Source organism: Undibacterium sp., from assembly GCF_030683615.1.
Classification (GTDB): domain Bacteria; phylum Pseudomonadota; class Gammaproteobacteria; order Burkholderiales; family Burkholderiaceae_D; genus Undibacterium; species Undibacterium umbellatum.
This window is the reverse complement of record NZ_JAUXQE010000001.1, coordinates 1-57,671: the sequence shown is the minus strand read 5'-3', so window position 1 is coordinate 57,671 and position 57,671 is coordinate 1. Positions and strand designations below refer to the sequence as shown.

The 57,671-nt window shown below is 51.3% G+C and carries 49 protein-coding genes and 1 pseudogene (1 of these 50 running past the window's edge); 19 read left to right on the top strand and 31 right to left on the bottom strand.

Translation table 11 applies throughout. The features are described from left to right. The coding region annotated (locus tag Q8K39_RS00250) for a tetratricopeptide repeat protein (RefSeq protein ID WP_305257817.1) crosses the window boundary (this coding region is incomplete at its 3' end): on the bottom strand, positions 1–1,363 show 1,363 of its 1,529 nt. The annotated region extends 166 nt beyond the left edge of the window. A 333-nt stretch (positions 1,364–1,696) separates the two neighbouring features. Here Q8K39_RS00250 and Q8K39_RS00245 point away from each other — a divergent pair. After that, complete coding sequence (locus Q8K39_RS00245) at positions 1,697–2,593, top strand: alpha/beta hydrolase (RefSeq protein ID WP_305257816.1); 897 nt, start codon at positions 1,697–1,699, stop codon at positions 2,591–2,593. Positions 2,594–2,604: 11 nt separating this feature from the next. On the opposite strand, the gene Q8K39_RS00240 is transcribed toward Q8K39_RS00245, so the two are convergent. Further along, on the bottom strand, positions 2,605–3,246 hold the full coding sequence (locus Q8K39_RS00240; RefSeq protein WP_305257815.1) for a c-type cytochrome: 642 nt from the start codon (positions 3,244–3,246) through the stop codon (positions 2,605–2,607). 586 nt (positions 3,247–3,832) lie between these two features. On the opposite strand from Q8K39_RS00240, the gene infA reads away from it, so the two are divergent. After that, the gene (infA, locus tag Q8K39_RS00235; RefSeq protein ID WP_110258049.1) at positions 3,833–4,096 is read left to right on the top strand and encodes a translation initiation factor IF-1; all 264 of its coding nucleotides are present in this window, start codon (positions 3,833–3,835) and stop codon (positions 4,094–4,096) included. Positions 4,097–4,191: 95 nt separating this feature from the next. Here the strand turns inward: infA and Q8K39_RS00230 are convergent, their stop codons facing one another. The 8 genes from Q8K39_RS00230 to Q8K39_RS00195 form a co-directional block, all read right to left on the bottom strand. After that, positions 4,192–5,127: an ACP S-malonyltransferase gene (locus Q8K39_RS00230; protein WP_186956687.1), complete on the bottom strand. Its 936-nt coding sequence runs from the start codon at positions 5,125–5,127 to the stop codon at positions 4,192–4,194. After that, positions 5,120–6,019 (bottom strand): triphosphoribosyl-dephospho-CoA synthase MdcB, encoded by a 900-nt coding sequence (mdcB, locus tag Q8K39_RS00225; RefSeq protein ID WP_305257814.1) that lies wholly within the window; start codon positions 6,017–6,019, stop codon positions 5,120–5,122. The genes Q8K39_RS00230 and mdcB overlap by 8 nt, the downstream gene beginning before the upstream one ends. 95 nt (positions 6,020–6,114) lie before the next feature. Beyond that, a complete protein-coding gene (gene mdcG / locus Q8K39_RS00220; RefSeq protein WP_305257813.1) occupies positions 6,115–6,792 on the bottom strand; it encodes a malonate decarboxylase holo-[acyl-carrier-protein] synthase in 678 nt (225 codons plus the stop codon). Between the two features lie 15 nt (positions 6,793–6,807). Next, positions 6,808–7,530 carry a biotin-independent malonate decarboxylase subunit gamma gene (gene mdcE, locus Q8K39_RS00215; RefSeq protein ID WP_305257812.1) on the bottom strand — a complete coding sequence of 241 codons (723 nt, stop codon included), beginning with the start codon at positions 7,528–7,530 and terminating at the stop codon, positions 6,808–6,810. Beyond that, positions 7,523–8,422, bottom strand: coding sequence for a biotin-independent malonate decarboxylase subunit beta (locus Q8K39_RS00210; protein ID WP_305257811.1), 900 nt, complete (start codon positions 8,420–8,422; stop codon positions 7,523–7,525). The genes mdcE and Q8K39_RS00210 overlap by 8 nt, the downstream gene beginning before the upstream one ends. Further along, entirely contained in the window at positions 8,419–8,733 is a 315-nt protein-coding gene (gene mdcC, locus Q8K39_RS00205) for a malonate decarboxylase acyl carrier protein (RefSeq protein ID WP_305257810.1), read from the bottom strand. The genes Q8K39_RS00210 and mdcC overlap by 4 nt, the downstream gene beginning before the upstream one ends. An 11-nt stretch (positions 8,734–8,744) precedes the next feature. Further along, a complete protein-coding gene (mdcA, locus tag Q8K39_RS00200; protein WP_305257809.1) occupies positions 8,745–10,409 on the bottom strand; it encodes a malonate decarboxylase subunit alpha in 1,665 nt (554 codons plus the stop codon). Between the two features lie 51 nt (positions 10,410–10,460). Next, positions 10,461–11,753: an HD-GYP domain-containing protein gene (locus tag Q8K39_RS00195; protein ID WP_305257808.1), complete on the bottom strand. Its 1,293-nt coding sequence runs from the start codon at positions 11,751–11,753 to the stop codon at positions 10,461–10,463. A gap of 174 nt (positions 11,754–11,927) precedes the next feature. Here Q8K39_RS00195 and Q8K39_RS00190 point away from each other — a divergent pair, with 174 nt between their 5' ends. Continuing rightward, positions 11,928–12,638 carry a queuosine precursor transporter gene (locus Q8K39_RS00190; RefSeq protein ID WP_186956702.1) on the top strand — a complete coding sequence of 237 codons (711 nt, stop codon included), beginning with the start codon at positions 11,928–11,930 and terminating at the stop codon, positions 12,636–12,638. A 128-nt stretch (positions 12,639–12,766) separates the two neighbouring features. Continuing rightward, positions 12,767–13,075, top strand: a complete 309-nt coding sequence (locus tag Q8K39_RS00185) for a hypothetical protein (RefSeq protein WP_305257807.1) — start codon at positions 12,767–12,769, stop codon at positions 13,073–13,075. Positions 13,076–13,087: 12 nt separating this feature from the next. Here Q8K39_RS00185 and Q8K39_RS00180 read toward each other — a convergent pair whose 3' ends face one another. The 3 genes from Q8K39_RS00180 to Q8K39_RS00170 are packed head-to-tail and all read right to left on the bottom strand — an operon-like array spanning position 13,088 to position 17,529. Continuing rightward, entirely contained in the window at positions 13,088–13,297 is a 210-nt protein-coding gene (locus Q8K39_RS00180) for a DUF2892 domain-containing protein (RefSeq protein ID WP_305257806.1), read from the bottom strand. Next, positions 13,294–16,503 carry an efflux RND transporter permease subunit gene (locus tag Q8K39_RS00175; protein ID WP_305257805.1) on the bottom strand — a complete coding sequence of 1,070 codons (3,210 nt, stop codon included), beginning with the start codon at positions 16,501–16,503 and terminating at the stop codon, positions 13,294–13,296. Before Q8K39_RS00175 ends, Q8K39_RS00180 begins: the two co-directional genes overlap by 4 nt. 9 nt (positions 16,504–16,512) lie before the next feature. Continuing rightward, positions 16,513–17,529 carry an efflux RND transporter periplasmic adaptor subunit gene (locus tag Q8K39_RS00170; protein ID WP_305257804.1) on the bottom strand — a complete coding sequence of 339 codons (1,017 nt, stop codon included), beginning with the start codon at positions 17,527–17,529 and terminating at the stop codon, positions 16,513–16,515. A gap of 214 nt (positions 17,530–17,743) precedes the next feature. Between Q8K39_RS00170 and Q8K39_RS00165 the strand changes: the two genes are divergently transcribed. Next, a complete protein-coding gene (locus tag Q8K39_RS00165) occupies positions 17,744–18,079 on the top strand; it encodes a helix-turn-helix transcriptional regulator (RefSeq protein ID WP_186956712.1) in 336 nt (111 codons plus the stop codon). Positions 18,080–18,341: 262 nt separating this feature from the next. On the opposite strand, the gene Q8K39_RS00160 is transcribed toward Q8K39_RS00165, so the two are convergent. Next, on the bottom strand, positions 18,342–19,154 hold the full coding sequence (locus tag Q8K39_RS00160) for a sulfite exporter TauE/SafE family protein (protein WP_305257803.1): 813 nt from the start codon (positions 19,152–19,154) through the stop codon (positions 18,342–18,344). Positions 19,155–19,306: 152 nt separating this feature from the next. On the opposite strand from Q8K39_RS00160, the gene Q8K39_RS00155 reads away from it, so the two are divergent. Both Q8K39_RS00155 and Q8K39_RS00150 read left to right on the top strand, forming a co-directional pair. Continuing rightward, positions 19,307–20,167: an MBL fold metallo-hydrolase gene (locus tag Q8K39_RS00155; protein WP_305257802.1), complete on the top strand. Its 861-nt coding sequence runs from the start codon at positions 19,307–19,309 to the stop codon at positions 20,165–20,167. Between the two features lie 19 nt (positions 20,168–20,186). Continuing rightward, positions 20,187–21,296, top strand: coding sequence for a 6-phosphofructokinase (locus tag Q8K39_RS00150; protein WP_305257801.1), 1,110 nt, complete (start codon positions 20,187–20,189; stop codon positions 21,294–21,296). A gap of 16 nt (positions 21,297–21,312) precedes the next feature. On the opposite strand, the gene Q8K39_RS00145 is transcribed toward Q8K39_RS00150, so the two are convergent. Together Q8K39_RS00145 and Q8K39_RS00140 are read right to left on the bottom strand one after the other, a co-directional pair. Then, positions 21,313–24,942 carry an EAL domain-containing protein gene (locus tag Q8K39_RS00145; protein ID WP_305257800.1) on the bottom strand — a complete coding sequence of 1,210 codons (3,630 nt, stop codon included), beginning with the start codon at positions 24,940–24,942 and terminating at the stop codon, positions 21,313–21,315. A 119-nt stretch (positions 24,943–25,061) separates the two neighbouring features. Next, entirely contained in the window at positions 25,062–26,360 is a 1,299-nt protein-coding gene (locus Q8K39_RS00140) for a hemolysin family protein (protein WP_186956722.1), read from the bottom strand. Between the two features lie 203 nt (positions 26,361–26,563). Here Q8K39_RS00140 and Q8K39_RS00135 point away from each other — a divergent pair, with 203 nt between their 5' ends. The 3 genes from Q8K39_RS00135 (at position 26,564) to Q8K39_RS00125 (ending at position 30,419) form a co-directional block, all read left to right on the top strand. After that, complete coding sequence (locus Q8K39_RS00135) at positions 26,564–28,576, top strand: site-specific recombinase (RefSeq protein ID WP_305257799.1); 2,013 nt, start codon at positions 26,564–26,566, stop codon at positions 28,574–28,576. A 95-nt stretch (positions 28,577–28,671) separates the two neighbouring features. Next, a complete protein-coding gene (locus Q8K39_RS00130; RefSeq protein WP_305257798.1) occupies positions 28,672–29,652 on the top strand; it encodes a lipopolysaccharide assembly protein LapB in 981 nt (326 codons plus the stop codon). A 137-nt stretch (positions 29,653–29,789) separates the two neighbouring features. Further along, positions 29,790–30,419 (top strand): YitT family protein, encoded by a 630-nt coding sequence (locus Q8K39_RS00125; protein WP_305257797.1) that lies wholly within the window; start codon positions 29,790–29,792, stop codon positions 30,417–30,419. 25 nt (positions 30,420–30,444) lie between these two features. Here the strand turns inward: Q8K39_RS00125 and Q8K39_RS00120 are convergent, their stop codons facing one another. Then, positions 30,445–31,467 (bottom strand): GlxA family transcriptional regulator, encoded by a 1,023-nt coding sequence (locus Q8K39_RS00120; protein ID WP_186956729.1) that lies wholly within the window; start codon positions 31,465–31,467, stop codon positions 30,445–30,447. A gap of 191 nt (positions 31,468–31,658) precedes the next feature. Here Q8K39_RS00120 and Q8K39_RS00115 point away from each other — a divergent pair, with 191 nt between their 5' ends. From Q8K39_RS00115 to Q8K39_RS00105, 3 genes are all read left to right on the top strand, one after another. Next, on the top strand, positions 31,659–32,765 hold the full coding sequence (locus tag Q8K39_RS00115; RefSeq protein ID WP_305257796.1) for an S-(hydroxymethyl)glutathione dehydrogenase/class III alcohol dehydrogenase: 1,107 nt from the start codon (positions 31,659–31,661) through the stop codon (positions 32,763–32,765). Beyond that, positions 32,765–33,661: an S-formylglutathione hydrolase gene (gene fghA, locus Q8K39_RS00110; RefSeq protein WP_305257795.1), complete on the top strand. Its 897-nt coding sequence runs from the start codon at positions 32,765–32,767 to the stop codon at positions 33,659–33,661. The genes Q8K39_RS00115 and fghA overlap by 1 nt, the downstream gene beginning before the upstream one ends. A 169-nt stretch (positions 33,662–33,830) precedes the next feature. Next, positions 33,831–34,955, top strand: coding sequence for a beta-ketoacyl-ACP synthase III (locus Q8K39_RS00105; RefSeq protein ID WP_305257794.1), 1,125 nt, complete (start codon positions 33,831–33,833; stop codon positions 34,953–34,955). 88 nt (positions 34,956–35,043) lie between these two features. Here the strand turns inward: Q8K39_RS00105 and Q8K39_RS00100 are convergent, their stop codons facing one another. The 4 genes from Q8K39_RS00100 to Q8K39_RS00085 all read right to left on the bottom strand — a co-directional run bounded on the left by Q8K39_RS00100 (position 35,044) and on the right by Q8K39_RS00085 (position 40,308). Then, complete coding sequence (locus tag Q8K39_RS00100) at positions 35,044–35,733, bottom strand: DUF3334 family protein (RefSeq protein ID WP_186956734.1); 690 nt, start codon at positions 35,731–35,733, stop codon at positions 35,044–35,046. A gap of 516 nt (positions 35,734–36,249) precedes the next feature. After that, positions 36,250–38,019 carry an anti-phage-associated helicase HerA gene (herA, locus tag Q8K39_RS00095; protein ID WP_305257793.1) on the bottom strand — a complete coding sequence of 590 codons (1,770 nt, stop codon included), beginning with the start codon at positions 38,017–38,019 and terminating at the stop codon, positions 36,250–36,252. After that, the gene (locus Q8K39_RS00090) at positions 38,020–39,255 is read right to left on the bottom strand and encodes a DUF4297 family anti-phage-associated protein (protein WP_305257792.1); all 1,236 of its coding nucleotides are present in this window, start codon (positions 39,253–39,255) and stop codon (positions 38,020–38,022) included. A 276-nt stretch (positions 39,256–39,531) separates the two neighbouring features. After that, a complete protein-coding gene (locus Q8K39_RS00085; RefSeq protein ID WP_305257791.1) occupies positions 39,532–40,308 on the bottom strand; it encodes a CPBP family intramembrane glutamic endopeptidase in 777 nt (258 codons plus the stop codon). A 92-nt stretch (positions 40,309–40,400) separates the two neighbouring features. Here Q8K39_RS00085 and Q8K39_RS00080 point away from each other — a divergent pair, with 92 nt between their 5' ends. Continuing rightward, on the top strand, positions 40,401–41,045 hold the full coding sequence (locus Q8K39_RS00080; RefSeq protein ID WP_305257790.1) for a TetR/AcrR family transcriptional regulator: 645 nt from the start codon (positions 40,401–40,403) through the stop codon (positions 41,043–41,045). Between the two features lie 32 nt (positions 41,046–41,077). On the opposite strand, the gene ampC is transcribed toward Q8K39_RS00080, so the two are convergent. The 7 genes from ampC to Q8K39_RS00045 all read right to left on the bottom strand — a co-directional run bounded on the left by ampC (position 41,078) and on the right by Q8K39_RS00045 (position 49,705). Then, positions 41,078–42,238 (bottom strand): class C beta-lactamase, encoded by a 1,161-nt coding sequence (gene ampC / locus Q8K39_RS00075; protein ID WP_305257789.1) that lies wholly within the window; start codon positions 42,236–42,238, stop codon positions 41,078–41,080. 69 nt (positions 42,239–42,307) lie between these two features. Next, the gene (locus tag Q8K39_RS00070; RefSeq protein ID WP_305257788.1) at positions 42,308–44,506 is read right to left on the bottom strand and encodes a TonB-dependent siderophore receptor; all 2,199 of its coding nucleotides are present in this window, start codon (positions 44,504–44,506) and stop codon (positions 42,308–42,310) included. 93 nt (positions 44,507–44,599) lie between these two features. Further along, positions 44,600–46,417, bottom strand: coding sequence for a M56 family metallopeptidase (locus Q8K39_RS00065; protein WP_305257787.1), 1,818 nt, complete (start codon positions 46,415–46,417; stop codon positions 44,600–44,602). Continuing rightward, the gene (locus tag Q8K39_RS00060; RefSeq protein WP_186956746.1) at positions 46,414–46,812 is read right to left on the bottom strand and encodes a BlaI/MecI/CopY family transcriptional regulator; all 399 of its coding nucleotides are present in this window, start codon (positions 46,810–46,812) and stop codon (positions 46,414–46,416) included. Before Q8K39_RS00060 ends, Q8K39_RS00065 begins: the two co-directional genes overlap by 4 nt. 78 nt (positions 46,813–46,890) lie before the next feature. Then, the gene (locus Q8K39_RS00055; protein ID WP_305257786.1) at positions 46,891–47,574 is read right to left on the bottom strand and encodes a GNAT family N-acetyltransferase; all 684 of its coding nucleotides are present in this window, start codon (positions 47,572–47,574) and stop codon (positions 46,891–46,893) included. Between the two features lie 12 nt (positions 47,575–47,586). After that, on the bottom strand, positions 47,587–48,765 hold the full coding sequence (locus Q8K39_RS00050) for an ABC transporter ATP-binding protein (protein ID WP_305257785.1): 1,179 nt from the start codon (positions 48,763–48,765) through the stop codon (positions 47,587–47,589). A gap of 82 nt (positions 48,766–48,847) precedes the next feature. Further along, positions 48,848–49,705 (bottom strand): helix-turn-helix transcriptional regulator, encoded by an 858-nt coding sequence (locus tag Q8K39_RS00045; protein WP_305257784.1) that lies wholly within the window; start codon positions 49,703–49,705, stop codon positions 48,848–48,850. Between the two features lie 263 nt (positions 49,706–49,968). On the opposite strand from Q8K39_RS00045, the gene Q8K39_RS00040 reads away from it, so the two are divergent. After that, positions 49,969–52,566, top strand: coding sequence for a cation-translocating P-type ATPase (locus Q8K39_RS00040; RefSeq protein WP_305257783.1), 2,598 nt, complete (start codon positions 49,969–49,971; stop codon positions 52,564–52,566). A 185-nt stretch (positions 52,567–52,751) separates the two neighbouring features. Beyond that, a complete protein-coding gene (locus Q8K39_RS00035) occupies positions 52,752–53,534 on the top strand; it encodes a hypothetical protein (protein WP_305257782.1) in 783 nt (260 codons plus the stop codon). A 75-nt stretch (positions 53,535–53,609) separates the two neighbouring features. Here the strand turns inward: Q8K39_RS00035 and Q8K39_RS00030 are convergent, their stop codons facing one another. Beyond that, on the bottom strand, positions 53,610–54,341 hold the full coding sequence (locus Q8K39_RS00030) for a flagellar brake protein (RefSeq protein WP_305257781.1): 732 nt from the start codon (positions 54,339–54,341) through the stop codon (positions 53,610–53,612). A 205-nt stretch (positions 54,342–54,546) separates the two neighbouring features. Between Q8K39_RS00030 and Q8K39_RS00025 the strand changes: the two genes are divergently transcribed. Then, a complete protein-coding gene (locus tag Q8K39_RS00025) occupies positions 54,547–55,077 on the top strand; it encodes an NADPH-dependent FMN reductase (protein ID WP_305257780.1) in 531 nt (176 codons plus the stop codon). Here Q8K39_RS00025 and Q8K39_RS00020 read toward each other — a convergent pair. Together Q8K39_RS00020 and Q8K39_RS00015 are read right to left on the bottom strand one after the other, a co-directional pair. Further along, a complete protein-coding gene (locus Q8K39_RS00020; RefSeq protein ID WP_186956760.1) occupies positions 55,074–55,595 on the bottom strand; it encodes a TlpA disulfide reductase family protein in 522 nt (173 codons plus the stop codon). The two genes, Q8K39_RS00025 and Q8K39_RS00020, sit on opposite strands and share 4 nt — an antisense overlap. A 108-nt stretch (positions 55,596–55,703) precedes the next feature. Beyond that, complete coding sequence (locus Q8K39_RS00015) at positions 55,704–56,159, bottom strand: Lrp/AsnC family transcriptional regulator (RefSeq protein ID WP_305257779.1); 456 nt, start codon at positions 56,157–56,159, stop codon at positions 55,704–55,706. A gap of 128 nt (positions 56,160–56,287) precedes the next feature. Here Q8K39_RS00015 and lysA point away from each other — a divergent pair, with 128 nt between their 5' ends. Next, positions 56,288–57,535 carry a diaminopimelate decarboxylase gene (lysA, locus tag Q8K39_RS00010; RefSeq protein WP_305257778.1) on the top strand — a complete coding sequence of 416 codons (1,248 nt, stop codon included), beginning with the start codon at positions 56,288–56,290 and terminating at the stop codon, positions 57,533–57,535. Positions 57,536–57,589: 54 nt separating this feature from the next. Further along, positions 57,590–57,671, top strand: a pseudogene (locus tag Q8K39_RS00005) (IS5/IS1182 family transposase); the annotation flags it as partial.

The window sequence follows — 57,671 nt, the reverse complement described above, 5'->3', positions numbered from 1 at the left end:
GGCTAACCCGGTTCCTTAATTCCAAATATTTCAAATTGCATTCGTGTTCAAAGTATTCTTTTGATTCAGAAACTTTACCTTGATAATCTGCAAAATAGTCTTGTGCGAACTTGTGTAGGTCGTCAATGTTTTTTCCACTTGTCGCCAAGTTTTCCCATACACGTTGATTACCATCTTCTTCAATGTCTTTTATCAACTGAAACGCACGATACAGTTTCTTGCTATTTTCCGAGCGATAAAGTGCAACCAGGTATTTGAGCTCATCATCCGACAGTTCCTTGTCAATTTTCTTTAACAAGGATTCAGAATCATCGAGAAATTTTGCTGTTTCACGCAAACGTTTTCGATCAAGATTAGTCAATTGAATTAAAAAATTTTGAACAAGATTTTTCCAGTCCTTGTTTGAAGCATTTCTTTGCTTTGCGGGTATAGGTAGCGGCTGTGAAAGCAATAGCATGTATGTGAACGCATTCCGGTTGGTAGCTGAATATTTTTCTCTGTTGCCATATTGAGCAATAGAAAAAAGAGGACTATTCAATTTGTATTCGCGCAGCAGATCTGCACGTGTAGCGTTTGTTAAGGCAGGGATAATTTCCTGAGGACGGGCGATCTGCCATTCAGAGTACGTTTTGAGCAAATCTTCTATATACGCTTTAGCAGACTTTTTTTGATCCATATTCAGTTTCACTGCAATCTTTTCAGCTTCATCACAACTAAAATTGGAAAAATCGTAACAAGACATGACATACAGCCCATAGGCCTTTACCAAATCTGGCTCTGTTCCTATGCCCTCGTAATAAAACCGGGCAAGTGTGGGAAAACTATAGCGTTCTTTTTGCTCAAAAGCTCTTTTGGCAAAAAAGAACGCTTTAGAATAATCAGTATATATTTCGTTTTTGCTTGAATAAATGTTCGACAAAGAATTGGAAGAATACGCATGACCAAGATTGGACGCCTCCTCATACAGCACTATTGCCTTGGCAACATCCGATTTTTTTCCATGAGCCCCACCAGGTTGTATGTATCGACGTGCTTTTTCTCCAAGTGCTTGAGGATATTTGTTATTCAAAGCTTTTTCCAGTATTTCATCTGCAAGAACTTCATTACGCAACTTTTGATTTCCTGATCGGGAGAATATTCTGTACATGATCATCATGGCCTCAGAATTTCCCTTATTGGCCAAGGGCTTCAGAATCTCCAGGGCAATTTCTTCATCAGCATACGACAAGGCCTGTCGTGCTTTGAGAATAAGTTGTGCGTCTGCCTCTGCTGCACATATTGACGGCACCATGCAGCAGTTCAAAGCTGTTACAAAACTCAAAAAAATAAATTTTTTGCTGATAAAGAAATTTTGGATTCGCACTACAATCCTCTGGCAATAAAAATATGGTGGGCAGTCTTTTCTATAACGAAAACGACATATGAATTTTGTGTAGAACAAAGATGCAAACTCGCATTGAGCGAACATATTAACTCAACAAGACCCTGCTGGTTATATCCCCTGAATTTACACCTGATGCAATGCATGTCCTGAAATCCAAGTCTGAGTAGAATAGGTCGCGTCGCAGGTCGTTCTTAGCCAGGTACTTCGCATAAGCCTGACAGAAAGCAATAGTTTTCGCTTGTTGCCTCTGTTCACGAATAGCCCGAGCCGCGCGTGATAATATTCCCCTTACTTGTTCAGCCAGGAGTAAATATGCGCGTCATCCAATTACCTGCTTTTTCAAATTTATTTGCAGCTTCATTTTCATCTCTGCTTATAATCAGTTTCAGCACACTGATCACGGCTTGCATGCATGTCGATATCACAGACAAACAATACATACGCCCTGACAGTGCGACTGGCTATAAGCTCAAGCAAAAATTGACGCAGGACGATATACAAAAAATCAATCCGTCGGTGCAGCTCAGGGATGAAACTGTCATCGCCACCGACCAGACCAAACTGGAAGGTTTGGCATTCCAGCAAAATGCCAGCAAAGTCACGGTGCTGTATTTTGGTGGCAATCTCTCGCATGTAGAAGACTCGCTGCCCTTCATGTTGAAGACCATAGGCAGTTGCAATGTCAATCTGGTGAGTTTTGATTATCGTGGCTATGGCCGCACGGCTGGTGTGCCTGACATTAACAATATGCAGGAAGATGCCTTGAAAATTTATGATGCCATGCGCGCAAAAACCACCGGCAAGCTGGTGGTGCATGGGCATTCCATGGGGAGTTTTGCCACTGGCTTTATTGCTGAAAAACGTCAGCCCGACGGCATCATCCTGGAAACCACGGCCAGCAATGTCAGGGACATGGTGGCGCTGTCCACGCCCTGGTATGCCAAGCCTTTTGTCAGCGTCAATATCCAGGATAGTTTGCAGCAGGTGGACAACATCAGGGCGATGTCAAACTACCATGGCCCGGCATTGGTGCTGACGGCAGAAAAAGATAAGCAAACCCCGGCAGAACTTGGGCAGAAAGTCTATGAAGCGATTCCATCCAAAGCCAAACGCCAGTTGTTCATCAAGGATGCCGGACACAGCGGCTTGCTGAGACGTGAAGATGTCCAAAAAGCGTATTGCGAATACATACAGCAAGTCAGTTTATAGGGAACTAAGCTTTATTTCAGATTCGCCAGATACATGGCGAGCGCCTGTATTTCTGCCTCTTTCAAACCTGCGGTACTGGCGCTCATGGGTTCGTAGATACGTTCGCCTGTCCGGTCGCGATAACGTTTGATGCTTGTTTTCAGGTAGTCAATTTGCTGGCCTGCCAGTCTGGGTGTGCTCTCATTACCTTGAGCATGCCCGGCATGGCATACGGCACAACGGGCGGTGTATAGTGCCTGCCCTGTCAGTGATGTTTCCTTGCCTGCCGGTTCTACTGTTTTGCTGGCATAAAAGAGCGCGACATTGATGCGCTCTTCTTCTGTCAACAGCTTCATCAAGCCTTCCATGAATTTTTCTTGCCGCTGGCCGCGGGAAAATTTATCTATTTGCGTCAGCAAGTAACTGGAGTTTTGCCCAGCCAGATTCGGCACATCGCCCTTGACGCTGCTGCCATTGACGCCATGACAGACATCACAGAAGAAAGTGACTTTCTTGGCGGCGGTGATGGAGGCACTGGTAGCGGCATTATCTGCCAACACCTTTTTCATACGTCCGTCCAAAGGCGAAACCTGGGCCTGGCTCTGGGATGCCATGCCAAGCAGGGAGGCCACAAGAACCAGGTACATGCCAAAACGGGTGGGTAACACCATCATTGCCTCCGGGGACATAAGGTCAGCGCGGGCGGTGCCTGAACAGGCGAGCGCAATGCAAATATTCTATAAGTCTGTTTGTGTAAGAAAAGACAAATGCATGTGAAATTGATTTACATCAATGGCCGGAGATGTTGGTTTTGCAGAGCAAATTATCAATAAAACGACGATAATTTCGCAATTTCTCTCGTGAATTGTCGAGAAACCGCAAGGGAAGTAGGGGATTCGGGGTATAATCCTATTGCAAAAGAATTCTCATCTTCTGATAAATCGCAGTATTTCTGACGAAGTGTTTCTTATATTAGCGCTGAGTAGCGTTCTGGTAACACGCTGCTACAGACTTGCTTTACCTTGCACTAATTACTGGCCTTTAGCATATTCTTCTGGTTGGTATCCAAGCACTGTGTTGATGTGATGGCAAAGCCATCTGTGCACAGCCTCTTTCAACACTCACACTCTTTTCGTCTTACCGTATCAGGCGATCAACAGTGAGTTCACCGTAATCCCTTGCAGATGATTATGTGATCGTCTGCCATCAGTGGCGCAGTCTGTGTACAGTGTCACGCCCTACTATAAAGATGAAAAAACCATGGCAAAAGAAGAACTGTTGGAAATGAGTGGTCAAGTTGAAGAAGTGCTGCCCGATTCACGTTTTCGTGTGAATCTGGAAAACGGTCACAAACTGATCGCTTACACGTCCGGCAAAATGCGTCAGCATCATATACGCATACTCGCCGGTGACAAGGTGACGCTGGAGTTGTCGCCTTATGATTTGAGCAAGGGCAGAATTACTTTCCGCCATATTGAAACACGTGGGCCATCTGGTGGTGGTCAACAGCGTCGCCGTTACTGATCATTGCTGACTTAGCAAATAGAGCAGATGTGAAATTTATGGGGCATTGGCCCCATATTTTTTTCTTACTCCTGATTTATTCTATCGCACGCATTTCATCTATCAAACTGGCGCTGTACCCAGTTGCGCACACCATCCAGGCTGCGAAACTCTGCCACTGACCGACAGGCAATCCGGGGATGCCGGACTTGCAGCATGTTCGACAAAGCCGAACCTGGCCCTAGTTCCAATACACACCGAATTCCATTTTCTGCCAATGCATCCATACAGGCATGCCAGTGTATGGTCTGCGTCATTTGTGCCAGCAAGCTGCTGCGTATGTTGGCAGGCTGGCTGATTTTTTCGGCATTGATGCCTGCCAGTACAGGAATATCTGTTGTGCACACTGGCGTGTCATCAAGCAGCTGGGCAAAGCCAGGTGCAGCAGCTTGCATCAAGGGTGTATGTGAAGCGATATGTACGGCGACTTCTGTACAGGTAATATCATGTCCTGGCAGGCTGGCCAGTTTTGGTATTGCAGCACTCATCTTGCTTGCCAGGCCAGCGAGAATGACTTTGTTGTCAGCGTTGATGATGGCGACATGCAAATCATGACCGACGGTGAATCGCTGGAGATCAGCAAGGACAGCACCAGACACTGCCAGCATGCGCTGCGGCATGTGCACACATGCCTGCATCAGGGCAGCGCGGGCAGTGGCGACGTGCATTGCAGCTTGCACTTCTATGCTGCCACTGACAGCGTGTGCGGCGATCTCGCCTATGCTGTATCCGGCAATCAAGTCTGGTGTGGGTATATCATCCCGCAGTGCCAGCCAGTTGGCCAGCGTCGCTGCAATAATCAAAGGCTGGGCATAGCGATTTTCAAACAGAAGATCAGGCGATGAAAGTGCATCTGCCAGCGTATGTTGCTCTATGCTTTGCCTCAACGCCTCTTGCACGAAACTGGCAGCTTGCCCGTGCTGATTTGCCAGCGCAAACATGTGCGCAGATTGTGCACCCTGCCCTGGACAAAGCAGGGCAAATTTATTCATGATTTCCCGTTGTAGAAAATTCCTTGATGCAGCAATGTACAAAGCAAGTGGCTGCCAGCAGGTCTGCTGCGCCGCCTGGGGACAAGCTGCGTGCGATAAATTGTTGATGACAGTTTTCAGCCATGCTCAACCATTGCTGATGAGCAGTGCCGCCCTGCTTCATAAACTGCTGTGCCGCATCCCTGGCATAGGTGATGCCTGCTACACCACCACGGTGATACAGATTGGTGTCACTGATATGTGCCATCAGCGTAAAGAAACTATCAACCTGCGCCTGATACAGGCTGCGGCCTTCACGCAAACTTTGTTCAAGACGTGGCAGAGCCAGTTCAAAGACAGATGGGAAACCCAGCGCTGCCTCTTCCCGAGCACCACTGGCGGCATATTGTCTTGCTGCCTGCAAGCCATTACTCAGGTCTTGCGCATCTGCTGGGGTGCTATGTGCAAGCAGTGCCAGGCCCCATTGCGAGGCTATAGCTAGCCGCAAATTTGCAGCATTCAATGCCTGCCCATGCGAAATACAATAGCCTACCGCAGCACTCAACATACCCACAGCAAAGATGGCACCACGATGTGTATTGATGCCTCTGCTCGCAGTTAACATGCGCTTTTCTGCTGCCATGCCTAGTTGTTTTAATACATGGAAGCCAGCGTCATTTGCACCTGCATTGGCAATGTCTCTGAAGTAATGACGCAATGAAAACAGGCTGCGCATGAAGCAGGCTGCATCCATATCATCATGGCTGCCATTGTCGCGCAAGGATACCAGGCCAGGCTTGGGATACAAGACCAGCTCGGCATGCAGGCTGCGCACTGCCAGTCGGGCAATTTGCTGCGCTCTCTGTTTTTGGTGGTGTGGATGGGGGACGGTTCGTGGCTGAGGCAGGCACAAATCAGTTATCCCTTGTGGACTGTAACAGTTGAAAACAGAGTGCCTTACGCTTGCGCGAGGATCATGGCTGCGTTGCAAATGCTCGCGATGGTCCACTAGCATGGCAATTCACCCTCCGGCAAAAGATCAAGCAGGCTTTGCCTGGTGCGCAGGCTGACGCCATGCATGTCTTTGACCATCACACGCTGCTGGTTAAAGTCTTGCCCTGCATGGGCAGCTTGTATCCATTCTTTCCAGGCAACTGCCGCCTCACCGGGGAACACAATTTCGCCATCGATGGGCAAGGTTTGCTGCTCATGCAGCAAAGCCAGGCCTGCGCGTAGCTGAGCCTGTTGATAAGGGCGGAACAGGATGTCGATATCTGAAGTCGCGTTCAGGTAATCTTGCCCGGTTAAAAATTGCATGGCAACAGATCCATACACGCGCAGTTTGATACCCGCCATCAATGCGTGCTGGTGCAGGCTTTGTAAACCTGCCTGCCATGCAGGCGGAACGACGGCAACGACAGTATGCAAGGACAAGGCAGACTGATGGAGAGCGATATGCTCTGCCTTCACCCTGGCGGCAAAGCGCAGCTTGTTGCCAGCGACAGGTGGCAGTGGAAAACCTATGCACACCTCATCTTCTGCAGCATCAGGCTGACGGCGTGTGACTACGGCTGGCCATTCTTCTTGCTGCCATTGCCTGAGCAATTCGGGCGCCGTGGACGTGCACAAGATTCCCGCCCAGGCTTCTTCAGAAAGCCAGACCAGATCATGTCTTTGATATTGCACGATACTCTCCATGCCTTACTCTACTTGCGCTGTTTGCGCCGCTTGTAACATCACCGCATCTATCACTTGCTGCGACTTGCGGCGGCCACCGCGTTGCTGGCCAAGTTCACTGCGCTGGTCGCGGGCATCGGCCTGCAACAGGGCATCACGCAAGCACTGCGCGAGATCACCATCCCATATTGCCTGCACTCCGCCCATGCGTTCATAGTTTTTGGGGCCGGGCGCGAATACGGGATTATGCAATGCCAGTGCAGTCAGCTTTTCTTCTGCCACCTTGGTGATGCGTGCCATGGCGGGCAAGCCCATAACGCGTATGGTCGCGCCTGGCAAGGCATAACAGGCATCAGCCATCATGCCGCTGGTGACGAAGCCGCCAGATAGTGCCTGATCATATACCAGGGCGATGATCTTGTGGCCAGACTGTCTGGCCAGTTCCAGACATTTACCCAGATGCGCCATATAGCTGTTAATGCCCAGCATTTCATCACGGTGACGCAGGCGCTGGCCCTGGGTATCTACCAATAATAGTATCGGCCTTTGCGGATAATCACGCACTGTCGCCAGCACTGCCCTGGCTTGTGCCAGCGCTATCTCCACGCCTATGGGTGTATGGCTGCTGGTGCCAATGACACTGATGCCTTGTCCATCCAGGATCGCAGTGCCAGAGATGAAATCATCAACGATAGTGACCTCATGGCCGTGGGGAAATAATTGCGCCAGCAATTGTCGACTATCCATGTTGGCGCTCCGTCTGCCTGATGCTGGCTGTCAGTTGCAAGAAGGCCTGGGTATCCAGCATGGCAATATCTTCTGGATGTTCTACACCCATCGCGGCCCAGATATCCATGGGGTCGGTCTTGTTGCCAAAATCTTGCAGGCGCGCTGTCAGCATTTCTTGCTCTGCTTCCAGCGCTGCAAGGCTTAGGGCGACTTCGCTTTGTATGCTGTCCTGCATGCCTTGCACTATGGCTGCCTTGAATGCGGCATCATCATCTGCCACCAGCATCTGGCAATCACCGAGCAGGTAGCGATGTTTGCCGCCCGTGGTACGCCACACCAGCGCACGGTCACGCGAATCAAATTCTTCTACGCCGTTAGCGGTCTCTATGACTTCAGGGCCTGACATGGCGAGGCGCGCTTCTTCTGACATGATGATGACATTCGCGCAGCGCGAAACGATGCCCATGCCACCAAAGCAGCCATTACTGCCGCCGATGACGACGATGACAGGTATGCCAGCAGCACGCACGGCCAGCAAGGCGCGCATGACTTCAGACACGGCAATCAAGCCAGCATTGGCTTCATGCAGGCGCACACCGCCTGACTCTGCCAGCAGCACCAGTGCCTGCGGCTTGTGGATGACGGCAGCCCGCATCAGGCCCACCAGCTTCGCGCCATGCACCTCACCGACTGCGCCGCCCATGAAGCCGCCTTCCTGCGCAGCGACATAGACTTGCTTGCCATCGATAGTGCCACGACCGATGATGACGCCATCATCAAACGAGACCGGTGCATTCAGTTGCGGCAGATGCGGGCTGGTCCATTCTTTTGCGGGTGGCAGAAATTCTGTGAAATCGCTGATCAGCGCGGCCACTCTTTGCCTGGCGGTTGCTTCCAGATAGCTGCTCATTTGGCTTGCTCCAGACAGGCTACTATCGCCTGATCCATGCGCAGACTGACAACAGCGGGTGTAGCGCCCATGTCGTTGATGGCGATGTGGCAATCTGCCAGTTGCCAGCGCTGGTTAAAGTCATTCATGACTGCTTGCCAGATCACGCCAAAACCGACTGCGGCTGTGTTGACTTCTATTTCGCAGGCCGATTGCAAATCCAGCGACTGTACCAGTACTTCAAGATTGCCTGAACTGACCACGCCAACCAGTTGCGCCGCAGAGCCCAGCTTACGCTGTCCTTGCTCAAAACGGTATACCAAAGTTTCCATGATGAAGATCCTTACCAGTTCCTGAAACGCTTGGGCGGCTGATATAAACCGCCGGACGCGCGTACTAGGTCTTTCATATTTTTTGCGGCCAGCAAATCACGCGTAGCCATGCGCTTGTCTATGCCCATGTCTTCTGCGCGTTTGATGATGCCACGGTCGCGCAGGTTTTCTACCATGCGTTTGTCACGCGCCAGCCCTACTGGCGTATAGCCAGCCACGCCACGTATGGCTTGTTCGCGTTCTTCTTCGCTGCGGCACAAGAGCAGGTTGGCGATGCCTTCTTCCGTCAGGATATGGGTCACGTCATCACCATAGATCATCACTGGTGGCATCGCCATATTCGCCTGTTCTGCCAGTTGCCAGGCATCGAGTTTTTCTACAAAGGCGGGTTGCATATGTTCACGGAAAGTCTCTACCATCTGCACCACCAGTTTTTGCCCGCGCGGTATCTGATTGCTGCCTGCGCGTGCTTCTCGGCCCGCCTTTAACCATGCCGGGCTGGCATGGCGACGGCCGCGTGCATCTGCCCCCATATTCGGTGCGCCACCAAAACCGGCGATACGGCCCAGGGTGGCTGTCGATGAATTACCCTGCAAATCAATTTGCAGGGTGGACCCTATGAACATGTCGCAGGCATAGTGCCCTGCAGCTTGTGATAACGCACGGTTGCTGCGCATGGAGCCATCGGCACCAACAAAAAAGATATCGGGGCGGGCGCGGATATAGTCTTCCATGCCCAGTTCAGAACCGAAGGAATGCACCGATTCGACAAAGCCTGCTTCGATTGCAGGTATGAGTGCCGGGTGCGGGTTCAATGCCCAGTGGCTGGCGATCTTGCCTTTCAGACCCAGCGATGCTGCATAGGTAGGCAAGAGCAATTCTATGGCGGCGGTATCAAAGCCTATGCCATGGTTGAGGCGCTTGACTTCATATTCGGCATAGATGCCCTTGATGGCCATCATCGCCATCAAGACCTGTATCTCGGATATCAAAGCCGGGTCACGGGTGAACAAGGGTTCTATGTAATGCGGTGTCGGTGCCTGCACCACAAAATCTACCCAGCCTGCGGGGATATCGACACGCGGCAAGACATCGACAATTTCATTGACCTGGGCAATCACAATACCGGATTTGAAAGCCGTGGCTTCAACTATCGTCGGCGTGTCTTCGGTATTGGGGCCAGTATATAAATTGCCTGCCCGGTCAGCAGACTGTGCAGCTACCAGGGCCACGCGTGGTGTCAGGTCAACAAAATAACGCGCATACAATTCCAGGTAGGTATGGATGGCACCGATATTCAATTTGCCCGCAGAAACCAGCTTGGCCAGCCTGGCTGCCTGCGGGCCGCTAAAAGAAAAATCCAGTTTGCTGGCGATGCCTTTATCAAATACATCCAGGTGTTCAGGCAAGGCCAGCACGGATTGCAACATGTGCAAATCATGCACACGCGCAGCATCCAGTCTGGTCAGTGCCTTGGCCAGAAAGTCTGCCTGCTTTTGATTATTCCCTTCCAGGCAAACCCGGTCGCCTGTTTCCAGTACCGCATGCAGGCAGTCGCCTATGCGCTGCAGTGGAAATAGTTTGCCCTGCAAATCATTGCCCAGCACTTCCGCAGCCCTTTGCAGGCGCTGCTGACGGTTCGCTTGCAGAGTATTCCAGCGCCCGGCTGCGGTCATTGTTTTCTCCATTTATCTGTCATTGCACACAAACATCCCCATGTATTGTGGTCATGGCTTGCGCTGGTTATCCGCCTTTTGTGTATCAAAGAAATAAGTCATGCGCTTGCGTGGGCTCAGGTACTCGTACACTTCGGGAGTCAGTTGGCCGGGCTTGAGGCTGGCGGTGATGTCGAGTATGGGTTCATGTATCAGGTCGAGGATAATGGCCTCGGATTTAGGTACACTGGGGTCATAAATCAATACGCTGGGGCGCAGGGGTTTGCCCGAATTGACCCCCACTACCATGCCCAGGGTGCCGTCACTGAGTTTGACGATAGTGCCAGGCGGATAGACGCCCATGCAGCGTATGAACAAGTTCAGGGCTGGTGCATCGAATTGCTTGCGCTGATGGGCAAACATATACGACATGGCTTCATAGGGGCTGAGTGAATCGGCAGGATTGGGGCGATTGCACAAATTGTCATAGGTATTGGTAATGGCGACTACGCGTGCCAGCGGCGAAATACGCTCCGCTTTCAGCTGTTGTGGGTAACCACTGCCATCTGCCATTTCGTGATGTTGGGCGATGATCTCAGTCACGCCCTTGGGCAAGTTCAATTTTTCTGCTATCTGCTGGCCATAGTGGCTATGCATCTGCATGAGATTTTGCTCAGCCTTGGTTAGTGCAAAGGTCTTGTTGACGATGCGATCAGGAATTTCTACCTTGCCTATGTCGTGGAACATACAGCCCATGCCCAGTTGCCTGATGTCTTCTGCTGGGAAAGATAATTCTTTTGCCAGCATCATGGTCAGTACAGCGACATTCAGCGAATGATAATAAGCTTCTTCCCCGACGATCTTGTCGTTCATGAGATGAATGGCGATGTCTTTATCGACCAGCAAGGAATCCAGCATTTGCTGCACCAGTTGCTCTGCTTCGCGCACAGATTCTTGCGGGCGCGAAAATAAATTCTTGGTAATATTCTTGAGCGTATTGGCAGCCTTGAGCAATTGCTTTTCACATTGGGCTATGGCATCACGTTCCTTGACCAGACGATCAATGCGCGCTTTTTTCTCTGCGATCAGGGCCAGTTCTTCGGGACTGTGCTGAATGACAGGTTCAGGTTCCACGGCGCCTGCAGTTTTTGGTTGCGGCGGCAATGGACGGTTATCGGATTTGGCCGGGCTGACCCTGATGGTTTTCAATCCCAATTGCCTTATGGCATTAATCTCTTCCTGGTTCTTGATCTTGAAACTATTGAGGGCAAAGGAATGTTCCAGCCAAGAAATATCCAGATGCACATATAAACCTATGCATAATTGTTCAACTGGAACATCAACGGTAATGGGGGCTGCGCACATGTAATCACTTTAAAGCGGAATTGAGCTCATTGTAGCAAATTGCTGATTTTGTCCATTTTCCAACAAAAGCCCTGGTCAATGTTGACAAGTTTGCGCGGGCTGCCTGAATATGACTGACACGCACATCTTGCTTTCGGCATAACAACAATACAACGACATTCCAGGATAAATCACATGACACGCCCACTTGCCAGTTACAAGTATTACGACTTTGTCATGGCAGCCTTCGTCACCGTCTTGTTGTGCTCTAACCTGATCGGGGCTGCCAAGGCTGCGCAGGTAACGCTGCCTTTGTTGGGGACAGTTACTTTTGGTGCTGGGGTGCTGTTTTTTCCTGTGTCTTATATTTTTGGCGATATCCTGACCGAAGTTTATGGCTATGGCCGTGACCGCCGCGTGATCTGGGCAGGCTTTGGTGCGGTGTTGTTTGCAGCGCTCATGTCCATCGTCGTACTTGCTCTGACACCGGCAGCCGACCCATTTAATACTGAATACCAGACGCACCTGAATGCGGTGTTTGGCAATACCCCGAGAATCATACTGGGTTCGGTCACTGCATTTTGGTGTGGCAGCTTTGTTAATAGCTATGTACTGGCCAAGATGAAAGTGGCGATGCAGGGCAAACGTCTGTGGATGCGCACCATAGGTTCAACCATTTGCGGTGAATTTGTTGATTCCAGCCTGTTTTATGTGATTGCTTTTTATGGAGTCTGGTCAGACAGCCAGTTAATCACCGTCATGGTCGCTCAATATATTTTGAAGACCAGTTGGGAAATCGTGATGACACCAGTTACCTATAAAGTAGTAGCTTTTCTGAAACGCAAAGAGAACGAAGACTACTATGACAAAGATACTAATTTTACACCTTTTCAGCTAAGGGTCTGAATAGTCACAAACATTTCACATGAGAAATTTAATTGTGTATTTAGTAAAAGCCGGCAAGATTGCCAGCTAAAGTTTCAGGCAATCTGGTCGTTCTAAGTGCGAACAGCCTTATTTCCAGCACTTATGCCATGTTTCCCTTAAAAGTATTCCGCATCTTTGAGCAAGCCGCCGAAACGCCGCATGCTACCAGCCAGTATCGCCGCCCTGCCGCTCATGCTCAAGCACAGGATGGCAAGTCCGTCAGCGAAGAACTGACCTGGCCAGAAGTTGAACGCCGTCAATCAGACAAGCGGCACAGTGCTGACCGCCGCGAAAAACAGCAAGCCATTTTGCTCAATACCCGTAAATTGCAAGGCAGGCGCAAAGACCCGGGACGTCGATTAAGCGACAAACTGGCGTCACCAAACTCGCGCATCCATTTTTCGATCGAGGGTTAGCCCCGCACTTTTTCAGTTGCCTGCTCTTGCACCCAGCTTGCGCATCATGGTTTCCATCAAGCACCATTTGGTAAAACCACTCTGTAACAGGTTACCCCCCACAAACGCAGTAAAGGCCAGCCACCACTGATTAAGAAACAGCGGGCTGCCTGGGATCCCCAGCGCCAGACTTAACAGGATAAAGCAACCTGCAACGATTCGTACGATTTGCCAGCTAGTCATGATGAAACTCCTTGTTGAAAATCAGGGTGGCTTTTATATGCGCTGTAATACAGCAGTGGTATCACCACCAGGGTAAGCACGGTGGAGACAAAAATACCGAAGATCAGCGAGATCGCCAGTCCATTGAAAATGGGGTCATCGAGAATGAAGAAGGCACCCAGCATGGCAGCAAAACCGGTCAAGGCAATCGGCTGTGCGCGTGTGATAGCCGAGCTGACTATCGCATCCTTGAACACCATGCCCGCAGCTACCTGCACATGGATAAAGTCCACCAGCAAGATCGAGTTCCTGACGATGATACCTGCCAGTGCGATCATGCCTATCATGCTGGTGGCAGTATATTGCGCGCCTAACAAGGCATGGCCAGGCATGACACCGATGATGGTCAGAGGTATCGGTGCCATGATGATCAAGGGTGTCAGGTAAGAACCAAATTGCGCCACCACCAGCAGATAAATCAGAATCAGGCCCACGCCATAGGCAGCACCCATGTCGCGGAAAGTTTCATAGGTAATCTTCCATTCGCCATCCCATTTCAGGCTGAAACCGCGATACGGATCAGACGGTGTATGAATGAAAAATTCATTCAGCTTGCCGCCATCAGGTGCGATGATTTTTGCAATCTCACTACGCATGGCGAACATGCCGTAGAGCGGGCTGTCTATCGCACCCGCCATGTCAGCAACGACATAATTGACTGCCAGACCATCCTTGTGAAACACAGGTTGTTCGCGCAGTGTGTCAGAGATGTTGACCAGCTCACGCACAGGCACCAGTCGGCCCTGGGCTGACCTGACACTCAGGCTCAGCAAGCTATCCAGATTGCCTTGTTCAGTTACCGGCAATTGCAATTGTATGGCCGTCGCAAATTTGCTTTCATCATGCAGATAGCTAGCCGTGTCGCCATGCAAACCGGCACGTAGCGTCGTCACTATGGTGGACTGGCTGACGCCCAGTGCTGCTGCCTTGCGCTGGTCTATCAGCAAGACTTTGCGAGGAGCATTGACTATACTGCTGTCATCAATATCCACCACACCCGCAGCCTTGTTGAACACCGCACGAACGGCTTTGGCGACTTGCTGCCTGCCATCATCGGTTGGCCCATAAATTTCAGCCACGATGGCTGCCATCACTGGCGGGCCGGGCGGCACTTCCACCACTTTGACATTGGCAGCATAGCGCTTGCCGATTTCCTGCAAGGCTGGCCGCAAGCGGCTGGCGATGGCATGGCTTTGTTCGCTGCGATGCTGCTTGTCCACCAGATTGACTTGCAGGTCACCGACATCACCACCAGAACGCAAATAATACTGACGTACCAGGCCATTGAAATTGATAGGTGCGGCCGTGCCTGCATATGCCTGGTAATCCGCCACTTCCGGCACCCTGGATAGATAGGCACCCAGCTCGCGCAATACTGCCGCGGTTTTCTCCACCGGAGTACCAGCAGGCATATCGACGACCACCTGGAATTCTGACTTGTTATCAAACGGCAGCATCTTCAATTGCACCCAACCCAGCACAGGTAAAAGTACCGACATGGCGATCAGCGCAAATATCGCCAGTGTCAGCTTCCAGCCATTCTTGCGGCCCTTGCGATCATCAAGGAAGGGACGAAAAATCCTGGTAAATATACTGCCCAGTTTTTTCTGCAATTTGCTCTCATGCACACCACCACCATGCTTCATCCAGATGCGCGCCAGCCAGGGCGTGACGATGAAGGCAATTGCCAGCGACAACAGCATACCCATGCTGGCATTGATGGGAATGGGGCTCATATACGGCCCCATGAGGCCACTGACAAAGGCCATGGGCAACAGGGCCGCGATCACGGTCAATGTCGCCAGGATAGTGGGGCCACCGACTTCATCGACCGCAGCGGGTATGATTTCTGCCAGTGATTTATGCGGGAAGAGTGCCTGATGCCGGTGTATGTTTTCGACGACGACGATGGCATCATCGACCAGGATACCGATGGAAAAAATCAGGGCGAATAGCGATACCCGGTTCAGGGTAAAGCCCCAGGCCCAGGATGCAAACAGGGTTACGGTCAAGGTCAGTATCACGGCCGTACCGACGATCGCTGCTTCGCGCCGCCCCAGTGCAATGAAGACGAGTGCCACTACGGATGCGGTGGCAAACAATAATTTCTGTATAAGTTTCTTTGCCTTATCGTCGGCAGTCTGGCCATAGTTGCGTGTCATGCTGACTTCAACGCCCTCGGGTATCAAGGTATTGCGCAACTCAGCTACACGCTGTTGGATGGCATCCGCAACAGCGACTGCATTTTGTCCTGGCTGCTTACTGATGGCGATGGTGACGGCTGGATATTCAGCGGCATCCTTACCTGTCTGACCATGCCAGACGTAACTGCTGGCTGGTAATGCCCCATCGACTACTTTGGCAACATCACTCATGAAAATGGGCTTGCCTGCCTTGACACCAACCACCACTTCAGACACAGCACCTGCATCCTGCAAAAATGGCCCGGCATCAATGGCGATGCTGCGATTGGCACGGGTCAACTCACCAACTGGCAAACCCAGATTGACGGCTTGCAGACTGTTTTGCAAATCGGTGACGGTCAAGCCATTCGCCGCGAGCTTTGCAGGATCAAGTTCAATATTGATAGCGCGTCCTGGGCCACCTGTGGTACTGATTTCGCGCGTACCTTTTACCCGTTTAAGTTCGGCTTCCATGCTGTGGGCCACGCGTTCGAGATCATAGGCTGCGGTCTGCGGATTCTTGCTCCACAATGCCAGCGCGACTATCGGTACGTCATCAATGCCTTTGGGTTTGACGATGGCTTCCAGTGTGCCCAGCTTGGCGGGCAGCCAGTCACGATTGCTGTGAACAACATCATACAAACGCACCAGTGCTTCCGTGCGTGGCACGCCAACTTCAAATTGCACCGTCATGATGGCAATGCCTGGCCGCGACACCGACATCACGTGCTCGACATTGGCGATTTGCCCCAAGACTTGCTCAGCCGGTATCGCGACTTGCTGTTCTACCTGTTTGACTGAGGCACCGGGAAAAGGAATCAATACATTCGCCATCGTCACATTGATTTGTGGCTCTTCTTCGCGTGGTGTAACGATGACGGCAAACACGCCAAGTAAAAATGCCACCAGGGCCAGCAAGGGCGTTATTTGTGCCGTTTGAAAATATTGTGCGATGCGGCCAGAGTATCCCAATTGTGTAGACATAAGATATCCTTAGCGCGATTGCGCAGCGGAGAGCGGATTGACAAGCACTTTTTCACCTGCCGAGACTCCAGCCAGCACTTCCTGCTCACTGCCAGAGACAGGACCTGGCTTGATCTGTCTGAGCATGGGCTTGCCCTGAGGGTTGACGACATACACGGCGTACAATTCCGCTCGGCGGATCACTGCTTTGGCAGGTACATACAAGCGCACATTGTCATCTTTACCCAAAGCTTTCGCCGGGAATTGCAAACGTGCGAACATACCAGGTGCCAGTCCGCTAACTGACGGCAAAGCCAGGCGTAATTGCACAGTATGCGTACTGGCATCCGTCACTGGCAGGACGATGAATTTATCTACCTTGATGAGGCGCTGCGCCGTTGGCAAAGCTGGTATCTCTACGGTAATTGCCTGATCATGCGCAAGTCTGGCAAGCTGGGCTTCTGGCAACGTTGTCGTCACACGCAAGGCACTGGGGTCGAACACTACCATCAATGCTTTTCCTGGCGTCACCATATCCCCCTGACTGACATAAACGTCCGCGATACGGCCTGAGTAAGGTGCAGTGAGGTTATAAAAACCTGATTGTGTTTGCACGGCGCCAGCCTGGGCAATGAGAGAATTGGCATCTGCTGTTGCAGATTTGAACTGTGCTTCTGCCCGATCAAGTTGCGCCTGGCTGATGTACTGGCGAGAAAACAGTTGCTTCTGCCTTTCATAATCCTTGCTTGCCACTTGCAGGCTGGCGCGTGCTGCCTCAACCTGTGCCTGGCTTGCGCGAGCCTGCTGGTTGGCGGCGCGGCCATCCAGGCGCGTCAGTACTTGTCCAGCCTGTATGTTATCCCCAGCTTTGGCTGGCAAATCGGTAATGGCACCCGAGACCTGAGCCGCGATCACTGTTTGCCGGACTGCTTCAACTACACCATCAGTTGTAATACTGCTGGAAGCAAGACTGGACCTGACCTCAGCTACCTCAAGACCGGCAGCCGCAACTTGCGATGCGAACAACACAGCAAACAAAGCAAACATTTGCCTCATTATCAATTTAATTGATGGTGCGCAGGGTCTGGAAGTCATGTACTTAGCCTCGATTAAGAAATGGCACTTCAGAGAAAATCGTTTGCATGAGCCACGAACATATAATATTCTTATTTGCGCAATTACGCAAATAGTAAATTAAGCGTGCGAAATATTCTCTACTCAGGGTATGATAGAAATATTCCCAATACTCACTTGCATTCCTATGGATGGATTGTCTGATCAGGCGCTGATACAGGTCGCCCATTATTTTTCAGCACTGGCTGAACCTACCCGCTTGCGTATCCTGAACTGCCTGCGCGAAAAAGAACATAATGTCGGTGAACTGGCTGAACGTTGCGCCTGCTCGCAAGCCAATGTCTCGCGCCATCTGTCTACCCTGGCCAAACACGGCCTTGTGGCACGCGAAGGGCGAGGCACTTCGGTTTATTACCATATCGCTGATGAGTCGATTTACGCCCTGTGCGACCTGGTATGTGGCAACGTGGCACGCCAGTTTGAATCACAAGCGGCCTTATTGAATGGCAAGCACAGCGCTTAGAACTCATTTCATAAATAGGATGAGTGCGAACAAGGCGATTTGGGATGCAGTGCAAGGCGCGCCCCGCTGCTAAGGCTGTTGCCTTAGCGAGGGGCACAACGCTGCAATGCGCCCAAATCGCCAGTTCCCGAAGGGTTTGCCTCGTAACGTGCGCTGGACTGCGTTGGACTCGTTATCAATAGCACCGCTATTGACTGCCTCGTCCGCCTTGCCAGCCCACGTTACGAGGCAAACGCATCTCACCCTACTTATGAAATGAGTTCTAATTAAAAGAACGGTATACCAGGCTGGCTGCAACACACGCCAGCAAAACAATAAAGATCATCTGTACTTTTTGAGGTGGCAGGCGCAAGGCGATGCGCCTGGCCAGCAACATGCCTGCTATCGTGGTGGCCACAAACATGGCTGACAGCATCACTGGCAAATGCACGCCACTCAGCAATGCTGATCCAACTCCCATGGAACCAACGATGCTAACAACCAGCAGCGAAGTAGCGACCGCTACATGCATACTGGCATTGGTGTAATGCCTGAGCATGGGGACGATGACAAAACCGCCGCCCACACCCAGCAAGCCCGTCATGAAGCCAGACATCGCACCTATACCGGCGATGACTGCCCCGGTTTTAAAAGTCCAGTCAAAACGGCCTGTGCTGCTATTGATACGTGCCATGGCAGCACGCTTGTCATCATCACAGTCAGGTGAGCGCAGTTGCATGATCAGGCGCACCGCCACCACAGCCAGGATGGCCGCAAACACCAGCATCAGCCATTGCTGCGACATGCGCTGGGCAACTTGCACGCCCAGCAGGGTCGGCAGGCTACCCGCCACCGCCATCAGGATGGCAGCGCGGTAACGTACCAGCTTGCGTACCAGGCCTTCAATCGCGCCTATCATGGCGGCACTGCTGACGGCCAGCAAAGCGATGGGCATGGCTTGTTGCATGCTGATGCCTTGCGTATACAGCAGAGCAGGTACAGCCAGTATGCCGCCACCAGCCCCAGTCAGGCCCATCACCAGACCAACCATGGCACCAATGAGCGCCACCAGGAATTCTGCCGCTGATATGAACATGTCAGTATGGATAAAGAAAGATGCGCTAGTGTATTCCTTGATAGCATACGCGTCGAGACAGATTAGGCAAGTTAATACCACTCAAGCATGACAAATGTCAAAATGTGCAACAATTTTGCTATTATTCTGTAGAGCGCCTACTCGAGTCCATCATGAAACCTACAGTACAAAGTTACTTCGATACGCAAACCTGCACGGCTACCCATATCGTGTTTGATGCACCTGGAGGGCATGCGGCCGTGATCGATCCCGTACTGAATTATGAGCCAAAGTCAGGGCGAACAACGACCAGGTCTGCCGATCAGGTGCTGGAATTTCTTGCTGCCAATAGCTTGACATTGCAATGGCTACTGGAAACCCATGCGCATGCTGATCATCTCTCCGCTGCCAGGTATCTGCAAGAAAAAGCTGGCGGCCAAATCGCCATCGGTGAAAAAATCACTGAAGTACAAAAGGTGTTCAAAAGCCTGTTCAACCTGGACGCAGAGTTCCCAGTCGATGGCAGGCAGTTTGATGTCTTGTTTGTTGCAGATGCAACATTTTTCATCGGTGAGTTGCCAGCTCTGGCCTTGTATGTGCCTGGCCATACCCCGGCTGATATGGCATATGTGATCGGGGACTGCATCTTTGTCGGTGATACCCTGTTCATGCCTGATGTAGGCTCGGCACGCTGCGACTTTCCAGGTGGTGATGCCAGCCAGTTATATGGCTCGATACAAAAGCTCTTGTCCTTTCCGCCTGAGACCAGGCTATTTCTTTGCCACGACTACCCACCTGCCGGGCGTGAGGCTTGCACACACACCACGGTCGCCAGGCAAAAAGCAGAGAACATCCATGTGCGCGATGGTGTCAGCGAAGCCGACTTTGTTGCATTGCGCCAGAAGCGCGACAGCGGGCTGGAAATGCCCTATCTGCTGATACCCGCCATACAAGTCAATATCCGTGCAGGAGCCTTACCCGAACAAGAGGACAATGGCATACGCTATCTGAAGATACCATTGAACGCACTTTAACCCTGAGCAGGCCACGATCATGAGCAATAAAATCAAGCGTATAGCCATCAGCACCGGCGGCGGCGATGCGCCGGGTTTGAATGCTGTTATACGTTCAGTAGTATTGGCAGCCGAATTACGTGGCTGGGAATGCTATGGCATACGCGAAGGTTTCAATGGTATCTTGCTGCCTGAACGTTATCCTCACAATGGCGTGGTGCGCCTGACGGTAGACCAGGTACGCGGCATAGGGCATCTGGGCGGCACCATACTGGGTACCACCAATCATGGTAATCCGCTGCGCTTTGCCACCACCATGCCGGATGGCAGCATGCAGGAAACAGACCGCAGTGCTGACATCCACCGACACCTGAAGCAAATGGATATTGACGCCCTGGTCTGCATAGGTGGCGACGGCACGCTGACCATCGCCAATGCACTGCATCTGCAAGGCTTGCGTGTGGTGGGTGTGCCCAAGACGATAGACAATGATCTGGACAAAACCTTTACCACCTTTGGTTTTGATACTGCGGTCTCTTTCGCTACCGAATGTGTGGATCGCCTGCACAGCACGGCTGAAAGCCACCAGCGCATCATGGTGGTGGAGGTCATGGGACGTTATGCTGGCTGGATCGCCCTGCACTCTGGCATAGCGGCAAATGCGCATGCGATAGTCATACCTGAGATACCGTATGAGCTGGAGAAAATTGCGTCGATGATACGCAATCGTGATGCCAATGGCCGTCATTATTCCATCGTGCTAGCAGCCGAGGGGGCTCTGCCTGTTGGTGGCCAGCATCTGGTACAGGCAACGGCTGGCAGTGGCTATGTAGAAAGGCTGGGCGGCGTGGGAGAGCAATTGGCCCATGACCTGCAACTACTGACTGGCAAGGAGGCACGTGCTGTCGTGCTGGGCCATTTATTGCGTGGCGGCAGTCCAACTGCATTTGACCGTTTATCTGCCATGCGCTTTGGCGCGGCTGCCGTGCGTGCGCTGGATGAAGGGCATTCCGGCATCATGGTAGCGCTGGCTTTTCCGAATGTGAATTATGTAGCCCTGGAAGAAGTGGCAGGCCGCATGAAAGCCGTGCCTATGGATAGCGATACGCTACAAACTGGCAGGGATATAGGCATTTGCTTTGGAGACTGATGTTGCGAGAAACAAGTCAGTTGACGTACAGGCTATTCCTGACAAAATCTGCGAACTGGCCGGCTGGCAAAGGACGTGAGTAGTAATACCCCTGCACTTCATCACAATGATGTTCCCGCAAAAATTCTAGTTGCTCAGCCGTTTCCACGCCTTCGGCGATGGTCATCAGGCCCAGACTCTTGGCCATGCTGATGACGGCACTGACTATCGCGCGGTCTTCAGGGTCACTGTTAATATCTCGCACAAAACTCTGGTCTATCTTCAGCTTGTAGACCTTGAATTGCTTGAGATAACTGAGTGAAGAATAACCTGTACCAAAATCATCGATGGACATGCGTATGCCACGTTCGTGCAGGTTATTCATGACGGCAATCGCGCCTTGCGGATCATGCATGGCCACACCCTCAGTCAATTCCAGTTCCAGGCAGGCGGGCGGCATATCAGCTTCCTGCAGTATGCGGGTCACCAGCGCAGGCAAATCATAGTGGCGGAATTGCACCGCCGACAGGTTCACTGCAATCAGCAAATTCTGCAAGCCATCTTTCTGCCACTGCTTCCATTGCGCCACTGCGGTGCGCAAGACCCATTCACCTATGGGCAAGATCAAACCACTGTCTTCTGCCACCGGAATAAACTCGGCGGGCGATACATTCCCAAGCACCGGATGCTGCCAGCGCAACAGCGCTTCTGCGCCGAGCACGGCCCCGGTCTGCATGGCAATCTGTGGCTGGAAATGCAGCTGAAATTGCTGCTTCTCCAAAGCCTGGCGCAAGGCATTCACCAACTCCAGATGACGGGTTGAACGCTCCTGCATTTCCTGGGTGAAGAAGCGATAAGAATTTCTGCCCTCTCGCTTGGCCCGGTACATGGCTGCATCGGCATTGCGCGACAAGGTTTCCAGATCTTTGCCATCATTCGGATAAATCGCAATACCCATGGATGCAGTGACATTCAAATCATATTCACCCAGATGAAAAGGGGCATTCACCACTTGCATGAGTTTTTGCACGACTTGTTCAACTGTGTGTTGATCCACCCCTGTCAAAAGCAAAATGAATTCGTCACCACCCAGGCGCGAAATCGTATCGTTCTCGCGTATGGCGGCAACCATGCGCCTTGACAATTCCACCAGCAAGACATCTCCCAGGCTATGGCCCAGGGTGTCATTGATGTCCTTGAAGTGGTCAAGATCAAAAAAAATCACAGCCAGCGCATCCTGATTGCGTTCTGCCAGGCTCAGTGCATAGCGGGCCAGTTCATCAAGCAAAGTACGGTTGGGCAAACCTGTCAATGCATCATAATGTGCCAGATACTTGATGCGTTCTTCGGTGCGTTTTTTATCGCTGATATCTTCCTGTATCGACAGAAAATGTGTCACCACGCCCTGCGCATTCCTGATAGGTGAGATATGCGCCAGGTCAGTATGCTCCAGGCCGTCAGCATAGCGATTGATCAATTCGCCTTTCCAGCTTTCACCCCGGCCCAGTTGCGCCCACATATCCGCATACACCTGTGGGGAAGTTTTACCGGTTCGCATAATGCTAGGCCGATGGCCCAGCACTTCGGCCAGTTGTTTGCCTGCATTTTTCAGGTAAGCTTCGTTCGCGTATTCTATCTTTATCTCCGTATCTGTGATGACGATGGCATTTGAGCTTTGCTCTACCGCTTGCGAAAGCTTGTGCAGATTCTCTTCAGATTGTTTGCGCTCCATGCCTATGGCGATCAGGTTAGCGGCCATTTCCAGCAAGTTCAGAGAAAACAGGTCTGGCACTGAGGGCTGGTGGTGGTAAATGGCAAATGCACCGATGACTTTTCGCTCAGCAGAACGGATAGGTTCGGACCAGCATGAACGCAAACCTGCCTGCTCTGCCAGCCGCCAGTAATCATGCCAGTAAGCATGGGTGGACAGATCAGTGGCAATGGTCCGCTCGCCGGTAAACAAGGTATTACCACAAGATCCTACGCCCTCACCGATCACCACACCTTCTATCGCCATGGAAAAAGCTTCAGGCAAACTGGGGGCAGCGCCAGTGCGCAAATGCCTGCCATCCCTGTCGAGCATCATGATGGAGCACAGGCAGTCCGGCAATAGCGACTCGACCTTGAGAACGACATCAAGGAACAATTCTTTTTGAGTGATGCTGGCGGTAATCCGCTCCAGCATAAAGCTGCGCAATTCCTCCATTTGCAAGGCGTGCAGGCGCGCATCTTCAAGTTCGAAACGATTCAGGACATGGCTGACATCAATGGAAAATTCCGTCAACAAATCCTGCGCTGCTTCGTCAAATGCGTTTTCATGCCCGGCATATAAATTGAAGGTTCCAACCACCTTGCCATTCTTCAGCAAGGGCAAGGCGGCAGAAGCGCGCCAGCCTTGCGCTGCACCGCGCTCATGCCAGGGCGCAGTACGCGCATCATGTAAAAAATCCTGACACCAGTAAGGCTGATTATTCAAATATGCATGAGCACTAGGACCACGTGCGGTGACATCAGCCGGATTCACCGAGATATACAAGCCATCGAGGTAACTGGAACCAGCTCCAAATGAAGCGACAGGCTGAAGCACTTGTGTTCCCTCCGCTACCAGGCCTATCCAGGCCATTTTCAAACCACCTATGGTGACTGCATCTTCACAGATTCGTGGCAGCAAATCGTCCTTGTTTTCCAATCGTAATATCGATTGATTGCACTGACTCAGGGCATTGTAAAGCTTGCTTAGACGTTCGCTTTTTTTGGCGGCCTGATGACGCTGATCTTCGATATCGGCCAGCTTGGCCTGAGTGACGGCCAGCCAGCCCATGATGCTTTCGTCCATGCCAGGTTTGACCCTGACAGGGCTAGCGAAGTTGCCCTTGCCGAGATTGATCAGGGTAGAGGATACTTCCCGTATGCTGCCCCCCAGGCTCATATTCAGGGAGCGGTAAGCGCGCCACAGCAAGCCCACCAGCAAGATGCCAAGCAAAATAAAGAGTACTCGTACCCGCATGGCAAACTGGGCAGCCTGTTCTACCAGCGCGATTCCGCGTTTTTCCATCAAGTCACGCGCTTCCGCAATGGGGCGTAAGATCGCCAGTTTGGCTGTGCGATATTGCTCGTCATACAGCAAGTGACTTGCCTGCTCCCTGGCAGCCTTCACGTCCAGGCCAGGCTTTTCTATCAGGGCAATGGCCTGGTACTCTATCGCAGTAAGCGCGTCTGAATTCTTCTTTGCCCGCTCCAGGAGGTCTAATTCCTCCTGGCTAATGCCGGTTTTACGAATGAGGTCCATCAGTGGGATATGCAATCCGGCATGCACAACCGTTTCTGAAGATCTGGGCAGACTGGCTGGCACCAGGTCCCAGAACAAATTTTTGCCCAAGGCAGCTCGTGCCGCCTTGCCATTACGTACATCAAGAATTTGCTGGTAATAGGATTTATAGACTGGATCTGCGGTGACCACATAAGCGCGTACCATACGCGTCAGGTCATCTGAGCTTTCTTGTAACTCCATGGAGAGGGCATGGGATTCAAAGCGCAACTCATTGCGGCGGTCCACTTGTTTTTCTGAATACACATACCAGCCAAAAACCAGCGTAAACACAGCAAACACCACTAGCGTCAGCCAGAAGCTACGTGCATAGATGGATAAGCTGTTCTGCGAAGTCATTGCATCCGTGCTTTCAAGAACCGGGCAACTACAGTCAGCACACGGCGTGCTGACTTGAGAACTATTCTAAAACAAGTTTCCCCTGATACAAGCGATTACTTGTCATGGTTTGTTGCTTACTACTCGGATTTGGGATGTATCCTGACCAGAATGATACGTGGGCCATTCATTTTCTTGACGACAGCATCAAAGCGGTCAAATTCAACCTTTTGCCCCTCTACCGGCAAATCGCCCAATTTATGCATGATCAGGCCGCCTATCGACTCTACCTCATCGCTATCGACATCAAAACCCAGCGCGCTGCCAAGGGTGAACAAGGGCAGGCTACCCTTACCTATCAAGGTGCCATCATCGAGCAGAGTCCAGTCATTTTCATTTTGACGGAATTCATCGCGTATCTGGCCAACCAGGGCGCTTAGCAGATTATCCAGCGTCAGAAAGCCAACAGGTTTGCTGCCACGGTTACCGACAATGGCGAAATGCGGTGCACCTTTACGGAAGCGACGGAATAATTCCAATGCGGGCATGGTCGGTGGCACAAACTCAACCTGGCGCAAATGCTTGCTCAAGTCATCCAGCGGCTTGCCTGCCTGATTTGCCAGGAACAAGTCTTTCAGATGCAACATGCCGAGCACGGTTTCTTCATCCTCATCAAAATAGGGATAACGGCTGAAACGGTTGCGCGCTGCGGTTTGCATGTTTTCTTCAATACTGGAACCCTTGTACATGGCTACAACTTCGTTGATGGGACGCATCAGGTCAGAAATCTCCAGACCACCAAAGTCCAGCACCTGGGCCATGATGCTCCATTCATCGCGGGTCTCTTTTTCACCAGTATGGCTGCCGCGCAAGATAAGCTTGAGTTCTTCTGGAGAATAATGGGCATCGCCACCATGGCCAGCACTCAGGCCTATCCATTTCAAGAGCTTGTTGGAACTCCAGTTCAACGACCAGATGGCAGGATACATGGCCCAGTAAAACGCATACAGGGCGGGTGCCGTCCATAACGAGACGCGCTCGGGCATGCGTATCGCCATCGATTTGGGGGCCAGTTCACCCACCACGATATGCAGGAAGGAAATAACAAAGAAAGCAAAAAAGAAAGAAATGCCGTGTATCAACTCTTCAGAGTCGATACCAACCAGAGAAAATAGCGGATGCAGCAAACGGGCAAAGGCAGGCTCACCTATCCAGCCCAGGCCCAGCGATGCCAGGGTGATACCTAGCTGGCAGGCGGATAAATAGGTATCCAGGTGTTGATGCACCGTGAATAAGAGGCGGCCTCGCAAACCTGAGGTCTTCGCCATACTGCGCACCCTGGTCTGTCGCAACTTCACCAGACCGAATTCTGCCGCCACGAAAAAGCCATTCAACAAGACCAGTAACAGGGCAGCCAGCACCAACAATAAATTATCCAACGCTTAACCTTTTTTATGAACGCCCCGACACTTTAGACTAAATTGCCTCTTTTTGCATGCAAATGCAATGGCTTAGGCCAGTGTTCCCCTTGAAAAAACGCTCGCCTGCAACATTTACATCCAGATATATGTGTGTAAGCCGCATGACAAAACCCGTGAATTGCGTTAAAAGCTTATGTTCATCGCATTTTGAGGAGGAAGGCTTGAGCTTAGACAGTGTTTTAGCGGAAATTGAGATCCGCCTTGGCGAATATCCTGCACTCAATGATATCCAGCACCTGCGAGACCTGATTGCAGAAATACGCCCACACCGCCCGCACGACATCACCAGGGCCACCGACAATTTACGCGCCCTGTGCTTCGTACTGCAAAGTAATCCGGTATGGCGCAAGTCGCTACGCTGTTATCTGGTACAGGTTTTGACCACGCGCAAACTGGTGCATTTATTTACCGATGTGGGTATCACCCAGAATATTGGTTTCTGGTCGGCGGCGAGACAGAGATTTTTGAATAAATTTTTGCCGCCTCTGATGAATGATGACTACATCAAGGATGTGTTTGGCCAGCTGTTTGATAAAAAAACTGACCATATCTGGATAAATGGCGTGACAGACCTGACCTGGATGGATTTGCTCAAGGCCATAGGCTTTCGTTCACCGGCCCCACGCACCACCTATGCAGCGCTGACCTGTGAAATCCTGAGTGCGGTACAGGTGCTGTCTTACCGGATCACCAATATCGGCCTGGAAGCTGAACTGGTGCGCAATTATCCTGATATAGAAAAATTCGAGTCGCCCTTCTTGCGCCAGAATGATGCTATCAATGACTATGTCATTTGCTATAGCAAATGGCTGGCAGACAAACACCAGGAACGTGAAGATAGCAAACATATCGAAGTCCTGCTGACCCAGTGCGAAGACATTACCAACCGCATACGCAAGACCGCAGCCCTGCAGGGTGTGTCCATCAGCCTGACCCGTTTGCTGTTGCAACTGATACAAAGCATAGCGCGGCTGCGCCAGTTGCTCGACATGCTCGACAGTCGCAGCACTGAACATGCCGCTGCCATCGGCACCACGCTATTCAAGGAATTGTCTATTGCAGAAAACCAGCGCCATAGCCTGCGCAATCTGATGCAAAGCAATACTGAACTTTTGTCCCTGCAAGTGACAGAAAGAGCCGGAAAAAGTGGCGAGCACTATGTGACCAATAACCGTGCAGAATGGCTGGATATGTTGCGCTCAGCCCTGGGGGCTGGCTTCATCGTCGGCTTCATGGCGCTCATCAAAATCTTGTTTGGCACTCTGGCGCTGGCACCGTTTGGTTATGCGTTGCTATACAGCCTGAACTATTCAGGCGGCTTCATGCTGGTGCATGTACTGCACTTCACCATTGCCACCAAACAACCTGCCATGACTGCAGCCTTGCTGGCGCGTGCGATTGACGGTGGTAAACAAAAACTCGATGAACTGGCAGAGCTCATCGTACGGGTGCTGCGCTCACAATTCATCGCCATCGTCGGCAATATAGGGCTAGCCATCCCTACGGCTTATGCCATTGCCTGGGCCTGGGTTTCTGTCACAGGCAAGCATCTGGTCTCGCCAGAAAAAGCCCAGCACTTGCTGCACGACATAGATCCCTTTGGCAGTCTGGCCTTGCCGCATGCAGCCATTGCCGGTGTCTGCCTGTTCTTGTCGGGCCTGATTTCTGGCTACTACGATAACAAGGCCAGTTATTCCAATATCCCTGAGCGCCTGCGCCAGCTAGGCTGGTTGAAAAGCCTGCTGGGAGAGCCGCGTCTCTTGCGCGTCACTACTTACATAGGCGACAACCTGGGTGCACTGGCAGGTAATTTCTTCTTTGGCATCATGCTGGGCAGCATAGGCCAGTTGGGCAGTTTCTTTGGCTTGCCCATTGATATACGCCACATCACTTTTTCCAGCGCAAACTTTGCCTTTGCCCTGGTTGGCCTTGATCACAATATGAGCTGGCAACTGGCTGCGTATTCCCTGTTTGGCATCATGGCCATAGGCATGGTGAACCTGGGTGTCAGTTTCAGTCTGGCCATGCTGGTGGCCTTGCGTTCACGCCGCATCAGCTTTGGCCAGGGTGGATTACTGACTGTCCTGTTGTGGACACGTTTCAAGGAAAATCCACGCGACTATTTTCTGCCCGGAAATGAAGAGAAAATAGAGGAAAAAAAAGACGCGAACTGATTTTTTGTCATTACCATGCGCCAGTCAACCGAAAGGCTGGCGCAACGTTATTGCCAGATGAACTTACCAGATTCTCCATTTGCCTGAGGTATTCCATGAAGCTTTTGCCAGCCCTGCTTGCCAGTATGATAGCCATGCTCATGACGCCCGCCGTCAGCGCACATGAGTATGAGGCCCTGATGAAGGCCAAGAAATATGCGGAAGCAGAAAAAGCAGCGAATGCCAAATTGAGCACCGATGCCAATAATGCAGGCGCTTTGCAGGTAAAAGCCGAATTGATACTGGTGGAAGGCAAGACCGACAAGCTCGATGATGCCGCAAAGTATGCCGAGCAATGCATTAGCGCCCATCCGCAACTATCTGAATGCCATGAGACGCTGGGCAATGTCCTGGGTACCAAGGCCACTGCCGGCAGCATGTTTGCAGCAATGTCGTATGCTGGGAAAATCCGCGATGCCTATCTCAAGGCAGTGGAGCTGGACCCCAAGAATTTCAGTGCACGCAGCTCTTTGCTGCAATTCTATTTGCTGGCACCTGCCATTGCTGGTGGCGGCAAAAGCAAGGCGCAAAACCTGGTCATAGAAACCGCCAAGATAAATAGTGCGGCTGGCAATTTATTGCAGGCGAATATAGATTTGAAAGATGAAAAATTTGCCAATGCAGAAACCTCGGCCCTGTCTGCCATTCCTGGCGATATTGAAAGCCTGAGCAGGTTGCAGCGTGGTGTCTTATTTAACATCGGCGCCTCGTATGTTCAGCAAAAGAAATTTGCCGATGCCGAGCGCATGTTTGGTGAATTGCAACAACGTTATCCTGATAAATACCAGGGTGCGTTTGGCATGGGCCGCTCTTTACAGGAACAGGGAAAGCACAAGGAAGCATACAGCTGGTTTGAAAAAGCCCAGACGCTGGAATCCAATGCCGCCATCTATTACCGGCTGGCGCAATGCCTGCAAGCCATGAACGACAAACCCAAGGCGATTTCCTATTTTGAGAAGGCACTTTCCTACAAGCCATCCCTGAATAAAAAAATGCGTGCAGATGCTGAAGATCAGTTAAAAGCATTGAAAGCCTGAGCTAGACGGGCCATGTTGCAAATTGAATGAAGGTATTTGACGCAAGTCAATGAAAGCAGTAAAGCCAGTACTGCACTGGCTTGCTAGTGGCTAGAGCGGCGTACAATTCTCTATCATTTGCCTCTCCCCTGCCCGTCATGAAAACCGCCACTGTCTCAAAACGCTTTATCCCGCATAGCCTGCTGGAAGACGTGCTGGCGATCATCACTGGCACTTTGCTGGTTTCACTCGGGGTCGCCCTGTTTAACCAGGCTGGCTTGCTGACAGGCGGCACCGCCGGTCTGGCATTCTTGCTGCATTACTCGACTGGTTGGTCATTTGGCATGGTGTTCTTTTTGATCAATCTGCCATTTTACTGGCTGGCCTGGAAACGCATGGGCTGGCGCTTCACCCTCAAAACGTTTTGCGCCGTAGCGCTGGTTTCACTTTTCTCCAGCCTGCACCCCAAGCTACTGCATTTAACCAGCATGACAGCCATCACCCCTTTCTATGTCGCACTGACCGGTGGCCTGATGATGGGCGTAGGCTTCATCGTTTTATTCCGCCATCAGGCCAGCCTGGGTGGTATCAATATCCTGGCCCTGTACATGCAAGAAAAACGCGGCATACGGGCGGGAAAATTACAAATGGGTGTCGATTTCATCATCGTGCTGGCTTCGCTGGCCGTTGTCACACCGATGGCCTTGCTGGCATCGGTACTAGGTGCTTTCGCCCTGAACCTGGCGATCAGTCTGAACCACAGGCCAGGGCGCTATATGGCAATGTAAAGTTTGATAATATAGAGTTTTTTAATCAGCCCAGCGCAGCACGGTACTGTGTTGGCGACATCTGCAAACGTTTTTGAAATACCCTGCGCAACTGGTCATCACTGCCAAAGCCACAGCGCGCTGCAATTGTTTTCACTGGTAGTGTTTGCTCAGACATATCTGCCAGCAATTGCCGGGCAAACTCGAGGCGAGCGCTCTCAATAAATTCGGTCGTACTGACGCCTACTTCATGCTGGAACAAACGGGTAAAATTGCGCAAGCTCATGCCTGCCATCTTGGCCAGTTGCGATACTGGCAGGCGTTGATGCAGATTGGATAATATCCACTGCTGCAATTCACGGATATTGGTTTGTGCCGTTTTCTGACTCATCAGATGCGTGCTGAATTGTGATTGCCCTCCTGGGCGTTTCAGGTAAACCACCATGTCACTGGCGACTTCGAGCGCCAGTTCATGACCACAGTCATCTTCCACAAAGGCGAGCGCCAGATCAATGCCTGCTGTCACTCCAGCAGATGTCCACAGGTTGCCGCTGCGGATAAAAATCGCATCAGCATCTACCTGCACGGCAGCAAAGTCATCTTGCAATTGCTGGGCGACACTCCAGTGCGTAGTCGCATGTTTACCATCCAGCAAACCAGTGCGGGCCAGGAAAAAGGCCCCAGAACATAGCGCCGCCAGACGCTTGATTCTGGGTGCCACATGAGCAACCCAATCGATAATGGCCTGATTGTCTTCCAGCGCCTGTTGTATATGCCGCGAACCAACAATGATGGCATCGTCTGGCAAAGCCAGGGTATTGATGACCTTGCTGGCTTCCAGGCACATCAGGGTATCTGAACGTACCGGGCCCAGATGCGCCGCTGCAATCTTTACATCATAGGCGGCAGGTTTGCCCTGGCGCTGTAAATGGATATTGGCATATTCAAATACCGACATCGGACCTATCGCTTCCAGCGCCTTGAAGCCGGGGTAAACCACGATATCTACAGTGCGCGCCAATATTGGTCGTTTGACTATGTCCGACTTCGCTGCTTTGTTCGACTTCATTCTCGGCCCTCGCTCAATAAATATCTATGCAGCCTTCATCATAATCGAAACAGCACCACCCGTCTTTTTAAGCCATTCTTAACGCAATATAGGCCATACATGCAAAAAGATTACAGAGCCATTGCGCTTTAAAGCACAATCAGCAAACTCATTTTAGTGTCAGACCAAGACCCATCATTTAAAGGACAGCCATGAAAACCAAAGCCGCCATCGCCTGGAAAGCCGGAGCGCCACTGACGATAGAAGAAGTGGACCTGCAAGGCCCGCAAGCTGGCGAAGTGCTGATTGAAGTCAAGGCTACCGGCATTTGCCACACCGATTATTACACTCTCTCTGGCGCTGACCCTGAAGGTCTATTCCCGGCTATCCTTGGTCATGAAGGCGCAGGCGTCATCGTCGATACCGGCCCGGGCGTGACCAGCGTGCGCAAGGGTGATCATGTGATCCCGTTGTACACACCAGAATGCCGCCAGTGCAAATTCTGCCTGTCACGCAAGACCAATCTCTGCCAGGCTATACGCTCTACCCAGGGCCGTGGCCTGATGCCGGATGCGACCTCGCGTTTCTCGCTGGATGGCAAACCGCTATTCCATTACATGGGTACATCGACTTTTTCCAACTACATCGTGGTGCCAGAAATCGCCGTCGCCAAGGTGCGTGAAGATGCGCCCTTCGACAAGATTTGTTACATAGGTTGCGGTGTTACTACTGGCGTTGGTGCCGTGGTTTTCACGGCCAAGGTTGAAGCTGGTGCCAACGTCGTGGTGTTTGGCCTGGGCGGTATCGGCCTCAATGTCATACAGGCGGCCAAGATGGTCGGTGCAGACAAGATCATCGGTGTAGACCTGAACCCAGCCCGTGAAAGCATGGCACGCCAGTTTGGCATGACCCACTTCATCAACCCGAACGAAGTAGAAAACGTGGTCGACCACATCATCCAGTTGACCGATGGTGGCGCTGATTACTCCTTTGAATGCATAGGTAATACCAAAGTCATGCGTCAGGCGCTGGAATGCTGCCACAAGGGATGGGGCAAATCCATCATCATCGGCGTGGCTGAGGCAGGTGCAGAAATCTCTACCCGCCCCTTCCAGCTGGTCACTGGGCGCGAATGGAAAGGCTCTGCCTTTGGCGGCGCACGTGGCCGCACTGACGTGCCAAAGATTGTCGACTGGTATATGGAAGGCAAACTCAATATCGATGACCTGATCACGCATCGCTTACCGCTGGAACGCATCAATGAAGGCTTTGATCTCATGAAGAGTGGTGAATCAATACGTTCAGTGGTGTTGTTCTGATGACGCAGCATAATTCCAGCAATACTGCCGCAGACGACACAGAAGAAATCACATTGCTAAGCCAGCACGCCTGCCATGGCGGCGTGCAACGCTTTTATCAGCATGAATCTGCCGAGATAGGCTTGCCCATGCGGTTTTCAGTCTACCTGCCACCGCAGGCCATGGCAGGTGAGACTTGTCCAGCCATTATTTACCTGGCTGGCCTGACCTGCACTGAAGAAACCTTCATGATCAAGGCGGGCGCGCAAGCCATTGCCGCACGCGAAGGCATTATCCTCATCACACCAGACACCAGCCCACGCAATGGCAACATCCCTGGTGACAGTGACAACTGGGATTTTGGTGTGGCTGCCGGTTTTTACCTGGATGCCACGCAAGCGCCCTGGAACAAGCACTACCGCATGCACAGCTACATCGTCGCTGAACTGCTACCCATGTTGCTGGCCAGCCTGCCCATGGACAAGTCGCGCGTCGGCATCATGGGGCATTCCATGGGGGGCCATGGTGCCTTGGTACTGGCCTTGCGCCATCCAGAGCTGTTCAGCAGCGTATCAGCCTTCGCACCGATAGCCGCACCCAGCCAGTGCCCCTGGGGACAAAAAGCCTTCACAGGCTATCTGGGTACTGATGAAAGTGCCTGGGCAGATTATGACGCCACAGCACTGATGCAAAAGCAGAGCCAGCCGCCCTTTCCCAAAGGCATTTTGATAGACCAGGGATTTGCAGACAAATTTTTAGTAGAACAACTACACCCTGAGGCTTTCAAGACTGCCTGCGCCAGCATACAACAGCCGCTGACCCTGCGCTACCATGAGGGTTATGACCATGGTTATTACTTCATCAACACCTTCATTGAAGATCACTTGCTGCACCACAAACAGCAATTAAGCTCCTGATCCTTGCATCCCTGTAGTACATACTGCTTGTTCCAGACGCACCAAACTGGAACAAGCACTCTATTTCTGTGCGCTTCTAGTTTAACCGTCATCTTTATTGTGTAAAATCGAGCGACTTCGTCGCGCATTTTTGCGCCTACTTCAGAACGACATAACCAGAAAGCAAGAGATGAGTAAAGTAGTCATCAGCGGCACCGGCCTGTACACGCCTTCCCAGTCCATTTCCAATGAGGAACTGATCGCCAGTTTCAATGCTTATGTCCAGCAACACAATGCACAAAATGAGGCCGCCATCGCCAGTGGTGACGTAGTCGCGCTGGAAGAATCCAGCGTCGCCTTTATAGAAAAAGCATCCGGCATCAAATCCCGCTTTGTCATGAACAAGGAAGGCGTGCTCGACATCAACCGCATGGTGCCAAACCTGCCAGAGCGCAGCGATGAAGAACCATCCATCATGTGTGAAATGGCAGTCGCTGCCGCCAACCAGGCACTGGAACGCGCAGGCCGCACTTCAGCCGATATTGATGCCGTCATTTGCGCCGCCAGCAATATGCAGCGTGGCTACCCTGCCATGGCAGTAGAAATCCAGAATGCCCTGGGCATAGATGGCTATGGCTACGACATCAACGTCGCCTGCTCTTCTGCCACCTTTGGCATACAGGCAGCCGTCACTGCCATCCAAAGCGGCCAGGCACGTGCGGTACTGGTCGTCAATCCAGAGATCACCAGCGGCCACCTTAACTGGCGCGACCGTGACAGCCACTTTATTTTTGGTGATGCCTGCACCGCCATCATCATAGAACGCGCTGACCTGGCGACATCCAAACACCAGTTTGAAATCGTCGGCCTGAAACTCAAGACCCAATTCTCCAACAACATCCGCAATAACTTTGGTTTCCTGAACCGCGCTGATGAAAGTGGCATAGGCAAGCCAGACAAACTGTTCCGCCAGCAAGGCCGCAAAGTGTTCAAGGACGTCTGCCCCATGGCAGCTGCCGTCATTACCTCCACGGTGCAGGCTGCCGACATCGCCATCCCTGATGTCAAACGCTACTGGCTGCACCAGGCCAACCTGAACATGAATTTACTGATCGCCCGCATGATATTGGGCCGTGATGCATCGCCAGAAGAATCACCGACCATTCTGGACACCTATGCTAACACCTCATCAGCGGGCTCCATCATCGCCTTCCACAAATACCAGGATGACCTGGAAGCTGGCAATATAGGTGTGATCTGTTCCTTTGGCGCTGGTTATTCGATAGGCTGCGTGGTAGTTAAAAAGCTGGCCTGATACCCTCCGCTTGAATAGCAAAAAGGCCGCAAGTGCGGCCTTTCGTTTGCTGGCCTGCTCCAGACAGGCAAAACTGAACTCTGAGGTATTACATACCCAGAGACTTCAGCAATTCGGAGTTTTCGTCATCATCAGGCGCGGCGGGAGCAGAGGACTTTTGTTCCGAAGCCTGCTCAAAGTCCAGCAAAGCATCAGGATCAGCCACTTCATGCGTATCAAAGTCATGCAGTTTGATGAACTCTGTCCTGTCTATCGCCAGTTCCAGATAGAAAATATTGTTTTTCTCAGTGAAGAATGAAACCCTGCGCAGTTCCGGCCTGTCCAGCGGCGTATCCACACTCAACATGACCTGCTTGGTCAGCACCAACATCTTCGGCTGGTTCTGCGTGATATTGGTCTGCAGTTCGCGACGCACCTTGCCTGTAAAGTCACCCACGATCTGGTTCATCAACTCACCCAGGATATTCGCCACCTCATCCGAAGTAAAAGAAGACGCCAGCTCAGACTTGGGCATACCCATGTTGAGCATGTATTTCTCGTAGATTTCCAGCGCCGTATCACCATCAAAATTCAGCACGACCAGGCCAGAAAAACCACCATCAAACAAGACAAAACAACCGATATCCGGTTTCAAACCTATCTTCGTGATGCGCTGCACCATGGCAGAATAATGCACCTTGCTATTTGTGGCGACATTCAACACCCGTATTACCGAGTTACACAAACTCGTCAACAAATCTTCTGTACCGTACACTACACCGTTTTCTTCCGAGGCCATGACCAACTCCTGAACTTATTGCATGAAAATCAATCCACCCGCCCGCTGAAAGCAGCAACACCGCCGCTTACCCAACACCCCGGCCAGATGGAGACACCGCATCACCGCACCCATCTACAGCAGCAGCGACAATACGAAACAACACTAAAGACCGCACACCCGCGCACGGGCAACAAATGAAGTCTACTCTAATATTGAAAGAATACTGAACCCCTAGCCCCCCGTCTACATGTTTCATGCGATGAGGCTAATTTGAGGGTGTTCGGGCGGAAAAGGATTTGAAGAGGCGTTGCTAATTTGCAAGCATCAGTTGTGATTGAAGATCATAAGCTGAGCGCCTTATGAAAATTTTGATTAGTTACCAAGTGGCAATAAGTTTGCAAAAATCCTACACATGCGTATTGGTATATGAATGTATAGCAATTATTTTTAATTCAATCCAAAAATACGCCTTGATGACGACGGATATCATCGCAACCGTTTGAAGGAGAGTTGTAACGAATGAACCTGCCATTTTTACTCCTTCAACCACGTTTTCTTGATCGTCGCGAAATCAGGATTCATCCATTCTTTCTTCCATAATTCAAAATATGGAATATCGCTTGATGACGGTTCAGGTGCACATTGGTTGATTTTCACAAGAGAGGGCATTACAACAGCCTCGCCAATCAAAAGTGCTTCCCCCGCTCCAAGTGTTGGTAACTTATCGACCAGATTGCCAAGCGTATCCGGTAATAGGCGAGCGACATAGCTCTGATCGTTCGGATTCGTCAGGCGCATAGCTAGAAAATTACTGCATTGAGAGAAAATTGTTTCGGAAATCTCCGATGGTCGTTGACTAGAAAGGAGTAATGTTACTCCGTATTTTCGACCTTCCTTTGCGATACGCTCAATAGACATCTTGGATGCCCTGTATTTCGCTAGCTCACTGTTTGGAACGTACTTATGAGCCTCTTCGTATACGAGTAGGATCGGTGCATCATTGTTGATTTTCTCACCCGCACCACTTCGCAGTACTTTGTAATAATAGCCGTATTCGAAAAGAATGCGTGATATGAGTGAAACTGTAATGCTAAGCACTTCAAATGGCACACCGCTCAAGTCAATAACAGTAACATTCGATTTCGTTTCGCCATAACCCAAAAGGGCTTGTAGGGTACCTTCAAGAGTTGCCGAATCGGCTGCGGAACCAAACAGAAAATTCAATCTATCTTGAGTCACTTTCGATTCAAACCTTGCATAGAACTTGTCTAATGTGCCATCGGCATAATCACCTTTCGTTATGCTTTGAGCTTTCGATTGATGAAAATTAAGTTTGCTCTCAAAATATTTGTGGAGCCGTTCTTTGGCAGATAGCTGCAGCCCAAGATTTGCATCAGTTTTACCTTCATCAAGAAGTTTATATGAACTGTCTTTGATCATATATCGTGATTCATTTTTCGCATTTATAGTTTCACTCTTCATATTATGAAGCGCATTAAGAACCTCTTGAATCTTGAACTGCAAAGGACTGTCGTAAAAAACTGATGGTGCGTTCGGGTTGTGTTTCCGCTTGTTTTCCGTAACGAGATTTCGAAACACGGATGATTGGTTGTAGTTGTCACGTTCGCCAGTGTCCAACAGAATTTCTTCTAGTTCTTCGCTGTTAAGCAACCAATATGGAAGATTGAGATTGCCGATATCCAAGAAGTTGGCGTCTGGGAATGCCGTCTTATATTCCGAATGGATATCGAAAATGACGACATGGGAGTTATTCAGAGAATATTCTCCATTTTTAGCAGAGACTGCTTTTTGAATAATGCTTGAAATCGTGTGTGACTTGCCAGCACCTGTTGAACCTACAATGGCAATGTGCTTGTTAAAGAATCTGTTGCCTTCCACTGGAATGCGGATACTAGCATTAGCCGCCAGCGTGCAAAACGTAAATTTCTTATTCGGGTCAACCGATTCATCAAAAATTTTCTTAATATCATCTTCCGATGCAGGTGCAACTCCCGTCGGTGGGATGGTGAGCGTGTCACCACCACGGATAAATTTTCCTTCACGGATAATTCCCAGCGGAAGCGCCTCAATAACGTGGCGTCGTTTGTCTTGGCTCGTTACTTCAATGCAGTAATTCTCAATGATCCCGATGAGCGCGCAATCCTCGTTGTCGGTAATCTTGAGATAGGAACCTACCTTTATCGGCTCACCGCGCGAGAAGGCAGCTATATCATCAACTGATATCTTCACTTTGTCAGGGAAGACAGCAATCACTTCTGCATGCATTTGATTTGGGGACGTCATTTAGATAACTCCATTCACGAAATACACCGATTCAGTTTTAATCTTATTGTGGGAGATGCCAATTGGAATAAAGGCTTCGGGTAAAGCCGATACCTTGTAGAAATCGAATATTTCTACGGTTGATCCTATTGTAGAAGTTGCTATCTGATTAAGCTGGGTACAATTGCCGATGAATTTCAGTTTCGTCAAATTGTCTTTTGTAGGTGGCCGCATGAGCCTATCTACTGAAAACGGCGCGCCGTGGAATGCGTGACCGTCTGACAGTTCCACTCCACGTGCAAGTAAGTTTCCTTTCAACAAAATTATTTCAGCGGACGAAATTCCCAATAGTAGAACGTATGGGCAGAACCTGTCAGTCTGAGGGGTTCGCATGTTTTCGACGTGAGAGAAGCGATTTCCAATCTTAATTAGGAGTTGGGTCAAGTTAGACAAATCAAATTCCAATGCAGCATCGAGTACAAAAATGCGCATGGATTTAGGAATTTTCGTGGAAGAAGGAAAATAGAAGTACTTCCGTTTTACAGTACGGGCATAGTATTCGTCGCCAAACTTCTTACGCAACCAAACATTGAAAACGATCTCCTTACAGTTGACCTTGGAAACAAATACTTCCTTGGTAATTTTTCGATCACTAACATTTTGCTGGATCGCCAGAGACTGGATAACAGTTATGGCATTTGGATAGTAGAAGGCTTCTGCATCCTCTCTCAGGCAACCTGGAATCTGTAATGCGAGGAGCGACTTAACTTCATTCTGCTGTTCATCGTAAGACTTCGCGCTGACATCAATTTCTAGACGTTTGCGAAAATCTTCCAATTCGGCATCACCGATTGAGAGTTCAATATGTATCTCATGCGTAACGTTTTTTGAAGCGTAGGTAAGGAAGTGCTTTTTCAAAAATTCAATATTGAAATCGCTAGGAAGTTTTTCTTGCCCGCCGTTGAAATGTCCATATATGCAGTATCGGAAACGCTGATCTTTGAAGCAGTCGTTTTCTTTGAAATGCCGCACCATATGAATTACTGCCTCTTTGATGACAGAATGGTTGTACTCGGTGCCTTCATAATACTTACACTGAATCAGGACGCTTTCATCTTCAGTGACAAAATCTACGTCTTCAATTCCCTCCACAGTTACAACTGCATTGGGAGCGGTCGACTTTAGTATCTGAACGATGGTGTGGTCAAATTGGTAGAAGTAACCTTTGATCGTTGCGTTGGCGGCTCGATTGCTCATAAGTAGAATTATCAATCCCTGTCTGAGGTAATCTTGCTTTCTATTGATAAGCAGCGAAAGCGCAATCAACGCACGGATCAAAGTTGCTCATGCGAGAGAATTTCACCTATTTGGGATAAATTTAAATTCTTATCCTTTGTAAGAGAAGCTACAACTACAGTATAGAAAGTAGCATCATTACTGCGTAAAAATGTGGCAAAACATGCACACCATCAAAAATTATCAATTTATTACATTTAATTATTAAAAAGCATGACATATTATCTATGTTTTTGCTCACGGCTCATACCCCACCACCAGCCGTGCAGCCATCTCAGGAAAATCTTCTTCAGGCTTGTAAATAACCAGCACCGCCAGATCCACCAGCGCATGCAGCAGTATGGGTAGCCAGAGGCTGTTTGTGAGTATGGTCAGCAGGCCAAATAGCAGGCCGCCTATGGCGGTGCGGATGATGCCGCTGATGCCCTGGTAGTAGTGGCATATGCCGAACACCAGGGCGCTGGCTACCAGGGCAAGGCTCAGGTCTATGTGCCAGTTGGCGTGTGACTGGCCGTGGATGAATTGCAGCAGGAAACCGCGAAAGAAAATTTCTTCACAGATGCCTGCGGTGAGGCTCAGTAGTATCCACCAGCGGCGTTCCTGTTTTGAAACGGGGAACAGGAAATAGTAGTTGCGTAGCTCTTTCCAATAGCTCAGGCGGGCCTGGGGTTTGATGATGCAATGTGCTGCGGGCATGAAGGCCAGGAAGAAATAGATGACCAGGATGGTGATTGCCACGCCCGTGGCCAGCTGGCTATTGTTCAACCATGCCATGTCATTCTTTGTGCCTGCGGCAATGAATAACTGCGGTGGATGGATGAGCAGGCCTGCTATGAAGGCATATGCCCACCAGGTCGCGATGCCGCGCTTGTAAGTGGACAGGCGGGCAGCGCTGCTGGTATGGGCTTGCAAGCGGGCTGTCTTGCGCTGGTCTTCCGTCAGGGTCAGGCAAATGACGATGGCGATGAAGATGGCTTGAAGCGTGACCGGCAGTAAATCCATTAAAGCGGGCATGGCATATTCCTTATCAAAGGCATTGTTGAAACCAAGTATGTAAATGTGAATTCACTTTTACATAAATTTTGATTTTTGTCTATACTATGCATATGAACCCAGAAAATTTATCTCATGCCCCTCATGCCCCTGTACAGGAAAGAAGCCGTTCTACTGCTTTGCGGCTGTTGAATGCCACTATCGCCTTGCTGGATGAGTCTGGCCTGGAGGGGGCGCTGATACCGCGCATAGCTGAGCAGGCCGGGGTGTCACCTGCCAGCGTGTACCGCCGCTTTGCAGACAAGAATGCCTTGTTGCGTGCGGCTTTTTTGCATGCCTTGAAGGAGAGCAATGCGTCCAGCCGCGTATCATTGAGTGACGCGCTGCTGGGTGATACGCTGGCCGTGAGCGTAAGAAAATTGATGGACATGCTGTTTGATCAGTACCGGCAACATCCACATTTTTTGCGGGCGCTGTCGCAGTTCATTGATGCGGATACTGACAGGGCATTTGTCGGCGAGGCGCGCGCCATCATCCGGGCGAATATCGATTTGATTGTGGATTTATTGCTGCAGCATAGAAGTGAAATCAGGCATGCGGCACCAGAGCTGGCCTTGCGCTTTCTGGTGCTGAATGCGACCTGTTCGATAGAAGCTTATTCGCTGGACCCCAACTCCATGTGGCATGTGGAACCCTGCCTGAGCAGGGCTGACATGACGGAGCAATTGGTGCATGGATTTGTGAGCCATCTGGCCTGACGCTAATGCACAGACTCAATTTTGCCGGTGCTTCACATGCCTAATTGCGCCAATATTTTCTGGGCAGTTTCTATCCGTGCCTTGCCGGGAAAATTCTTGTTGGCGAGGATGACTATGCCCATTTTCTTGTGCGGTACAAAGGCGATGTAGGCACCAAAGCCGCTGGTGGCGCCGGTTTTGTGGATGAAGAGTTTGGCCCCTGCTGCCATGGGTGGGGTGATTTTTTCCACGGGGGTGGCTTCGAACACCATGCGTTCAGAAGAACCTTCAAACAATGCTGCCATCTCTGCAGGATAAGGGTACAACTCCCAGATCAGGCTTTGGGTCATGCCCCCTGCCTTGAAGTAGCCAGTGTGGGTATTTTTCAAGGCTTGCGCAAACTCCGGGGTCAGTTTCATTTCGCCTATGTTGGCCTTGATAAATTGAACCAGATCACTGGCGGTAGTCCTTACGCCATAGGCTTCTACGGAAAGCACATCGTCGCGCATGCGAACTGGGGTGTCGTCTTTTTTATAGCCCTGCGCATAGTTGGACTTTTTGGCGTCTGGCACAACTATGTAGCTATTTGCCATGCCAAAGGCAGGGAAAATTTGTTCTTGCATGAGTGTTGCAAAAGGCTGCTGCATGCTTTGGGCAGCAATGACGCCGAGCAGGCCTATGCTGACATTGCTATAGGTTCTGTGACTTCCCTGTACATGAGCTGGCTTCCAGTTCTTCAAATAGCTCATCAGTTGCTCATCGTTCTTGACTGCCTCTGGCACCTGCAATGGCAAGCCACCAGTGGTGTGGGTAGCCAGGCTCAGCAGGCTGGTATCTCCAAAGTTGCTGCCTTTGAGGCTGGCGAGGTGGTCTGATACTTTGTCATTGAGTGTCAGTTTTCCTCTTTGCTGCGCCAGCGTTGTCATGGTTGCGGTAAAGGTTTTGCTGATAGATCCTATTTCAAACAGGGTGGCGTCATTGACCGGGGCATTGTCTGCCCGGGATGCGAGACCATAGTTGAATACATATTGCTGGCCATTGACATAGATGCCGACGGCGATGCCAGGGATGGCATAAGTATCTTTAACCGGGAGAACGGCTGCATCCACGGTGCGTTTGATGCTGTCGATTTCTGCACTCATGGCAGTAAGGCTGAACATGGCGCAAGACAAAAATAGGCTGGCGCGCAGAGATTGCAATGCTGATGATTTCATTTTATGGTCCTCAAAAATTCGCTAAAAACTTTACTGGTTTGGTGGTTTGGTGACTTGTGCGTGGCGGGACTACAACTTCAGTTCCCACACCATGCGCCAGGTGCGCGCTGTTTGTTGTTGGCCGGCTGCTGTCCAGCGCGAACTCTCATTGGTATAGCTACCGTTTTCCACCCTGTCTTGTTGCAAGACATTGGTGACAGAAAATCGAAACTGGCTTTGCTTGCTTTGTTTCCAGGCCAGGTAGATGTCAAGGTTGCGTCTGGGGTTGCTGTATCCCGTCAGGTAGGCAGATTCGCGCAAGCTGCCTGCGGCCTGGTAGTTGTAGTCGGCACCTATGCGCCAGGCGGACTGTAACTGGTAATCAGCACCGACACTCACCAGCAAACCGGTTTGTTGTGCCAGGCGATTATCGGGGCCGGGCACTTGTTCTACGGTAGACCAGTTGCGGTTGAGGTTGCCATGTATTTCTATGGCGGGCATCTCGATGGCCAGCTTGCTTCCCAACTCTTGCAGGTTGGCCTTGGCTTCGATTTCCAGCCCGACTATTCTGGCGCGCCCATTGTTGACGATGCTGCTCACCCAGCCTTTGCCACTAGGATCGACTGGCTCCAGCATGACATCGTCTATGCGTCGCCAATAGGCATTGGCGCTGATGACACTGCCTTCTGTCAGGTAGTGTTCGTAGGCCAGCTCCAGGCCCCAGGCGCGTTCTGGTCGCAAGTTGGGATTGCCCTGGAAATCTGCATTCAGCGGGGTGTTGTTGTTATCAATGCGAAACAGGCGGGGCACCAGATTGGCGACGGTAGGCAGCTTGAAGCTGCGGTTGAGTGCCATGCGCCATTGTCTTTGCGCATCGACTTTCCAGACACTTTGCAGGATGGGGCTGAGCATGGTCGAATTGTTTTGAAAATCGAAAGCACCTGCCTCTTTGCTATTGCTGTTGATGCGCTCCATGCGCAAACCCAGGTAGGCTGACCAGGCGCTGTTGATGGTCCATTCATCTTGTATATACACTGCCAGTTTTTGCAAGCCTGCCTGATAAGCATGGGCGGTGCTGCTCTTTGCACCAGTGGAGAGCGCAAGCTCTTGTTCGGCACGGTTTTCATGACGCAATGCATGGCTGGCTTCCCAGCCCAGGCTGAGTACATGCGATTCTGAATACGGGGCCAGATACTTGCCATTGAAGCGATATTCATTTTCATCGGCATCACCAGTGACATAGCGGTGTACCGCCAGAGCCCCGGTCTTGTCCTTGCCCCAGAACTGGAATTTGGCAGAGCGGTCGAAGCTGTTCCAGCCAAAATTCATCGTCAGTTTGGCACTGTCGGCCAGGCGGCGTTCCCAACTGATATCGTTGCGTGAGGTGAGTATATGGGCAGCCCAGATGCTGTGGTTGTCAGGGAATTCTGTGCTTTCATACGCGCTTGGGTTTTCTTTTTCATGCCGGGCTTGTTCCAGCCTGGAGAGGTTGAGATTGCCTTGCCAGTTGATGCTGTCTTGCGCATCCACTTTCCAGCTCAGACGCGGCGACAGGCTGGCGACGTCGCGGCGGTTTTGCTGGCTTTGCTGTAGCAATCTGTCAGTCTTCATTTGCCAAGCACCGTTTGCATTTTCACGTTTGGCAAAACTCTCGGCCTGGATATTATTGACTTCAGTGCTATTGCTTTCCAGCGTCCCTGCCAGGACATAGGAAATGTCCGCCTGTGTGCCGGGCATTTGATCGCCTACACTCCATGACAAATTGCCGGACAGGCGGCCATCTTGCAGGCTGGCATTGGATTTGATTTCTGTCGCTTGCTTGCTGCTTTTTTTCTTGAGGATGATGTTGATGGTCCCGGCGATGCTTTGGGCGCTGACATCGGCACTGGCAACGCGCATGACTTCTATGCTTTCTATCAAGTCTGGGGCTATGCTGTCTATGGTGAAACCTACGGGCGTGGCCTGGCCATTGAGCAGGATCTGGGTATAACCATTGCCGAGGCCACGCATGCGTATCTCTGCGCCCCTGCCCTTGCTTTCGGTGACGCTGATGCCGGGCAGGCGCTTCAAGACTTCGCTGACGTTGGTGTCACCGTATTTTTCTATGTCTTCCCGGCCATACACGGCGCGCATGCCTACATCATCTTGCCGGTCGCGGTTGGGTTGGCTCTTGGCGCTGATTTCCACTTGTTGCGGGGTTTGCTGTGCCGTCGCAGCCTTGCTGGCGAATAGCGCCAGTATGCTCAAAGCGATGGTGGACAGACGTGTTGAGGTCTGCTGAAAAAGCATGATGGTTTCTTTCTTCTACTTTAAAGGGCGTGAGCAGCCCCTGCGCCATTGTTGGCGCAAGGCTGTCAAGCAAGGGATAAGGTGATTAGGGTGTCAGCCTGGTGTAGCGGTTTCTATAGCTGTGCGTATCTGCACAATATCGTCAGTGCGCACATCGCTGTTTTTTGCATTCAGCAAGACCATGATGACGGGCTTGCCTGCAATGGTGGTTCGCATGGTAAGGCAGCGACCAGCAATTTTGGAGTACCCGGTTTTGGACAAACTTATGTCCCAATTCTTGCTGGCGGTCAGGTTATTGGTGCTTTGGTATTCGTGGGTTTGGCCAGCGACGGTATATTGTCCTTCACTCCGGCTGGTCAGCTTGCGCAGCTCGGGATAGCTGACGGTAGCCTTGACCAGGCGCGCCACATCCCTGGCACTGGAACGGTTGTTTTCCGAGATGCCAGCGGCTTCTTCCAGGTGGGTAGCCTGCAAACCCAGGCTGGCAGTTTTATTCTGTAAGGCAGTGATAAAGGCTTGCTTGCCACCGGGGTAGCTCCTGGCCATGGCCCTGGCAGCAGCATTGCTGGAAGGGATAAGCATCAGTTCCAACAATGTCTGGCGCGGCAAGGCCATACCCGGCTGGAGTTTGACCTGGGTGTTTTGCCAGCCTGTCAAATCTTCTTTGGTGAAGGTGATGCGCTCGCTCATATCCAGTTTGGCATCCAGCATGACCATGGCTGTCACCAGCTTGCTTATTGAGGCTATTGGTACGATGGTGTCGGCATTTTTTTCCAGCAAGACTTTGCCACTTTGCTCATCCATGACCAGTACATGGCCCGAGCTGGTTTTGACGTAGGCACTCAGGTGAACCGGCGTTTCTGATTTTTTGTTAGCAATTGGCAAGGATGGCTCTGGTGCAGCACTAACCTGGGTCTGCAATACCAGCAACAGGGCGGCGGCAATGCCGAGGACGGGCGCGGCCATTTTCCAGTGCCAGGGCTGAACGTCGGGGCGAACCAGACGTTTGATGCGTGATAACAAATCACCGCCGCTGGCTGCCAGGGCGGCCTGTGGCATGCCAGCAATCTGCAGCTTATCCAGCACTTGCAGGGCGCGTGCCAGCGGGCGTGCCTGCCCCATCATGGTCGCTGCCATGTCGTCGGCAATCAGCTCTCTTTCAGCATCAATACGCTTGGATATCCACCACACTGCGGGATGGTAAAACAGCATTGACAGGACCAGGTTTTGCAAGAGGTTGACGGCATAGTCCCAGCGTTTGATATGGGCCAGTTCATGTGCCAGCAAGGCTTCCAGCATATCGGGTGACATGCCGGTCAGCAAAGAAGCAGGCATGACGACCACGGGCTTGAGGCAGCCATAGGTGACCGGGCTTAACAGGTCTTTCTGGAACTTCAACGTCACCTGGCGACGAATGGCAAGCTGGTAAGCCAGTTGATTGGTGCGTGCCTGCCATTGCTGCATCAGGGCTGCAATATCATTACCATTCTGGCCCAGCCGGTAAACCCATAACAGGCCCAGCGCCAGGCGCATCAGCATGAGTAGTACACCCATGCTCCAGACGCTGACCATCAGCGGCAGCCAGGCTTCTATCCGGGCTGCCAACATGCTTTGTTTGACCCAGACCAGGTCCAGCGAGACATTGGCCTTGCCAGCCAGTTGTATCGCGGTCTCCAGGCTGATGGTTTGTGGGTCTTGCCATTGCTGCAGCACACCCAGCGCTGGCCACATCAGGCACATGAGCATGGCCATGCAAGCCAGCATATAACGCAATTGCGGACGGGCATTGCGGGTCAGGGCCAGCAGAATAGCGCAGACACTGGCGATCAGAGCGCCTTGCCAGACAAAGTGCAGCAGGGGCCAGCCCAGTAGTTCAGTGAGCGTATATTCTGTAAATGTAGCTGGTGTCATGATTTTTTCTCGTCCTGCAGAATTTGTTCGATTTCATCACGTTCCTTGTCGGTGACATGGCCGCCGCGCAAGGCCGCCAGCACCATTGCCTTGCCTGAACCAGCAAAGACTTTTTGTATCATGTCCTTGAGCAAGTTGGTTTGCAGGGAATCCTGTTCTTGCGAAGGGGCATACACATGCGAGCGCTGGCTTTCATCGCGCGTCAGTATCCCCTTGCCATGCATGATTTGCAGATGGCGCAAGACCGTGGCATAGGCCAGGTCAGGACGTTCTTCCTGTATGGTTTCATGCAATTGCTTGGCACTCATGGGGCCATGCTGCCACAAGACCTTGAGCAGGTTCAGCTCAGAGGCAGTGGGCTTGGGGATAGAGGATTTTGCAACAGAAGAAGGCATACTCAGCATCCGATTTAAACAATGGATGCAGAATAAATGTTCTAGAAACTTTTGTCTAGAACTTTTTTTCTAGATTATCTACGTGCATAGCCGTATCGTCCTGGCCAGCGATACCGCATGGTCGTCGAAACCCATTCCCAGATACAGGCGATGCAATTGCTCATGCTCAAGCAAAACCCGCAAAAAGATCTTTTCCTGTTCTTGCAGGTGACGGCGTATCAAAGCGAGCACCAGTCGCCTGGCCCAGCCCTGCCCCTGGAAATCTGGATGAGTGCAAGCGCCACTGATTTCCCGGTAGCCACCAGCACAATGACGCGCACCAGCCATGGCAAACAAATGCGGGCCATCGAAGACGCCTATGTAATCACCCAGTTGCAGGCTTCCTGCGCTGAAGGGACCAGGCTTGGTCAGGCTGACCAATTGCATGGCGGCGGGCGCTTGCAATGGCCCCAGGCGGATGGCGTTTAATGTCTGGTCAGCGGCGGGCATGCCAGCATTCCAGAGCATCTTTTGCAGATCGCACTCAGCATCAACTGCCCAGCCCTGTGGCACACTGACTGTCTCCAAGCCATCGTAATACAGTTGCTCACCGGGTGCGACCAGCCCGGCCAGCGCTGCAAAATCAGGCCTGGCCTGGTCGGCAAACCCGACGAATGCAGGAAAGCCAGCGGCATAGCGGCGCGCCCTGACATTGCCCACAGTGAATTGCGCATGCGGGCCCAGCAGGGTATGCCACACAATATTATCGAGCAAGTTTTCCATCTCCACCTTTTTTCAACTCTTTGCCAGCATTCTGTCTTCATGCCTGGGTGCTGGCCACAGACCTGCCGGACGTTTCAGCATGACAATGACCATGGTCAGGCCCAGCAGCAACTGGCGCAAGACTTCAGGTTCTATCAACATGTGGCCGAACAATTGTTGCTGCACAGGTTGCACCAGATAGCGCAATACCTCGGGCAGGATGGCCAATAGTACCGCACCAAGAATCACGCCAGGGATGTGCCCTATGCCACCCAGTATCACCATGGACAAGACCGTAATCGATTCATTCAGTGAAAACGATTCCGGTGAAACAAAACCCTGGAAGGCGGCAAACATGGCACCAGCCACACCACCAAAGGACGCGCCCATGGCAAACGCCAGCAATTTGATATTGCGGGTATTGATACCCATGGCAATGGCAGCGGTTTCATCTTCACGGATGGCGACAAAGGCACGCCCCAGGCGCGAGTCATGCAGGCGTACAGTCACGAAGATAATGCCAGCGCACAGGCTTAAAAAAAGAAAGTAGTAGGCATTCACGGATGGCATGGAAAAACCTGCAAAATGCACGGTTGCCTGCGAGCCTGGCTCTCCCCCCAGGGACACGCCAAAGATGCGTATGTGGTCTATCATGTTGATGCCCTTGGGGCCATCGGTGATATTGACAGGCGCATTCATGTTGACGATGAAGATGCGCACGATTTCACCAAAGCCCAGGGTGACGACGGCCAGGTAATCACCACGCAACTTCAGGGTCGGTGCACCCAGCAATGCCCCCAGTGCGGCGGCCAGCGCCGCCGCTAGCGGGACGATGATCCACACCGACAAATGTATGCCGTACTGGGCTATCTCTGGCCCGCACAGCCACAGCAAGGCCTGCCCCAGCATGGGGAAATTGTTGACCATAGATTCCAGCAAGAAAGCGAATTGCGGTGAAGCCAGCAAGGCCGTCATATACGCGCCCATGGCATAGAAGGCGATATAACCCAGATCAAGCAAACCGGCAAAACCGACGACAATATTCAAACCCAGCGCCAGCATGATGTAGAGCAAGGCAAAATCCATGATGCGTACCCAGGCATTACCAAACTGCATGGCAACAAAGGGGAAAGCCAGCATCACGAAGATCAGTAGCGCCAGCAGGGGATATGCCTGGCGGGGGTTGGCTCGGGTATCAAAATAATGGGACATGGGCCTTCCTGGCGGTTTAAGTGAGGATGATCTTAAGCATCCCTTACGCATGCCGCTACCACGATCTTGCTCAGATTCTTGCTCAAAGCATACTGCTGCGCTGGCGCGACTGCGTCGGTGTCATGCCAAACACGGAACGGAAGCTGGAAGTGAAGTGACTGTGATTGGCGAAGCCAGAGGCATGGGCGATCTGCGTCAGGTCTGTGCATGCCACCTGCATGGCCCGCAGTGCCTGGGCCAGGCGCGTGCGTATCAGGTAGCGGTGTACCGGCAAGCCAACCTCTTCCCTGAATACCCTGGACAGGTGAAACGGCGTGGTATGCACATGGCGGGCCAGTTCATCAAGCGCCCATTCCTGATGTGGGTATAGCGAGAGCAGTTCTTTGACTGACTCGACTTGCTGGCGTCGGCGCACCTGCGTCAGCCTTTGCCTGGCACGTTCTTGCTGCCTGATATCAACACATGCTGCCTGTACCGATGCCGTCAGCATGGAAACGCTGATTTCTTGCACCGCCAGTTTATCGACGACAGGTGCCTGCAAATGCCGCCACAGCAATTCACGATTGAGTACACTGGCAGGCGGCAACAAGCAATGCGGCCTGAGTGCTGGCACATATAGCTGCTCTACCCCGGCAACTTCGGATAATATTTGTATCAGTGCTTCTTTTGAGAAATCGAGTACCAGCGCCTCATCCCCTATGTCACCAGGGAAAGTAATGCGGTAGGGCTGGCCCGTACCAAGAAAGATCGCATGATTGGCGTTCGCAATGACATGTTGTTTAGGACCGTCATGTTTGGCCAGCACACCGGCAATGGGTAGCAGGATCAAGTCTGCGGTTTCGCACTCCAGCTCTTTTGTATCCTCAGGCGCAGGTCTTGCCACGCCATGCCGGATGGATAGCAGTTCACTTTGAAAGAGGGTACGCAGCACCAAGGCCATAATCAAAAAACCTAAAAAAACAAATTATTGCGCTATGAAAATATCGCAAGTCCTACAATAAGCCCGCTTAGCTTATCCCGATTTTTATGAATGAAAATTTCGATTTCAAGGCTTTTACAGAACAAGCTATTGATAGCGCTGTAGCGAATGAAAGAAACCTGGCTCATTCTTTCTTATAACGCTTGCCTTGAGCTTGATCAACATGCATGCCAACTTATCTCTGTAAAGCTGTATCTCTTAACTATCTTTGATAGGCGCTATACATGACTACACCGATGACTACACCGGACTCTGCTGCAACTACCGGACTTAGCACGGCAACCTCAAATGAACGCCTGCTGGCGGTCGGCCCCAATGAACTGCCTTCGGCCCAGCCGCGCAAGGCCTGGGCCATCGCCTGGGCGGTATTGAGCGAACCCATGCTCTTGCTATTGATCGCCTGCGGCAGTATTTACCTGGTGTTGGGGGATGTACATGAAGCGCTGGTGCTGCTGGCCTTTGTGTTTGTCATCATAGGCATTACTTTTTATCAGGAACACAAGACCGAGCGCGCACTGGATGCCTTGCGTGACTTGTCCAGTCCGCGTGCGCTGGTGATACGCGATGGCCAGCAAGTACGCATAGCTGGCCGTGAAGTGGTTCCTGGTGATGTGCTGGTACTGGCCGAGGGCGACAGGATAGCTGCAGATGCGATCTTAATGTCTTGCCTGAACATGACGGTGGATGAATCCCTGTTGACTGGCGAATCTGTCCCGGTCAGCAAAGCGGCACAGGAAAATTTACCCACCAGCATGGGCCAGGCTGGCGGTGAAGACACTCCCTTCGTTTTTTCTGGCAGCCTGGTGGTACAGGGCAAGGGACTGGCGCAGGTATTGGCAACTGGTGGCCAGACTGCAATAGGCAAGATAGGCAAGGCCCTGTCATCGGTGGATATAGAGCCGACCAGGGTACAGGTGGAAACCCGCAAGGTCGTCAAGTACGTAGCACTTTCCAGTATAAGCATGGCGGTGCTGCTGGCAATATGGTACGGGCTAAGTCGCCAGCTTTGGCTGGACGGGGTGCTGATAGGCCTGACCTTTGCCATGGCCCTGATACCGGAAGAATTGCCCGTGGTATTAACCCTGTTCCTGGGTATAGGTGCATGGCGCATGGCAAGGCAACAGGTATTAACGCGTCGAGTGCCTGCCATAGAAACGCTGGGGGCGACCACCGTCTTGTGTACCGACAAGACCGGCACGCTGACGCAAAACAAAATGGAGGTGGTGCAATTATTTGCAGGACAAAAAGCCATTGATTGCCAGCAGCCCAGATCTGACTTGCCAGAAGAATTTCATGAAGTGCTGGAGTTTGCCATTCTGGCCAGCCATCGGGAACCCTTTGATCCCATGGAAGTGGCCATCCAGAATGCCGGTAAACACATGCTGAGCAAGACTGAGCATTTGCATGCTGGCTGGGGGCTGGTCGACGAATATCCGCTATCAAAGGAATTGCTGGCCATGTCCAGGGTCTGGGCATCAGAAGACCGCGAACAGTATGTCATCGCCACCAAGGGAGCACCTGAGGCAATCGCCGATCTTTGCCATTTGCCACCTGCTGAAGTCCAGGCTTTGCTGAAGCAAGTCAACCTGATGGCTGAAAAAGGTTTGCGTGTGCTGGGTGTTGCCAAGGCAAAGTTCAAGGCTGTTAATGCGCCTATACGCTTGGAAAACACAGAAGACGCTGATCTGCCTGAGATTCAGCATGATTTTGATTTTGAACTGGTCGGTCTGATTGCCATGGCAGACCCGATACGTGCCGGTGTGCCAGAAGCCATCCATGAATGCCAGACCGCAGGAATACGGGTAGTGATGATTACTGGCGATTATCCGGCAACCGCCAAGAATATCGCCGCACAATGTGGTTTGCCAGTGGCAGGTGGCGTCATCACAGGCGCTGAGCTCGATGACATGGACGAAGCAGAATTACAGCGGCGCATTGCCGACGTGGCGATTTTTTGCCGCGTTGCACCGGAACAAAAACTGCGCCTGGTGAATGCCCTGAAAACGGCAGGAGAAATCGTCGCCATGACAGGCGATGGCGTGAATGATGCGCCCGCACTCAAGGCCGCAAATATAGGAATAGCCATGGGCAAGCGCGGCACGGATGTGGCGCGTGAGTCGGCAGCACTGGTGTTGCTGGATGATGAGTTTTCATCCATCGTGACAGCAGTCAAATCAGGTCGCAGGATCTTTGATAATCTGAGAAAAACCATTTGCTTTATCGTTGCGGTCCACATCCCGGTCATCGGCATGTCAGTCATCCCCGTCATGCTGGGCTGGCCAGTGATGCTGATGCCTGTGCATATTTTGTTTTTGCAGCTCATTATCGACCCTACCTGTTCGCTGGTATTTGAAGCTGAAGCCGAGGAAAAGGATGTCATGCGCAGGCCACCGCGCGCCAGCGAGGCAACCATCTTTAACCGCAAAACCTTGTTCAAGGGTTTACTGCAAGGCGTTGCATTGTTGCTGACCATACTGGCAATTTACTACATAGCCTTGCAACAGCAAATGACGGCAGACCAGGCGCGCACCATGGCATTCTCGGCGATGGTGATAGGTAATATAGGCCTGATCTTTATCAACCGCAGTTTATCAGCGAATATCCTGCATGCTTTGAGACTACCCAATCCGGTATTGTGGTGGGTGGTGGTAGCTGCGGTCACGGTATTGTCACTAGCCCTTTTTGTACCGGGTCTGGCAAGCCTGTTCTACTTTGCCGGAGTACCGCTGCAGCAACTGGGCTTGAGCCTGCTTGCAGCATTGCTGTGCATTAACCTGATGGCGGCCTTCAGGGTGTTTGGTGTGCGGGGCAGAACAGCATAGCAAAAAAAAATAACAATATTTTGCGCCAAAAGCGATAATTTCCTTGGCAGTATCCCTGATGCAACCTTCAGTATTGAATAATGCTCCCTCGCCATTCTGTCTGCCGCTTTACTTGCTATTCAAATGCCCTCACGCCATAGTCTGCGTCGCAGGATTTATTATCCGTCCACCACAAACAAAACAGCATGACTATGTTTAACACTATTTGGCGAACCACTTGGTCGTCTACCCTACTATTTATCTTATTTTTTGCAACACAGATTTCACATGCTCGTTATCCCCCTGTACCTGAAATGGTCATGCAGATAAACACCAGCCTGGAGGTAAACCTGAACGGGTCCACAATCAAAATCAAGGCAGATGATACCTTTGAGCGCGAATATGAATTCGACGGCTGCAAGCTGAAAAGTCATTCCAGCCCAAGAAGCTCCAGATGGTTTGGCAGTTTGGGGATTAGTGACGCAGGTTCTGAACCATTTTTTTCATTTTTCTTACCGAGCGCATGTAAGGGAATCAGCCGAACTGTAGTAGAAGAAAATCAATTGCACTTTGATGATGCGAAATTTATGTATCAATGGTTGGCAAGCAGAAAAAAAATGGCGAATGGCTCATACAATTCTGTCTGGAACAGTGAAGGCCTTGCTGTGTTCTGGCAGACAGTGCCAGGCAGAGTGCAACTAAGTGTTGATGTGGTATTAATATGCTTGAATGGACAAGCTGCAAAAAATCTGGAAGGCGCTATAGATACCGCCATCAAATGGTATCCAAACGAGCAGGCACAGACTATGCGGCACTGTAACCCTGTAGATAAAAACGTTGTCAGAGAAACCCGTCACCAAATTGAAGGATTCTGGACATCTACTGAGTTCATGTTCAAGCAATTAAGAGAGCGGGAGGAAAGCTACAAGGCAAAAAAAATACAACAAGAAAAACAAGAAGCCGAGCGGAACATGAACAAGGCAGACTGAATCAATTAGCCATATATATCTCGGTCCGCCAGCAACATAAAGCTGGCGCACGAGGCGGCCCTGGCACTGCTTAACTTACTTGGGCAACAATTTGCGCCGCTCATACTCAAGCTGGTTGATATGTCGCTGTATAGAGACATCCATCTCATGTGGCAACTTATGAAAACTGATGCCTATGCGGTATTTGCCCTGTTTGCTTTTTTCTATCTGGCTGACATGACGCACCATACCTTCGCAGCGCACTACATTGCGTATGCCTAGCACAATGTGTAATTTGGCGATGCGGTCCTGCACTCTGATTTGCGGCGGGCCGGAAACCTGAACACTCAAGCCGCCCACACATAAATCATAGATGGGCCAATAAGCCAGGGTTTCAGCCTGGTCGTTATATAACCGGACCTTGAGTGGATCGACGATGGGTAATTGATTGCGGAAATATTCGCGGCGCTGCATTCGAATAACCCGCGGTGGAATCGGCACCCAAAAGGCATCCTGATCGCCCCAGGTGAAGCGCTGCGGATCAAGCCCGCTGAATTGCACCCGTATGCCATCAGGCAAAGCCTGGAACACGCAGGAACTGGCTTTCTCCAGCAGTTTGTTGGCGCGGGCATCTCCACCTATATCAAACACCAGGCCATCATCGCGGGCAGAAAGTATCAGAGTGACGATAAATTCACGGCCCTCATTAAAATACACCGTAACCGGCTCACGCCTGTGCGCAAGATCATTCAATATGCCCAGGATTTCTCTCTGACCAAGCAGGAAAAATTTGTCTTCTATTTGTTCATTGCTTAATGATGCAGACATCCAGCTACCCTTTTTATCTACTTTTTTTGAAAAATAGACTGCTTATTGCTTGAGGTCAATAGAAGAATATCGGCAGTGCCAGAGTAGCTAAGGATCAGTTGTTTTTTTGGCTTTATCTGGCAACATTCTGAGAATAGCACTTCATCAACAAGGACGGCTGGTTTATCGCATAATGCCTGTTCGAAGCATCCATCAACATCAATCAATGAAAATACTTGCGATTTGTGGCAGCTTGCGCGCAGCCTCTCTGAATGCCATGCTGATACGCGCCCTGATACGCCTGGCACCTGCCGATATCAAGATAACCGCCTATGCCGGCATGGCGACACTGCCTTTATTTAATCCCGACCTGGATTTGACACCACCCATTTGCGTGCTGGATTTGAAAGCCCAGATCGCGGCGACTGATGTCGTGCTGATTGCCAGCCCGGAATACGCTCATGGTGTCACCGGTGTCATCAAGAATGCGCTGGACTGGACAGTCAGCAGTGATGTATTTGTCAACAAGGCGGTGATGGTGTTGAATGCCTCGCCCAGGGCCACGCATGCAGATGCCGCGTTACGGGAAATACTCAGCGTGATGTCAGGCAGGATACTGGAAACGGCATCGGTGACAGTGCCGCTCATAGGAGCGGGCCTGGACGAGGATGGCATGGTCGGCCATCCTGAAATTGCAGAAATCTTGAAAGCTGCGCTGGTAAATGGGAAAGCTGAGTGGAAAAGCCAGCAATACTAGGTAGCTAAAGCTTGCTCCAGCAAAGTATGCAGCTCTGAAAAAGATGGCTCACCGATATAGCGCTTCAGGATATTGCCTTGCTTGTCGATGACATAAGTGGTTGGCGTCAATTTGACATCGCCGAATGACTTCGCCAGTTTGCCCTGTAAATCCAGCGCGACATGGAAAGGCAGTTTGCGGGTTTCTGCGTAATTGAGCACATAATTTGGTGGATCATAGCTCATGGCAACGGCCACAAATTCCAGGCCCTGTTTATGATATTTATTATAGGTTTCTACCATCTTGGGCATTTCTGCCACACAGGTGGTGCAAGAAGTAGCCCAGAAATTCACCATGAGTACTTTGCCACGCAAGCTCTGTGACGAAATTTTTTCCCCCTTGAGATTGGTGAAACTGACATCGGGCATGGGAGTCTTGGCGCGATAGGTCACAAAGAATGTCACCGCCAGTGCGATCAGCGCCAGCGAGGCGATGACTGAAAATATGGCAAATTTACGGGGCGAAGAAGGAGCCAGCATACTTATTCCAAAATGAGTGTTTCGTCTGCCACTATTATACGGCGTTGAGATATCCCTGCCTGAGTAGTCTGAATATCGCGGGTTTGTGCCAGGTCAAGCCTGGCAAATTCAGTAGACGACGGGGACACTGATGGTTTTACCGGCCACATGGGTAGTCAGGACTATTGCCGTCGAGGTCGAACCAAAAGCATTGAGTTCATTAATAATGCGTTGCAAATGTTCAACGTCAGTGGCCAGTACGCGCATCACGGCACCATCTTCGCCGGTGACGGTATAGCAATCAATGATTTCAGGGCAGTTGGCGACATACTGGGCATAAGGCCGCCCCTGTTGGGTCGAGAGCCTGATCATGGCGGTGATTTGATAACCGAGTGCCCTGGGATTAATATCGGCACGATAGGCGCGTATCACCTGGGCAGCCTCCAACCGCTTGATGCGCTCTGACACAGCGGGCTGGCTAAGATGTACCTGGCGGCCTATCTCGGCATGCGACATGCGAGCATCCTGTTGCAATAATTGCAGGATTTTTTGATCAAACTGGTCGAGTTTATGATTCATAAGCATTTGACGTAGATTTCCAATCAAAGCCTTGGTCGATGAGGTAATTCCCTATGGAATCCCATTCAAACCATGGCTTGCACTTGTTAAAGTAGAGCTTACACTAAACCTCAGGATGCCCTGGAAAAATTGCCATGACAACGACTATCACAGCCAACCAGCTTGCCCATATTGCCAACGAATTCGATACACCATGCTGGGCCTATGACGCTTCCATCATAAGAGCGCAGATTGCCCGCCTGCGACAATTTGATGTCATTCGCTTTGCCCAGAAGGCATCCAGCAATATCCATTTGCTGCGTCTGATGCGAGAAGAAGGCGTGATGGTGGATTCAGTATCTTTGGGTGAAGTTGAGCGCGCTTTAGTGGCAGGTTATGCCAGCCAGGCTGAACATGGTGGCCATGCGCCTATCGTGTTCACTGCGGATTTGCTGGACCGTGCAACACTGAAGCGCGTGGTGGAATTGAATATCCCGGTGAATTGCGGGTCACCGCAAATGCTGGAGCAACTGGGGAAGGCCCATCCCGGCCACGCTGTGTGGCTGCGCATCAACCCTGGCTTTGGTCATGGCCACAGCCGCAAGACCAATACTGGTGGCGAGCAAAGCAAGCATGGTATCTGGCATGAAGAATTGCAAAACGCATTGGCTATCATCGATCAGTATGATTTGACGCTGGTCGGCCTGCACATGCACATAGGTTCTGGTGTTGATTACGATCATCTGCAAAGCGTTTGCGATGCAATGATAGAACAGGTGAAAATCTGCAAGCGTGACTTGCAGGCGATTTCCATCGGTGGTGGTTTGTCCATCCCCTACCGTGGCGACGAACCTGCGGTGGATACTGAGCATTATTTTGAAATCTGGGACAAGGCCAGAAAAGAAATCGAAACCTTGCTGGGACACAAAATCAGCATGGAGATAGAACCTGGCCGTTTCCTGGTGGCGCAATCCGGTATCTTGATTTCTGAATTGCGTGCGCAAAAACAGGTGGGCAGCAATTTCTTTGCGCTGGTTGATGCTGGTTTCAATGACCTGGTACGCCCTTCCATGTATGGCAGCTTTCACCGCATTACTTGCCATGCGGCTGATGGCACTGCCCGCACTGCAGCTTTGCGTCCTACAGTAGTGGCCGGGCCTTTGTGCGAATCTGGCGATGTGTTCACGCAAGAAGACGGCGGCGTGGTCACGACCCAGGATTTGCCAGCTTGCGAGATCGGTGATCTGTTCGTCTTCCATGATGCCGGTGCTTATGGCGCCAGCATGTCGTCAAACTACAATTCCCGCCCGCTGATACCTGAGGTATTGGTCGATGGTGAGCAGATCAAACAAATTCGCCGCCGCCAGACTGTACAGGAATTGATTGCGCTGGAAAACGTCTAAGAGGCTGTTCGAGATCTTATTGTAAACAAAAGGAATATTGCGTAAACTTAGGTGATGAGAAAAGCCTACCCAAGCGACATCAGTAGAGAACAGTTTGCGAAGATAGAAGATATTCTGCTGAGCGCACGCAAGAAAA

Coding starts and splice junctions, on each gene's coding strand:
- Q8K39_RS00025 (WP_305257780.1), top strand. CDS start 54,547: ATGAAAATACTTGCGATTTGTGGCAGCTTGCGCGCAGCCTCTCTGAAT.
- Q8K39_RS00035 (WP_305257782.1), top strand. CDS start 52,752: ATGACTATGTTTAACACTATTTGGCGAACCACTTGGTCGTCTACCCTA.
- Q8K39_RS00245 (WP_305257816.1), top strand. CDS start 1,697: ATGCGCGTCATCCAATTACCTGCTTTTTCAAATTTATTTGCAGCTTCA.
- ampC (WP_305257789.1), bottom strand. CDS start 42,238: ATGAAATCATCAGCATTGCAATCTCTGCGCGCCAGCCTATTTTTGTCT.
- Q8K39_RS00055 (WP_305257786.1), bottom strand. CDS start 47,574: ATGGAAAACTTGCTCGATAATATTGTGTGGCATACCCTGCTGGGCCCG.
- Q8K39_RS00120 (WP_186956729.1), bottom strand. CDS start 31,467: ATGAAGTCGAACAAAGCAGCGAAGTCGGACATAGTCAAACGACCAATA.
- Q8K39_RS00030 (WP_305257781.1), bottom strand. CDS start 54,341: ATGTCTGCATCATTAAGCAATGAACAAATAGAAGACAAATTTTTCCTG.
- Q8K39_RS00150 (WP_305257801.1), top strand. CDS start 20,187: ATGAGCAATAAAATCAAGCGTATAGCCATCAGCACCGGCGGCGGCGAT.
- Q8K39_RS00040 (WP_305257783.1), top strand. CDS start 49,969: ATGACTACACCGATGACTACACCGGACTCTGCTGCAACTACCGGACTT.
- Q8K39_RS00050 (WP_305257785.1), bottom strand. CDS start 48,765: ATGTCCCATTATTTTGATACCCGAGCCAACCCCCGCCAGGCATATCCC.
- mdcA (WP_305257809.1), bottom strand. CDS start 10,409: ATGACCGCAGCCGGGCGCTGGAATACTCTGCAAGCGAACCGTCAGCAG.
- Q8K39_RS00100 (WP_186956734.1), bottom strand. CDS start 35,733: ATGGCCTCGGAAGAAAACGGTGTAGTGTACGGTACAGAAGATTTGTTG.
- infA (WP_110258049.1), top strand. CDS start 3,833: ATGGCAAAAGAAGAACTGTTGGAAATGAGTGGTCAAGTTGAAGAAGTG.
- Q8K39_RS00105 (WP_305257794.1), top strand. CDS start 33,831: ATGAGTAAAGTAGTCATCAGCGGCACCGGCCTGTACACGCCTTCCCAG.
- Q8K39_RS00060 (WP_186956746.1), bottom strand. CDS start 46,812: ATGCCTTCTTCTGTTGCAAAATCCTCTATCCCCAAGCCCACTGCCTCT.
- mdcE (WP_305257812.1), bottom strand. CDS start 7,530: ATGGATAGTCGACAATTGCTGGCGCAATTATTTCCCCACGGCCATGAG.
- Q8K39_RS00185 (WP_305257807.1), top strand. CDS start 12,767: ATGTTTCCCTTAAAAGTATTCCGCATCTTTGAGCAAGCCGCCGAAACG.
- mdcC (WP_305257810.1), bottom strand. CDS start 8,733: ATGGAAACTTTGGTATACCGTTTTGAGCAAGGACAGCGTAAGCTGGGC.
- Q8K39_RS00065 (WP_305257787.1), bottom strand. CDS start 46,417: ATGACACCAGCTACATTTACAGAATATACGCTCACTGAACTACTGGGC.
- herA (WP_305257793.1), bottom strand. CDS start 38,019: ATGACGTCCCCAAATCAAATGCATGCAGAAGTGATTGCTGTCTTCCCT.
- Q8K39_RS00195 (WP_305257808.1), bottom strand. CDS start 11,753: ATGTGCGCAGCCCCCATTACCGTTGATGTTCCAGTTGAACAATTATGC.
- Q8K39_RS00175 (WP_305257805.1), bottom strand. CDS start 16,503: ATGTCTACACAATTGGGATACTCTGGCCGCATCGCACAATATTTTCAA.
- Q8K39_RS00155 (WP_305257802.1), top strand. CDS start 19,307: ATGAAACCTACAGTACAAAGTTACTTCGATACGCAAACCTGCACGGCT.
- Q8K39_RS00170 (WP_305257804.1), bottom strand. CDS start 17,529: ATGTTTGCTTTGTTTGCTGTGTTGTTCGCATCGCAAGTTGCGGCTGCC.
- Q8K39_RS00080 (WP_305257790.1), top strand. CDS start 40,401: ATGAACCCAGAAAATTTATCTCATGCCCCTCATGCCCCTGTACAGGAA.
- Q8K39_RS00210 (WP_305257811.1), bottom strand. CDS start 8,422: ATGAGCAGCTATCTGGAAGCAACCGCCAGGCAAAGAGTGGCCGCGCTG.
- Q8K39_RS00230 (WP_186956687.1), bottom strand. CDS start 5,127: ATGAATAAATTTGCCCTGCTTTGTCCAGGGCAGGGTGCACAATCTGCG.
- Q8K39_RS00115 (WP_305257796.1), top strand. CDS start 31,659: ATGAAAACCAAAGCCGCCATCGCCTGGAAAGCCGGAGCGCCACTGACG.
- fghA (WP_305257795.1), top strand. CDS start 32,765: ATGACGCAGCATAATTCCAGCAATACTGCCGCAGACGACACAGAAGAA.
- Q8K39_RS00130 (WP_305257798.1), top strand. CDS start 28,672: ATGAAGCTTTTGCCAGCCCTGCTTGCCAGTATGATAGCCATGCTCATG.
- Q8K39_RS00190 (WP_186956702.1), top strand. CDS start 11,928: ATGACACGCCCACTTGCCAGTTACAAGTATTACGACTTTGTCATGGCA.
- Q8K39_RS00070 (WP_305257788.1), bottom strand. CDS start 44,506: ATGCTTTTTCAGCAGACCTCAACACGTCTGTCCACCATCGCTTTGAGC.
- Q8K39_RS00020 (WP_186956760.1), bottom strand. CDS start 55,595: ATGCTGGCTCCTTCTTCGCCCCGTAAATTTGCCATATTTTCAGTCATC.
- Q8K39_RS00145 (WP_305257800.1), bottom strand. CDS start 24,942: ATGACTTCGCAGAACAGCTTATCCATCTATGCACGTAGCTTCTGGCTG.
- Q8K39_RS00125 (WP_305257797.1), top strand. CDS start 29,790: ATGAAAACCGCCACTGTCTCAAAACGCTTTATCCCGCATAGCCTGCTG.
- Q8K39_RS00085 (WP_305257791.1), bottom strand. CDS start 40,308: ATGCCCGCTTTAATGGATTTACTGCCGGTCACGCTTCAAGCCATCTTC.
- Q8K39_RS00090 (WP_305257792.1), bottom strand. CDS start 39,255: ATGAGCAATCGAGCCGCCAACGCAACGATCAAAGGTTACTTCTACCAA.
- Q8K39_RS00160 (WP_305257803.1), bottom strand. CDS start 19,154: ATGTTCATATCAGCGGCAGAATTCCTGGTGGCGCTCATTGGTGCCATG.
- Q8K39_RS00045 (WP_305257784.1), bottom strand. CDS start 49,705: ATGGCCTTGGTGCTGCGTACCCTCTTTCAAAGTGAACTGCTATCCATC.
- Q8K39_RS00165 (WP_186956712.1), top strand. CDS start 17,744: ATGGATGGATTGTCTGATCAGGCGCTGATACAGGTCGCCCATTATTTT.
- lysA (WP_305257778.1), top strand. CDS start 56,288: ATGACAACGACTATCACAGCCAACCAGCTTGCCCATATTGCCAACGAA.
- Q8K39_RS00240 (WP_305257815.1), bottom strand. CDS start 3,246: ATGATGGTGTTACCCACCCGTTTTGGCATGTACCTGGTTCTTGTGGCC.
- Q8K39_RS00180 (WP_305257806.1), bottom strand. CDS start 13,297: ATGACTAGCTGGCAAATCGTACGAATCGTTGCAGGTTGCTTTATCCTG.
- Q8K39_RS00015 (WP_305257779.1), bottom strand. CDS start 56,159: ATGCTTATGAATCATAAACTCGACCAGTTTGATCAAAAAATCCTGCAA.